Raw genomic sequence first — 57,671 nt, 5'->3', positions numbered from 1 at the left:
GCCGGATTGGTGAACTGCGCGCCCGACAGATTGACCGCCAGCCGCGTGTCGCCGGGCCAGGCGGCGGCATCGTGACAGGCGGTCCGCAGGACCCATTCGCCGATCGATTCGATCAGCTTGCATTCCTCCGCGATGCCCAGGAACTCGGCGGGCAGCAGGGTGCCGCGCGTCGGATGGTCCCAGCGCAGCAGCGCCTCGAACCCGGCGATGCGGCTGTCGTCCAATGCCACGACGGGCTGATACACGATCCGCATCTGGTCGTGCGACAGCGCGCGGCGCAGGTCGTCCTCCATCTGCCGCCGCGACCGTGCGCCGTCGAGCATCGCGTCGTTGAAGAACCGCGCGACGCCGCGCCCGGCATCCTTGGCGGCATACAGCGCCAGATCGGCGTTGGTGACGAGCGCGTCGGAGGTGGCGCCATGATCGGGCGACACGGCGATACCGACCGAACAGCCGATCGACACGGCCGCGCCGTTCAGGAAATAGGGCTGCGACAAGGCGGTGATGATCGCCTGCGCCAGCGTGACCATTTCGGCGCGACTGCCGATGCGCGGCAGGATGACCTTGAATTCGTCGCCGCCCAGCCGCCCGACCAGTCCGGCATCGCCGACGGTGCGCAGCAGCCGCTGCGCCACCTGCTTCAACAGCGCGTCGCCGACGGGATGGCCCATCGTGTCGTTGACCGCCTTGAACCGGTCGAGGTCGAGCAGGAACAGCGCGGTCCCGTCATAGCCCGGCTGCGCCAGCGTCTGGTCCAGCGACATCCGCATCCGTTGCCGGTTGGCAAGGCCGGTCAGGCTGTCGAACAGCGCAAGGCGGGTGATCGTCGCGTCCGACTGCTGGACCGCTGCCATGTCAGTGCCGGTGCCGACGAACCCTTCGAACCGGCCATAAGGGTCGGTGAACGGGCTGCCCGATACGGTCCAGTTGTGGTCGGACTGGCCAGAGGCCGCCGGGACGACGGCATAGTTGGCGAAGGCGGTGCGCGCCGACAGGTGGAAGGCGATGGTGCGTTCGGCGTCGTCGGGCGTCGCTTCGCCGCCGGCGATGCGCAGCACGTCGATCAGCGGCGCGCCCATCGGATCGATGCCGGCCACGGCGAACACCGCGACGATCTTGTCGCTCAGATAGGCGATGCGCCCGTTGCGATCGGTCTGCCAGAACCAGTTGGGGCTGTGATTCTCGGCCTCGCGGATCAGGCGGTCGGCCGGCGCGCGTGCGCTATCGTCGGTCCCCTGGACCAACGACCGCAATGCCGCCTTTAACCCCCCGCTCGCCACCATGCTTCCCCTGCGTGATCCAGGCGGCAGGATAGCGTCACACAAGTGAACGAATTCTTTGCGTGGGCGTACCGTGACCCTGTAGGACGGGAAAGATTTTCGACAGACATGGACTACGCGATGACCGTCACCATCACCGAAACCGACCTGATCGACAGCGTCGCCGACGCGCTGCAGTTCATCAGCTATTACCACCCGATGGACTATATCCGCGCACTGGGCGAAGCCTATGCCGCCGAGACATCGCCCGCCGCCAAGGACGCGATCGCGCAAATCCTGACCAACAGCCGGATGTGTGCGGAGGGGCATCGCCCGATCTGCCAGGATACCGGCATCGTGACTGTGTTCGTAAAATGGGGGCAGGATTGCCGGCTCGACAGCGACCGGTCGTTGCAGGAGGTCGTCGACGAAGGCGTCCGCCGCGCCTACCTCCACCCGGAAAACAAGCTGCGCGCGTCGATCCTCGCCGACCCGGCGTTCACGCGTCGCAATACGAAGGACAATACACCGTCGGTGCTGCACGTCGAAATGGTGCCGGGGACCAAGGTGCATGTCGATGTCGCGGCCAAGGGGGGTGGCAGCGAAAACAAGTCCAAGTTCAAGATGATGAACCCCAGCGATTCGATCGTCGACTGGGTGCTGGAGATGTTGCCGCAGATGGGCGCCGGCTGGTGCCCGCCGGGCATGATCGGCATCGGCATCGGCGGCACCGCCGAAAAGGCGATGCTGCTCGCCAAGGAATCGCTGATGGCGCCGATCGACATGGGCCAGTTGAAGCAGCGGGGGGCGCAGACCGATATCGAGGCGCTGCGTATCGAACTGATGGACAAGGTCAATGCGCTGGGCATCGGGGCGCAGGGGCTGGGCGGCCTGTCGACCGTGCTGGACGTCAAGATTCTCGACTGGCCAACCCACGCCGCGTCGAAGCCCGTCGCGATGATCCCGAACTGCGCCGCGACCCGTCACGCGCATTTCACGCTGGACGGCAGCGGCCCGGCCTATCTCGAACAGCCGAACCTCGCCGACTGGCCCGACGTCAACTGGACGCCGGACAAGGCGGCGATCCGCGTCGACCTCGATCACTTGACCCCCGAAGTCGTCGCGACGTGGAAGCATGGCGACCGGCTGTTGCTCAACGGCAAGATGCTGACCGGCCGTGATGCCGCGCACAAGCGGATCGCCGACATGCTGGCCAGGGGCGAGGAAATGCCGGTCGATTTCCGCGGCCGCGTGATATATTATGTCGGGCCGGTCGATCCGGTGGGCGAGGAAGTGGTCGGCCCGGCCGGCCCCACCACCGCCACCCGCATGGACAAGTTCACCCGCATGATGCTCGACCAGGGGCTGCTGGCGATGGTCGGCAAGGCCGAGCGCGGCGCGGATGCGACCAGGGCGATCGCGGAGGCCAAGTCGGCCTATCTCATGGCGGTCGGCGGCGCGGCCTATCTGGTTGCGCGCGCGATCAAGGGGTCAAAGGTCGTCGGCTTCGCGGACCTCGGCATGGAAGCGATCTACGAGTTCGAGGTGCAGGACTTCCCGGTCACCGTCGCGGTGGATAGCGAGGGGCAGAACGTCCACCACCTTGCCCCGCTGGTGTGGCGCGAGAAGATCGCCAGAGAGCGGTTGCTGGAGGGGGCGTGATCGCCACGACGTAACGCGCGCGCCAACCGTCGTCATTCCTGCGCAGGCGGGAATCCCTATACGCTGACGTTTCGGCTCGATCCGCGAGCGTCGCGTCTATGGATTCCCGCCTGCGCGGGAACGACGATGGGGTGAGGCCACGCCATTTCCTCCCCAATACCGTCATCCCGGCGAAGGCCGGGATCCACCGTGCCGCATGACCGACGGCTTCGGCACTTGCGGAACCTGGGATCCCGGCCTTCGCCGGGATGACGGGAAGAGGCGGCTCCGCTGCGAGGACCGTCGTGCGCCACCTGGACGTCACACCGGCGCAGGCTGGCGTCTCCCGGTTATCGGGCAGGGCAGGAGCCGCTATCGACCCCAGCCTGCGCTGAAGTGACGTTGGTGGACAAGGGGGCAACATCTCCCCCACCGTCACCCCGGACTCGATCCGGGGTCCCGCTCCTTCTTCCGGCGGCGGTAGGAAGCGGGACCCCGGGTCAAGCCCGAGATGACGGTCAAGTCAGGCCGCGTTCGTCTCCGCCGTCAGCGCATCGATGAACCGCTTGCGCCACCAGATCACATCCTCGTCGACGACATTCTCGATAATTGCCTGCCACCGGTCGATCCGCTCGGCGCGCGGCATCCGGAGCGCCTTGTCGATGCCGTCGGCGATGTCCTCGGCGCTGTACGGGTTCACCATCAGCGCCCCCACCGACAGCTGCTGCGCCGCCCCGGCAAAGCGCGACAGGATCAGCACGCCGGGATCGCGCGGGTCCTGTGCCGCGACATATTCCTTCGCCACCAGGTTCATGCCGTCGCGAAGCGGCGTCACCAGCCCGATCCGCGCCGCGCGGTAGATGCCGGCGAGCACCTCGCGCGGATAGCCCTTGTTCACATAGCGGATCGGCACCCAGTCGGTATCGGCATAGGCGCCGTTGATCTGCCCCGACATCTGTTCCAGCGTGTTGCGGATGTCGCGGTACGTCTGCACGGCGGTGCGCGACGGCGGTGCGATTTGCAGCAGATAGACCAAGGCCCGCCGGTCGGGATGGTTCTGCAGAAAACGTTCATAGCCCGAAAAGCGTTCGGGTAGTCCCTTCGAGTAATCCAGCCGGTCGACGCCCACGATCAGGCTGCGCCCGACCGCGCTTTCGAGTTGGTTGAGCTGCGCGGCGCGCGCCACCGGCCCGGCGGCGCCGGCGATGAAGTCCTTCGCCTCGATCCCGATCGGGCAGCTGATAGCGCAGATCGTGCGCCCGCCGACGGTGACGCTGTTGCCGTCGATCGTCCCGCCCATCTCCTCGCGGACATAGTTGAAGAAGCTGTCGAGCCACTCCTCGTTCTGGAACCCCACCACGTCATAGGCGAACAGCGCCTCCACCATGCGGCGATGGTCGGGCAGCGCGGTCAGCAGCCGGCGCGGCGGCCACGGGATATGCAGGAAGAACCCGATGCGGTTGGTCACGCCCTGCTGGCGCAGCACCCAGCCGAGCGGGATCATGTGGTAGTCATGGACCCACACCAGATCATCCGGTTCGATATGCGGGCCGATCCGTTCGCCGAACACGCGGTTGACGCGTTCGTACCCGCCCTGGAAATCGCGCTCGAACTCGGTCAGGTCCAGCCGATAGTGGAACAGCGGCCACAGCGTCCGGTTGGCATAGCCGTCATAATATTCCTCGACGTCCTGCTCGCTCAGATCCATCACGGCGCTGGTGACGCCGCCATAGGTCTGGAACCGCAGTTCGCGATTGTCGCTGGTATCCCCGGACCAGCCGAACCAGATGCCGTCCTCCTCCGCCAGCGCGGCGTTCAGCGCGACGGCCAGCCCGCCCTGCGCGCCGCCGCCGGTGCCCGGCTGCGGGGCCTGCACCCGGTTCGAGATGACGATCAAGCGACTCATCGCACGACATTCCATGACTTGCTCAGCAGGACGGCGGAATTGATCATGCCGACCAGCGAGTAGGTTTGCGGGTAATTCCCCCAGAGTTCCCCGGTTTCGGGGTCGATATCCTCGGACAACAGCCCGGCCGGCGTGCAGCGCGACAGCATCTCCTCCAGCAGTTCGCGTGCATCCTCGTCGCGGCCGGTCGCGTGCAGCGCCTCGATCAGCCAGAAGGTGCAGACGTTGAACGCGGTATGCGGCAGGCCGAAATCATCCTCGATCGCATAGCGCAGCATATGACTGCCGCGCCGCAGGCCCTTTTCCACCGCCTCCAGCGTGCCGTGGAAGCGCGGATCGTCGGGTTCGAGGAAGCGGAGATCGAGCAGCTGGATGATGCTCGCGTCGAGGTCGTCGCCGCCGAAGGTCGCCGACATGCGGTTCGTCTCCGGCCGCCACGCCTCGCGCTCGATCTTGGTCCGCATCGCGGTCGCCCGGTCGCGCCAGAAGGTTTCCCGTTCGGTCAGCCCCAGCGTACCCGCGACATTGGCGAGGCGGTCGCACGCCGCCCAGCACATGGCGGCGCTGTACGTGTGGACATGGCTCTTGGTACGTAGTTCCCACAGGCCGGCGTCGGGCTTGTCATACGCCGCCCACGCCCGCTCGCCGATCGGCTCCAGCGCCTCGAAATCGGCCTGCTTGCCGACCCGGAACAGCCGCTGGTCGAAAAACCCCTGCGCGTTCGACAGGATGATCTGGCCATAGGCGTCGTGCTGGACCTGCTCATAGGCCTGGTTGCCGACGCGCACCGGTCCCATGCCGCGATAGCCGTCCAGCCCATCGGCCTCACGCTCGACCAAAGTCGCTTCGCCGCCGACGCCATAGAGCGGCTGGATCTGCCCGTCGGCGGCATTGTCGACGATGTTGCGCAGATATTCGAGATACCCCTCCAGCACGTCGAGCGCGCCGAGGCGGTTCAATGCCTGCACCGTATAATAGGCGTCGCGGATCCAGCAGTAGCGATAGTCCCAGTTGCGGCCCGAGTTCGCATGTTCGGGGATCGAGGTGGTCAGCGCGGCGACGATCGCGCCGGTTTCCTCATGCTGGCACAGCTTCAGCGTGATCGCGCTGCGGATCACCGCCTGCTGCCATTCGACCGGGGTGGCGAGGCCGCGCACCCAGTGGCGCCATTCGTCGATGGTGTTCTTCAGCATCCGCTCGACCGAGGCGGGCAGTTCGTCGGAAAAGCTCTCGTCCGGCCCCAGGAAGAAATGCAGCGTGCGCTCGACCCGGAACAGCCGCTCGTCCTCGATCCAGCCGACCGGCGCGCTGGTCGACAGGCGGATCGCCTCCTGATCCAGCAGATAGCGGATATGGTTCGATCCGCGCGTCCGCTCGGCGGGCGCGCTGCCCCAGTCGACCGACGGACGCAGCCGGACGCGGATGCGGGGTGACCCGGCCAGCGGGCGCACAATCCGGCAAAAGGCGACCGGGCGGTACATCCGGTCGTGCCGCTTGAAGCGGGGACAGAAGTCGACCACCTCGATCGCGTTGCCCGCCGCATCGGTATGGCGGGTGACCAGCACCGGCGTGTTGCGGATATAGGTCTGCTCGGTCTCGACACAGCCGTCGAGGTCGATTTCCCAGAAACCGAATGCGCCGTCCGATCCGCGCCGCCGGTCGTCGAGCAGCGAGGAAAAGGCCGGATCGCCATCGACGCGCGGCAGACAGCCCCAGACGAAGCGCCCATTGCGGTCGACCAGCGCCGACACCTGGCAGTTCCCGATCGGCCAGAGGTCCATCGTCGCGGTCATGCGTTTGTCTCCAGCCAGTCGAGGAATGCGGCGACGTCGTCCAGCCGATACGCCGCGGCGGTATCGCGCATCGGTCCGATCAATATGCCCGCGCCGCCATGATGCGCGGCGACCATCATGCCCGGTTCGTCGGTCAGGTCGTCGCCGACGAAGACCGGCGCGTGGCCGGCAAAGGGCGCGCCTTCGCACAGGGTCGCGATCGCGGTGCCCTTGTCATGGCCGGCCATGCGCAGTTCGATCATCATCTTGCCGCCTTGCGCGGTCAGCCCGTCGCGCTGCGCGAAAGCGTCGACCAGCGCGTGTGCCTCCTGTTCGACCTCCGGCGCACCGCGATAATGAATCGCGACGCCCAGGGTCTTACTCTCGATCACGACCCGGGGATCGTCGGCGAAGCGTTCGGTAAAGGCACGCTCGGCCGCGGCAAGGCTGGCCGGACGGTCGGGCAGGAGGGTCTCGCCCCCGGCGGGGCGGATTTCCGCGCCATGGCTGCCCACGACCGCGAAGTTGCGGATCGTGTCGCCCAGAAAGCCGTCGATCTGCGCGATCGACCGCCCGCTGACGATCGCGACCCGTCCGTCCAGCCGTTCGGGCAGGCGACGCAGCAGTGCATGGAGCGCGGCGTCGACCGCCACGGCATCGGGCTTGTCGGCCAGTTCGACCAGCGTGCCGTCGAAATCGAGGAACAGGCCGGCATCATCGAGCAGGCCGGCGGGCGGGGGAGGGAGGTCCTGGTACGGCATCGCGGCGATGAACGCGGCGTGACGCGAAATCGTTTCGCAGGTGCGGCGTATTTTGACGTACAGGCGCATCGCTTGCGCCTCTCCGTCACCCCGGGCTTGACCCGGGGTCCCGCTTCTTCTTCTCTCCGACAATGACGAAAGAGGAGAAAGGCGGCTGGGTGTACATCATGGCCGACCGCTATCGCGGTGCGACCTATGTCGGCGTGACGGCGGACCTTCCGACCCGCATCCACCAGCACCGAACCGGTGGCGGCTCGATTCACTGCGCCAAGTACAGTCTCGACCGGCTGGTGTGGGCAGAACGCGGCGAAGACATCCTATCCTGCATCGCGCAGGAGAAGCGCATGAAACGCTGGCACCGCGAGTGGAAAATCGAGCTGATCGAACGTGGCAATCCGGACTGGCGCGACCTTTCCACAACCATCGTCGGCTGAAGAAGCGGGACCCCGGGTCAAGCCCGGGGTGACGCGCGAATGTGGCAACCGGGGGTGGCGAACCCTCGACGCACCCTTTATGCACGCGGGCATGACAGCCCGGATCATCGACGGAAAAGCCTTCGCCGCCCAATTGCGCGCGTGTGTCGCCACCCATGCCGCCGCGTTCGCGGCCAAGGCTGGCCGTCCCGCCGGCCTCGCCGTCGTGCTGGTGGGCGAGGATGCGGCGTCCGCCGTCTATGTCCGGTCGAAGGGCAAGGCGACGCGCGAGGCGGGGATGGCCAGCTTCGAACACCGCCTGTCCGCCGATGTGTCGCAGGAAGAGCTGATCGCGCTGGTCGAACGGCTGAACGCCGACCCGGCGGTCGACGGCATCCTCGTGCAATTGCCGCTGCCCCGGCATCTCGACACCGACGCCGTGCTGTTGACGATCGATCCGGACAAGGATGTCGACGGCTTCCACCCGGTCAATGCCGGACGGCTGGCGACCGGGTTGCCGGGGATGGTGCCGTGCACCCCCTATGGCTGCCTGTTGCTGCTGCGCGACGTGCTGGGCGACCTGTCGGGGATGGACGCGGTCGTCGTCGGTCGATCGAACATCGTGGGCAAGCCGATGGCGGCGCTGCTGACCGCCGAGAGCTGCACCGTCACCATCGCCCATTCGCGTACCCGCGACCTTGCCGACCATGTCCGCCGCGCCGACATCGTCGTGGCGGCGGTGGGCCGGGCGAACTTCGTGCCGGGCGAGTGGATCAAGCCCGGCGCGACCGTCATCGACGTCGGCATCAACCGCACCGATGGGGGCCTGGTCGGCGATGTCGACTTCGCCTCCGCTTCGCAGGTCGCCGGTGCCATCACCCCGGTGCCCGGCGGCGTCGGGCCGATGACCATCGCCTGCCTGCTGCGCAACACGCTGGTCGCGGCACATCGCCGGGAAGGCATCGCTTTCGACGACAAGACGCTGTGATCGAGCTGTTCGTCTCGTCGCTCATCACCTTCTTCGTGGTGATCGATCCGCCGGGCTGCGCCCCGATCTATGCCGGTCTCACCACCGGTGCGTCGGATGTGCAGCGCCGCGCGATGGCGATCCGCGCGGTCGGCATCGCCACCGCCATCCTCGTCGTGTTCGCGCTGTTCGGACAGGCGCTGTTGAAGGCGCTGGGCATCAGCCTCGACAGCTTCCGCATCGCCGGCGGCATCATGCTGTTCCTGATCGCGCTGGAGATGGTGTTCGAAAAACGCACCCAGCGCCGCGAGGACCGCGCCCAGAAGATCATCGAGACGCCCGAGGTAGAGGACGTCTCGACCTTCCCGATGGCGATGCCGATGATCGCGGGACCGGGGTCGATCGCCTCGGTCATGCTGCTGATGAGCCAGGTCGGCGACTGGAGCGCGCGGGCGGTGGTACTCGGCGCGCTGGCCACGATCCTCGCGCTGACGCTGGCGGCATTGCTGGCGGCCGGACCGCTGATGAAGCTGCTCGGTGCGCGGATCGAAGCGGTCATTACTCGTTTGCTGGGCGTGCTGCTGGCGGCGCTCGCGGCGCAATTCGTCATCGACGGGGTGCGGGCGAGCTTTCTGTAATACAATATATCGATACTGTATCGAAGTGTTGCTTTCTCGTTACACTCGATACGAAAACGCGGCTATGCGTGTCGGGCGTATTTACATGCGGTGATTATTGGATCGATACCTTGGAGGCAAACCGGACTTTCCTTGGAAGGGACGGGGATAGCCAAATGCCTGATAAGGCGTAAAAAAGGGGCTTCGACCACATGATTTCCACGATGTTGCGCACCTCGCTGCGCCGCGGTACCGCGATGACCGCCCTTGCGGTTGCGGGCGCCGGCCTGTTCGCCGCTCCTGCCTTCGCCCAGGAAGTGCCGCCTGCCGGCGCGACCGTTCCCGTGCCAGCCACGCCCGCCGATGACACGGCGCAGGACATCGTCGTTACCGGCTCGATCCTGCGTGGCGCCGACAGCGGCATCTCGCCGGTCACCACGCTGACCGCTGAAAACCTCGACGCGCGCGGCATCAACACGGTGCAGGATGCGATCCAGCTGCTGTCGTCGAACAACGGCCCGGCGCTGACCAACTCGTTCACCGCCAACGGCGCGTTCGCCGGCGGTGCGTCGGCCGTGTCGCTGCGCGGCCTGTCGACCAGCTCGACGCTGGTGCTGTTCGACGGCCTGCGCGCCGCCTATTATCCGCTGGCAGATGACGGTTCGCGCAACTTCGTCGACCTCAACACCATTCCCGACGACATCGTCGATCGCGTCGAAGTGCTGCGCGACGGTGCATCGTCGGCCTATGGCGCCGACGCGATCGCGGGCGTGGTCAACATCATCACGAAGCGCAGCGTCAAGGGCGTTTCGGGCCGCGTCGAAGCCGGCATCTCGGAAACCGGCGTTGCCGCGAACCAGCGTCTGACGCTGACCGCCGGCACCGGCGATCTCGACCAGCAGGGCTATAACGCGTATATCAGCGGCTTCTACTTCCGCAGCGAAGGCGTGAAGAACCGCGACCTGCCGGGTGTGTTCGGCACCGACGACCAGCGCAGCATCGGTGGCCCGAACGGCATCTTCAACGGTCAGAATGCCGAAGGCAACCTGACCGGCTTCAACGTCGGATCGACCTTTTACGTCCGTCCGGGCACGTCGGGCCGTTATCAGATCCTGAACCCGACCGGTGGCTGCTTCGCCGGTCCGTCGATCACGCCGAGCGCCGCCAGCCTCGCCGCCAGCGCGACGCTGCCGACCAGCAACATCTGCCAGGAAGATTTCACCAACAATTACGGCAACGTGACGCCGGATATCGAACGCTTCGGCGGTTCGGCCCGCTTCACCGCCAAGGTCGGTGACTCGTCGGAAGCCTTCCTGTCGGTCAACTTCCAGCAGACCACGTCGAGCTACACCGGCAGCACCGGCACGATCCGCGGCAATGCGCCGACCGGCATCCTGTTCCCGCAGTTCTCGACCTCGTCGGGCGCCGCCACCTTTGCGCCGGGTTCGGCGATCCTGACGCTGCCGGTCTATGTCTGCGCCGCGCGCGTGAACTGCACCGCCGCAAACGGTCGTCTGAACCCGAACAACCCGTTCGCGGCCGCCGGTCAGACCGCGCAGATCCTCGGTCGCAATCAGGAATTGGTGTACAATGAAACGCGCAGCCGCGTGTATCGTGCGGCGTTCGGCCTGTCGGGCACGATCTTCGACGACATCGACTACAACTTCAACGCGACCGCGATGCACACCGATCTGCAGCGCAAGCAGGACGGATATGTCTATATCCAGAACCTGCTGAACGTGATCGCCGACGGTACGTACAACTTCGTCAACCCGGGCCAGAACAGCCAGGCGGTGAAGGATTACGTCACGCCGGTGAACATCACCGATGCATCGTCGGATCTGTATCAGGCGCAGGTGACCTTCACCAAGTCGCTGTTCGAACTGCCCGGTGGTCCGCTGCAGCTCGGCGTCGGCGGCTCGGTGTTCTACGAAGCGGTGAACGCGCCCAGCGCCAACCCGGACACCAACGGCCCGTCGCAGCGTTACTTCACGATCAACGCGTTCGGCACCGAAGGTAATCGTACCGTCACCTCGGCATTCGGTGAAATTCAGGCGCCGGTGTTCGACATGCTCGACGTCAACCTGTCGGGTCGCTACGACAATTATTCGAGTGGTCAGAGCAACTTCTCGCCGAAGGCCGGTGCCCGGTTCAAGCCGTTCCGCCAGCTGACCATTCGTGGCACCTGGTCGCGCGGTTTCCGTATCCCGAGCTTCGCGGAAGCCAACGCGCTGCCGACGACCGGCTATGTCAGCCAGTCGATCACGAACGTGCCGGCCAGCTTCCGTGCGCAATATGGCGCGGCCTGCGCCAACAACGCGACGGCGGCGACCGCTTGCCCGACCTATCTGACTGCCTATTCGATCGGGTCGACCACGCTCGCCTCGCCGAACCTGCAGCCGGAAAAGTCGCGCAGCTTCACCGCGGGTATCCAGTTCACGCCGATCCCGAACTTCACGTTCACGGTCGATTACTTCAACATCAAGAAGACCGGCGCGATCACCTCGCCGTCGAACGCTGCTGCGATCGCCGCTTACTATGCGGGTCAGGCGATCCCGGCCGGGTTCAACGTCATTCCGGACGCTCCGGACGTCAACCTGCCCAACGGTCGTCCGCGCATCGGCTTCGTCGAATCGCAGCTCATCAACTCGGACACGATCTTCTCGGAAGGTCTGGACTTCGGTCTGACCGGTCGCGTCGATTTCGGGTCGTTCCAGTGGCGCACCGCCGCCAACGCCAGCCTGTTGCTGGAACTGAGCACGACCTTCCCGGACGGTTCGAAGGAAACCTATGTCGACACGCTCGGCAACTTCAACCTGACGGCGGGCAGCGGCACGTTCAAGTGGCGCGGCAACTGGTCGAACACCTTCTCGTTCGACAAGGTCGACCTGACCGGTACCGTGAACTACGTCTCGGGCTATGACCTGTCGGCGAAGGATCAGGGTGGCGACTATCGCGACTGCTCGCTCAACCCGGGCTATGTCGATTGCCGCGTGAAGAGCTACATCACGGCCGACCTGAACGTCAGCTTCAACGTCAATGACAAGTTCACCTTCTACGTGAACGCGCTGAACGTGTTCGATCGCCTGCCTCCGATCGATCCGGTCACCTATGGTGCGCATCTCTACAACCCGGTGCAGGGTGGCAACGGCATCTTCGGCCGCAGCTTCCGCGCCGGTGCGAAGTTCGGCTTCTAGTCGCTTCGAACCTGCCAGAGAGGGCCGCTTCCCATTCGGGGAGCGGCCCTTTTTTTGTGCGGAAAGAACGGTATCTGCGGCGGCGCTGGGAAAGCCCGCGTCAAGGATCGTGTGCAGAGGGGCGGGCCGGATCGGCATTCAACCCAAGGCATCACCTGAGATTCCTACTGCGTTGGCCATTCAGCAACCTTCATGCGAGGTGGCAATGTTGCTGAATTGTTTCCAGTTTATTTTCGGATCTTTCCGAACTATTGTCTGATGGAAACAATTTTCATCGTCAACTGCCGGTGGCGATCAAAGATAATATGAAAATAGCGAACCCGAAAATGGCGATGCATCTTTAAAATATATCCCAAGATCAGGAGTTTACCCTAATTCGGCTTCAGGGAAATTTGCCGTTCTCACCCTGTCACTAAAATACAACGTGATGCTAATTTTAATCCATTGCGGTGAATGGCAATTGCTTCCGAAGATTTGCCGCCAGTAGGTTCCCCACGTTGCATCGCGGTTACGACGCGTTGAAGAAAACAGGGGTGAATATGAAGAAGTCCGTCCGCACTGCCTTGCTGGCATCGACGTTGTTGATCGGGTTCGCGAACCCCGCGCTGGCACAGGTCGCGCCGGGAACCGCAGGCACCGATCCGTCGGGCGAAGGCGACAACGGGCAGGAAATTCTGGTCACCGGTTCGCGCATCGCACGCCCGGAAGTCGAATCCCCGGTCCCGCTCACCACGATCACCAGCGCACAGCTGTTGCAGGATGCCTCGGCCAACGTTTCCGACATTCTGAACGAACTGCCGCAGGTCGCGATCGGGTCGACCCGTACCAACACCAACTTCCTGACGTCGGGTACGGGCGTGTCGACCGTCAACCTGCGCGGCCTGGGGGCGAACCGCACGCTGGTGCTGGTCAATGGACGCCGGTTCGTCGGCGGGTTCGGCGGCGACACGGCGGTCGACATCAACAACATTCCGGTCGACCTGCTCGAACGCGTCGACAACATCACCGGCGGTTCGTCGGCGGTCTATGGCTCGGACGCGGTCGCGGGCGTCGTCAACTTCATCATGCGGGACAGCTTCGAAGGGCTGCAGGTTCGCGCACAGGGGGGTATTACCGAACGCGGCGACAACGGCCGCTACATGGTCAGCGTGACCGGCGGTACCAAATGGGGTGCGGACGATCGCGGCAACGCGATGTTCAACTTCACCTATGACCGCGACGAAGGATTGCTGTCGGCCGACCGCGCGATTTCGGCGCAGGATTGCGCCAATCTCGTTTGCGGGCCCAACGCCTACAGCTCGTTCGCACCGCAGGGCCAGTTCCAGCTGCTCAGCGCGGCAGGTGGCGCGCGTGCCGTCCTGCCGGGTAACGTGTCGAACTTCTCCTACCGTCCGGACGGTTCGCTGGCGCTGCTGCCGGGCTATCAGACCGGTATCTACGGCTTCAACCGCAACGGCGTGCGTCGGATCGCTGTGCCGCTGGAACGCTATCTCGCGAACGGTATCTTCAACTACGAGATCAACGACCGGATTCAGGCCTATGCGGAAGTAACCTACGCCCGCACCAGCTCGAACGCATCGCTCGAAGCATTTGCGTTGCAGACCGCCGATCTGGGCGCCGGCATCCCGATCACCAACGCGTTCATTCCGACGTCGGTCGCCGCCGCCATCGCTGCCGCCAATTCGGATGGCATCACCACCAACGACGTGTCGTCGATCGGCTTCCGCCGTCGCCAGAACGAGGTGTTCGACCGCAGCAACCGGGCAGAGCGTAACACGTGGCGCGCCGTGGCCGGCATCCGGGGCGACCTGGGCGCGAAGTTCAATTATGACATCAGCTATGTCTATGGCCACCTGAACGACTTCAACGCCAGCCAGGACATCGACACGGCCCGCTATCGCCAGTCGCTCGATTCGATCCGGGTCGGCACCGGCAATGTGGTCGGCACCGACATCGTCTGCCGCGACGTCGCGGCGCGCGCGGCCGGCTGTATCCCGATCAACCTGTTCGGACTGGGCACCGCCGATCCCCGTGCATCGGCCTATGTTCAGGCGGTCGTGCCGAAGTCGGAAGACATCACCAACGAACAGCATGTCGTGACTGCGGTCCTGACCAATTCGTCGCTGTTCGATCTGGGCGCCGGCGGCGTCGGCATTTCGGCCGGTGTCGAATATCGCTATGAATCGGTCTTCGACGATCTCGACATCCTGACCAACACCGGCGGCAATTCGGGCAACCAGATTCCCGATCTTTCCGGGTCGCAGGACGTCAAGGAAGCGTTCGGCGAAATCAACGTGCCCTTGCTGTCGGATCGCGGCTTCTTCGAATATCTCGGCGTCAACGGCGCGGTGCGGTATTCGGACTATTCGACCGTCGGCAGCGTGTTCAGCTGGAACGCGGGCGCGGAGTGGGAGCCGGTCCGGGGCCTGCGGTTCCGTGGCCGCTACGCCGTCGCCAACCGCGCGCCGAACAATAGCGAACTGTTCAGCGCCCCGTCGGAAACCTTCGCAGCGGTCACCGATCCGTGCGACGGCATTACCCGCACCTCGACCGGCGCGGCCGACTCCGCCTGCCGGACGGTTCCGGGCATCGCGGCGTTCTTCGCCGCCAACCCCGGTGGCACGTTCCGCTACGCGCAAGCCGACATCCAGAACGTCAACGGCTTCGTCGGCGGCAATTCGGCGCTGAACGAGGAGAAGGCCAAGACGATCACCGCCGGTTTCGTCTTTACCCCGACCTTCCTGCCCGGGTTCCAGTTCACCGCCGATTATTTCGACATCCGGATCGACGGCGCGATCGACACGCTCGACCGCAGCGACACGGTTGAAAAGTGCCTGCTGACCGGCGACTCCGTGTTCTGCAACAACGTCATCCGCATCGCCGGGACCGGCTATCTCCAGACGGTCAATGCGCAGCTCATCAACATCGCCGCCTACAAGGTTCGCGGCATCGACATGACCATGCGCTATGGTCGCACGCTCGGTCTGGCGACCGACGATCGTCTGACGCTGACCGCCAACTACACCTATCTGCTCGACAACAAGCGGCAGGACGACCCTGCCACGCCGGAGGAAGAGGATGCCGGCGGTTTCGGTCGTGGATCGACCCTGCGCAGCGCCTATTCGACGCACAACCTGAACGCGCGTGCGACCTACACGGTCAACGGCACCGGCCTGAGCTGGCAGACGAACTTCCTGAGCGGTGGCGATTTCATCCGCAACGGGTTCATCAGCAACGATCCGGCGGTGCTGGCGCTGAACAAGGTCGACGATTACTGGCTGCACAACATCCAGATCAGCCAGGATGTCGGCAAGGCGTTCACCTTCTACTTCAACGTCGACAATCTGTTCGACACGAAGCCGCAATACCTGCCGGGGGTCCCCTACGGCACGCCGACCGGCCTCGAAACGTCGGCCGACTTCGACCTGTTCGGTCGTCGCTTCACCGCCGGCGCGCGCTTCCGCTTCTGATCGGATAGCGTAAGTCAGGAGAAAGGCGCCTTCCCCGTGGGGGAGGGCGCCTTTTTCGTTTTACCCGACGCGCAGTTCCAGCCGCCCGTCGCCCTCATCGACCCGCACGGTCGCCCCGTCGCGGACTTCCCCGCGGAGGATCAGGTCGGCGAGCGGGTCCTGCAGATAGCGCTGCACCGCGCGCTTGAGCGGTCGCGCGCCGTACACCGGGTCGTAGCCGACGCGGCCCAGCCATCCCCGCGCGGCGTCGGTCAGTTCGACCTTCACCTTGCGATCCGCCAGCAGCTTGCCGACACGCCCGACCTGGATGTCGACGATCGGCGCCATGTGGTCGGCGGCAAGGCGGTGGAACAGGATGATCTCGTCCAGCCGGTTGAGGAATTCCGGCCGGAAATGGGCGCGCACCACGTCCATCACCTGCGGTTCGACATCCTCGACCGGCTGTCCATCGGCCAGACCGGTCAGATACTGGCTGCCAAGGTTCGAGGTGAGGATGATGATCGTGTTCGAGAAATCGACCGTGCGCCCCTGACCATCGGTCAGGCGACCGTCGTCCAGCACTTGCAACAGGATGTTGAACACGTCGCCATGCGCCTTCTCCACCTCGTCGAACAGCACGACCTGATAGGGCCGCCGCCGCACCGCCTCGGTCAGCACGCCGCCTTCCTCATAACCGACATAGCCCGGCGGGGCACCGATCAGCCGGGCGACCGCGTGCTTTTCCATGAACTCGCTCATGTCGATCCGCACCATCGCGTTCGGATCGTCGAACAGGAACTCGGCAAGGCTCTTGGTCAGCTCGGTCTTGCCGACGCCCGTCGGCCCGAGAAACAGGAACGACCCCAGCGGCCGGTTCGGGTCCTGCAGGCCGGCACGTGAGCGGCGGACGGCGGTGGCGACGGCGCGCACCGCCTCCGCCTGCCCGATCACACGCCTGCCCAGCGCCTCCTCCATCTGGAGCAGCTTCTCGCGCTCGCCCTCCAGCATCCGGTCGACCGGAATCCCGGTCCAGCGGCTGACGACCCCGGCGATGTCGTCGGCGGTCACCTCCTCGCGCAGCATCGCGCCCGCTGACGCGCCTTCCGCCTCGGCCAGCTGCTTTTCGAGCGTCGGGATGGTGCCATAGGTCAGTTCGGACATCTTCGCGAGGTCGCCCGACCGCTGCGCCTGTTCCAGCGCCATGCGCGCGGCGTCGAGCTGTTCCTTCAGCTTCGCCTCCGACGCGATCTTGTCGCGCTCGGCCTGCCACCGCGTCGTCAGTTCGGCCAATACCTGCTCGGCATTGGCCAGTTCCTCCTCCAGCGTGTCGAGCCGGTCGGCGCTGGCGGTGTCGCTCTCCCGGCGCAACGCCTCACGCTCGATCTTCATACGCAGGATACGGCGGTCGAGGCTTTCGATCTCCTCGGGCTTGCTCTCAACCTCCATGCGGATGCGGCTGGCTGCTTCGTCCATCAGGTCGATCGCCTTGTCGGGCAGGAAGCGGTCGGTGATGTAGCGGTTCGACAGCGTCGCCGCCGACACCAGTGCGCCATCGGTGATCCGCACGCCGTGGTGCAGTTCGTACTTCTCCTTCAGGCCGCGCAGGATGCTGATCGTATCCTCGACGGTCGGTTCGCCTACGAACACCGGCTGGAACCGCCGCTGGAGCGCGGGGTCCTTTTCGACATGCTTGCGATATTCGTCCAGCGTGGTCGCGCCGATGCAGTGGAGTTCGCCCCGCGCCAGCGCCGGCTTCAGCAGGTTGCCCGCGTCCATCGCCCCTTCGGATTTTCCCGCGCCGATCAGCGTGTGCATCTCGTCGATGAACAGGATGATCTGGCCTTCCGCGCCCTTCACCTCGTCGAGCACGCCCTTCAGCCGCTCCTCGAACTCGCCGCGATATTTCGCGCCAGCGATCAGCGAGCCCATGTCGAGCGACATCAGCGCGCGGTCCTTCAGCCCCTCGGGCACGTCGCCATTGGCGATGCGTAGCGCCAACCCTTCCGCGATCGCGGTCTTGCCGACACCGGGTTCGCCGATCAGCACCGGGTTGTTCTTGGTACGGCGCGCCAGGATCTGGATCGTGCGGCGGATCTCCTCGTCGCGGCCGATCACGGGATCGAGCTTGCCGTCGCGCGCCGCCGCCGTCAGGTCGCGGGCGAATTTCTTGAGCGCGTCGTAGCGATCCTCGGCCCCCGCCGTGTCGGCGCTGCGGCCGCCGCGCAACTTGTCGATCGCGGCGTTCAGCCCCTGCGGTGTGACGCCGGCCGTCGTCAGCGCCTTGCCCGCCGCCCCCGGCGACAGCGTCAGCGCCAGCAGCAGCCGCTCGACGGTGACGAAGCTGTCGCCCGCCTTGGTCGCGATCTGCTCGGCCTGATCGAGCAGGCGCACGGTATCATTGTCGAGACCCGGCGAGCTTTGCGCCCCCGATCCCGACACCGCCGGCACCCTGGCCAGCGCGGCGTCGGTTTCGGCGTTCGCCCGGCGCGCATCGCCGCCGGCCGCATTGATGAGGCCCGACGCCATGCCCTGATCGTCGTCGAGCAGCGCCTTCAAAATATGCTCGGGGCTGATCCGCTGATGGCTGTTGCGGATCGCCACCGTCTGCGCGGCCTGCAAAAAGCCTTTCGCGCGGTCGGTGAATTTCTCTAGGTTCATGGGATGCTCCCCTGTGATGTTGTCGGCGATATGGTGTGGTAAATGAGCAACACAAGAGTGGCCGCGCATCGAAACTTGCCGGACCGCGTTCGGGTGTGATGGGGCGCATCATCAAGGGGCTGGTCTGGACCGGCGTGTGGATCGTCGCGGTCCTTTGTCTCGTCGTCACCATCGTGCCCCGCTTCCTCGACAGCCTCTATTATCAGGGCGTGGCGGGCGACCATTTCGATGGTGCGCGCTTCTTCAATCCCGATGGCGACGATACATCCCGCCCGGCCGGTGGGCGCGCCCATTATCTCTGGCAGCAGGTCACCGGCACCGATGGTCGTCCGGACTGGCCGACCCAGGTCCCGGTGACCTCGGCGAAGCCTGCCGACCTGCTCCCCGCCGCCACCCCGCCCGCGCGCGATCCGAGAGCCACGCCGATGCGCGTCACCTGGGTCGGCCACGCGTCGGTGCTGGTGCAGGCGCCCGGCCTCAATATCCTGACCGATCCCGTCTGGAACGACCGCGCCGGCCCGTTCGGCTTCGGGCCGAAGCGGGTGGCGCAGCCCGGCATCGCGCTGGACAAGCTGCCGAAGATCGACCTGATCCTCATCAGCCACAATCATTACGACCATCTCGACCTGTCGACGCTGAAACGCATCTGGGACCGCGACCGCCCCGCGATCGTCACGTCGCTCGGCAACGACGCCATCCTGGGCGGCGCCGGCATGGCAGCGACCGCGCTCGACTGGCGACAGGCGGAGCGGGTCGGCGGGGCAACCGTCCATGTCGTGCGCAACCACCATTGGTCCAGCCGCTGGTTCGTCGATCGCAACCGTGCGCTGTGGTCGGCGTTCGTCGTCGAACTGCCCGGCGGCAACCTGTTCTTCGCGGGCGATACCGGCATGGGCGACGGGGCGTGGGTGCGCGAGGCGGCGGCGCTCGGCCCGATCCGCTTGGCGCTGATCCCCATCGGTGCCTTCCGGTTCCAGCCGGGCCAGATGACCAGCGGCGCGCATATCGGCCCGGTCGATGCGCTGGACGTGTTTCAGCGGCTGGGCGCATCGCGCGGCATGGCGATCCACTGGGGCACGTTCCGCCTGTCGTATGAGGGCTGGGCCACGCCGCCGAAGTTGCTGACCGCGGCGAAGCGCTGCGCGGGGCAGGGCGACCGCCGCTTCGGCGCGGTCCTGATCGGCCGCCCGGTTGACATCGCGCCGATGACGACACCCCCGCCGCCGGCCTTCGACCGCGACGCGATCCTGCGCTGCCTCGACTCGGGGGAGGGCAACGCCTTGCGCTGACCGGCATCCCGGGCCTAATGGTAACGACAGATACGATCCGGCACAGACCGGACAATTGGAGAGAGACATGCTCGATTTCGCGCTCGGCGAGATGGCCGATGCCATTCGCGAGACCACGCAGCGCTTCGCCGCCGACCGGATCGCGCCGATCGCGGCGGCGGTCGATGCCGACGATCGCTTCCCCATCGAGCTGTGGCCCGAAATGGGCGCGCTCGGCCTGCACGGTATCACCGTAAAGGAGGAAGATGGCGGCCTCGGTCTCGGTTATCTCGAACATGTCGTCGCGTGCGAGGAAGTGGCCCGCGCCTCCGCCTCGGTCGGCCTTTCCTACGGCGCGCATTCGAACCTGTGCGTCAACCAGATCGCGCGCTGGGGCAATGCCGAGCAGAAGGCCAAGTATCTGCCCAAACTCATCAGCGGCGAGCATGTCGGATCACTGGCGATGTCGGAAGCCGGGGCGGGGTCCGACGTCGTGTCGATGAAGCTGCGCGCCGACAAGGTGGACGGCGGCTATCGCCTGAACGGCACGAAATTCTGGATCACCAACGCCCCCTATGCCGCGACCCTGGTCGTCTATGCCAAGACCCAGCCGGATGCCGGATCGAAGGGCATCACCGCCTTCCTGATCGAACAGGATTTCGATGGCTTCTCGATCGGTCAGAAGATCGATAAGATGGGAATGCGCGGATCGCCGACCGCCGAGCTGGTCTTTAACGACTGTTTCGTACCGGACGAAAACGTGATGGGGCCGCTGAACGGCGGCGTCGGCGTGCTGATGTCGGGCCTCGATTACGAGCGCGTCGTGCTGTCGGGCATCCAGCTCGGCATCATGCAGGCGTGCCTCGACACCGTCCTGCCCTTCGTCGCCGAGCGCAAGCAGTTCGGCAAACCGATCGGCGCGTTCCAGTTGATGCAGGGCAAGATCGCCGACATGTCGGTCGCGCTCAATTCCGCCCGCGCCTATGTCTATGCGGTGGCGAAGGCGTGCGACGCCGGCCGCACCACCCGCCACGACGCGGCGGGCGCGATCCTGCTGGCGTCCGAAAACGCGGTGAAGGTCGCCAATGACGCGATCCAGGCGCTGGGCGGCGCAGGGTACACGAAGGACTGGCCGGTCGAACGCTATTATCGCGATGCGAAGCTGCTCGACATCGGTGCCGGGACCAACGAAGTTCGCCGGATGCTGATCGGTCGCGAATTGCTGGGTGAGGGGACGCGCGCGCAATGACGGTGCTGCCGACGCTGATCGATCGAAGCTCGGCCGGTTTCGCCGCCAACGCCGCGCACAATGCCGCTTTGGCCAACGAGCTGCGCGCACGGATCGCCACGACATCGCTCGGCGGGCCGGAGCGCAGCCGCGAACGCCATGTCGCACGCGGCAAGCTGCTGCCCCGCGACCGCATCCACCGCGTCCTCGACGCCGGATCGCCGTTCCTCGAGGTCGGCGCGCTGGCGGCGAATGGCATGTATGGCGACGAGGCCCCGGCGGCGGGCGTCATCGCCGGCATGGGCCAAGTCCATGGCCGGCAGGTGATGATCGTCGCCAACGACCCGACGGTAAAGGGCGGCGCGTATTTCCCGATGACGGTGAAAAAGCATCTCCGCGCGCAGGAGATCGCGACCGAGAATCATCTGCCGTGCATCTATCTGGTCGACAGCGGCGGCGCGAACCTGCCGCATCAGGCGGAGGTGTTTCCCGACCGCGACCATTTCGGCCGCATCTTCTTCAATCAGGCGCAGATGTCGGCGAAGGGCATTCCCCAGATCGCCTGCGTGCTGGGCAGTTGCACCGCCGGCGGCGCGTACGTGCCCGCCATGTCCGACGAAACGGTGATCGTCCGCAACCAGGGCACGATCTTCCTCGCCGGCCCGCCGCTGGTGAAGGCCGCGACCGGAGAGGTCATCACCGCCGAGGAACTGGGCGGGGCCGACACCCATGGCCGCAAGTCGGGCGTGGTCGATCATGTCGCCGACGACGACCAACAGGCGCTGCTGATCGTCCGCGACATCGTCGCGACCCTGCCGCCGCCGCGCCGTGCGGAGATGGCGCTGACCGACCCGCGTCCACCGCTGTACGATCCCGCTGACCTTGCCGGGATCGTGCCCACCGACGTCCGCGCACCCTATGACGTGCGTGAGGTCATCGCGCGGCTGGTCGACGGGTCCGAACTGCACGAGTTCAAGCCGCTCTACGGCACGACCCTCGTGTGCGGCTTCGCCCGCATCTGGGGGATGCCGGTCGCGATCCTTGCGAACAACGGCGTGCTGTTCTCCGAAAGCGCGCAGAAGGGCGCGCATTTCATCGAACTCGCTTGCCAGCGCCGCACGCCGCTGCTGTTCCTTCAGAATATCTCGGGCTTCATGGTCGGCGGCAAGTATGAAGCCGAGGGGATCGCCAAGCATGGCGCGAAGCTGGTCACTGCCGTCGCCACGGCGCAGGTGCCCAAGATCACCGTGCTGATCGGCGGCAGCTTCGGCGCGGGCAATTACGGCATGTGCGGTCGTGCCTATTCCCCGCGCTTCCTGTTCACTTGGCCCAACAGCCGCATTTCGGTGATGGGCGGCGAACAGGCGGCGAGCGTGCTGGCGACCGTCCACCGCGATGCGGACCACTGGACGCCGGAAGAGGCCGAGGCGTTCAAGACCCCGGTCCGCGACCGCTACGAAGCGGAGGGCAGCCCGTACTATGCCACCGCCCGCCTGTGGGACGACGGCGTGATCCTGCCCGAACAGACCCGCAACGTGCTGGGCCTCGCGCTGTCGGCGACGCTGAACGCCCCGATCGCGGATCGCGCGCAGTTCGGCATTTTCCGGATGTGATGGCAACCATTCGCCTTTCCTTCACGTATCCCCGCGGCCTCCTTCCGTATCCCCGCGCAGGCGGGGTTCCAGAGCGAAACGGGCTGACGTCGGTTAGCGACAACCCTGGCCCCCCGCCTGCGCGGGGGTACGCGGTCGTGTCGCGTGACGTCGGCCACCCAAAACTGGACGTACCCCGGCCTGCGCCGGGGTACGAAGACTGGCGGAAGGAGAAGGTGGCATGACCACCATCTCCGGCCTCCCCCCCATCCGCCCGCCCGGCCAGCAGGATCCCGCGATCGTCCCCGGCAAGGCCACGCCGACGGCAACGCCGGCTTCCACCCCCACGACCGCGCTCGGCATCGACACCGTCGCCTATGACGCGATCGTCGCGATGGTCACCCGCGCCATCGCCAGCCTGCCGCCGGGCATGGCGCTGTCCAGCTTCATCGCCACCGTCGCCCGCGTGACGGCGGAGGTGGAGGCGCAACTCGCCGCACGCCCGCCGGCGGACGGGCAGGGCATCGCACCCTCGACGACGCCCCATACCGGCGGCACGACCACGCCGCTCCCCGAAGCGGTCGCCCAGCGTCTGGCCGCCGCCTTCGCCGCCGATCCCGTCGCCGCCCGCGCGGCGATCACCGATCCGCTGCAACCACCGCCGACCCATCCGACCGAGGTCAGCGCCCGCGACCTCGCGCTTGCCGCCGCTGCGCTGATGGGCGGCCGCGTCGACACCGACCGTCCGACCCCGACCGCCGACCGCCTCGCGACCGATCCCGACCGCCAGCCCCTCTCCACGGAACAACCCATGCGTGACCGCCTCTATCTGCTCGACCCGAGCTTCGCCGATCCGGCCTGGCCCGACCGGACCTTCTATTGCCGCGACTGCATCACGCTCGACGGCCTGCTCGCGCGCTTCCCCGACAAGGCGACGATGCTGGAGGTGATCCGCGTCCCCTATGCCCTCCCGCGGGAGGTGGTGATCGCGGCGGTGGGCGAGGGGCATCAGAACCTGCCGCTGCTGGTCCTTGCCCCCAATGCCGACCCCGCCCTTGCCGACGGACGGCACGACGGCACCTTTTTCGTCAGCGATATGAAGGGGTTGCTGCACGCGCTGCACATCCGCCACGGCTTTCCGGAGGCGCATCCATGACCCTTTCCTACAGCCCGGCTGCCGTGCCAGACCATCGGTTGCGCCACGCGACTGCGCCACGGGATCACGCGCGACACGCATTGCGCACGAGTGTGAACTTCGTGAACTTTGGAGCGGCGCGATGATCGAATCGCTGCTGATCGCCAACCGGGGGGAGATCGCCCGCCGCATCCTCCGCACCGCCCGCCGGCTGGGGGTGCGCACGATCGCCGTCCACAGCGACGTCGATGCCGGCCTGCCCTTCGTGCGCGAGGCCGATCAGGCGGTGTGCATCGGCCCGGCCCCGGCGCGCGAAAGCTATCTCGATCAGGCGAAGATCCTTGCCGCCGCCCGCGCCACCGGCGCGGCCGCGATCCATCCAGGCTATGGCTTCCTGTCGGAGAATGCCGAGTTCGCCGAGGCGGTCGTCGCCGCCGGCATCGTCTGGGTCGGCGCACCCGCCGCCGCCATTCGCGCGATGGGCCTGAAGGACGCGGCCAAGGCGCGTATGATCGCCGCCGGCGTACCCGTCACCCCCGGCTATCTGGGTGAGAACCAGTCGCCCGACCGCCTGCGCGCGGAGGCCGAGGCTATCGGGTATCCGGTGCTCATCAAGGCGGTGGCCGGCGGCGGAGGCAAGGGGATGCGCCGCGTCGACACCGCCGCCGCCTTTGCCGACGCGCTCGACAGCTGCCGCCGCGAAGCCGCCGCATCGTTCGGCGACGACCGGGTGCTGATCGAGAAATATATCCTGTCGCCGCGCCATATCGAGGTGCAGGTCTTCGGCGACACCCATGGCAATGCGGTCCACCTGTTCGAGCGCGACTGCTCGCTGCAACGCCGCCATCAGAAGGTGATCGAGGAAGCTCCCGCCCCCGGCATGGATGCCGCTACCCGCGCCGCCGTGTGCGACGCCGCCGTCCGCGCAGCGCGCGCGGTCGACTATGTCGGGGCGGGCACGATCGAGTTCATCGCCGATGCGTCCGAAGGGCTGCGCGCCGACCGCATCTGGTTCATGGAAATGAACACCCGATTGCAGGTCGAACATCCGGTGACCGAGGCGATTACCGGCACCGATCTGGTCGAATGGCAGTTGCGCGTCGCGTCGGGCGAGCCGCTGCCCCGCGCCCAGGACGAACTCTCCATCACCGGCTGGGCGATGGAGGCGCGGCTCTATGCCGAGAACCCGGCGACCGGCTTCCTGCCCTCTACGGGTAAGCTCACCCACCTGAAACTCCCGACCGACATCCGCGTCGATGCCGGGGTGGAACAGGGCGATGCGGTGACGCCGTATTACGACCCGATGATCGCCAAGCTGATCGTCCACGCCCCCACCCGCGCCGCCGCCGCCGCGAAGCTCGCCCGCGCCGCCGCGTCGGTACAGGTCTGGCCGGTCCGCACCAACGCCGCCTTCCTCGCCGCTTGCGCCGGTGACGCCGATTTCGTCGCCGAAGCGATCGATACCGGCTTCATCGAACGCCATGCCGACCGGCTGGTGCCCGATGGCAGCGCGTCCGACACCATCGCCGGGTCCGCCGCCGCCGCGCTGGTGCAGGGCGACCCGACCGATCCGTGGCGCGCGCTGACCGGCTTCCGCCTCAACGCCGCGCCCGACGACCGGGTCGCGGTGTCGATCGGCGGCACCACCCGCCTCGCCACGTCCGCCCCCGGCGGTGCCGTCGCGCAGGTCGCGCACGAGCGCGTCCTGTTCGCCGCCGGCGAAGCCTTTCCCTTCGCCGCGCCCGTCGCGGGGCAGGGCGGCGGCGCGTCGGCCGGCGACGGCGCGATCCTCTCCCCGATGCCCGGCCGGATCGTCGCGGTGGAGGTCGCGGCAGGCGACCACGTGACCGCCGGCCAGCGGCTGGTCGTGTTGGAGGCGATGAAGATGGAACAGGCGCTGCTCAGCCCGTTCGACGGCACCGTCGCCGATCTTTCCGCCACGGTCGGCGGGCAGGTCGCCGAGGGCGTGGTATTGGCCCGTATCGAAAAGGACGCCGCATGACCGGCCGCTTCTACGACGATTGGCAAATCGGCGACCTGATCGAGCATCCGATCCGCCGTACCGTGACCGAAACCGACAATCTGCTGTTCTCGGCGATGACCCATAACCCGCAGCCGCTGCACATCGATGCGGAGGCGGCGAAGGCGTCGGAGTTCGGCCAGATCGTCGTCAACGGCACCTTCACCTTCGCGCTGATGGTCGGCCTGTCGGTGGGGGAGACGACGCTCGGCACGCTGGTCGCCAATCTCGGCTATGACCAGCTGGTGATGCCCAAACCCGTGTTCCTCGGCGATACGCTGCGCGCCACGACCGAGGTCACCGCGCTCAAGGACAGTCGCTCGCGCCCCGATGCCGGCATCGTCACCTTCGCCCATGAACTGCACAACCAGCGCGGCGAGGTGGTGTGCCGCTGCCTGCGCACCGCGCTGATGCAGCGCCGGCCATGAAGCTCCGCTCGCTGCTGTTCGTCCCCGGCGACCGGCCGGATCGCTTCGCCAAGGCGGCGGCGAGCGGGGCCGATGCGCTGATCCTCGATCTCGAAGACGCGGTTGCCGCGTCGGCCAAGGTTACTGCCCGCGCCGCCGTCCACGACTGGCTGGGGCAGGGGGGACCGCTCCCGCGCTTTGTGCGGATCAACCCGGTCGAAGGCCCGCTCGCGCTCGCCGATCTCGACGCGCTGGCCGGCACCCGGCCCGACGGGATCGTGGTGCCCAAGGCGGAGGGCGCGGCGACGATCACCGCGCTCGATGCGCTGCTGACCCCGCGCGGGCTGGGCGACGTCCCGCTGCTGCCGATCGCGACCGAAACTCCGGCGGCGATCTTCCAGCTCGGCAGCTATGGGGCGGTCGCCCATCGCCTCGCCGGGCTGACTTGGGGCGCGGAGGATTTGCCCGCCGCGATCGGCGCGGCAACCTCGCGCGAGGCGGATGGCCGCTACACCGCGCCCTATGAAATGGTGCGCGCGCTCACCCTGTTCGGCGCGCACGCCGCCGGGGTCGCGGCGATCGACACGGTGTACCCGGCGATCCGCGACGAAGCCGGCCTCGCCGCCTATGCCGCCCGCGCCGTGCGCGATGGCTTTACCGGCATGATGGTGCTGCACCCGGCACAGGTCCCGGTCATCAACGCCGCCTTCACCCCCTCGACCGAAGCGGTCGCGCGAGCGCAGGCGATCGTCGACGCCTTCGCCGCGAACCCCGGCGCCGGGGCGCTACAGGTCGACGGCCGCATGGTCGACGCCCCGCATCTGAAGCAGGCGCGGCGAGTGCTGGCGATGTAAATCCTCCCCGGCACGGGGAGGGGGACCGTCGCCGAAGGCGATGGTGGAGGGGGATCGCCCCGCAACACAACCGTTTCGCATGTGGCCATCCCCCTCCACCATGCTGCGCATGGTCCCCCTCCCCGTACCGGGGAGGATCGGCTCACTCCACCGGCGGGCTGGGCGGCGGCGCGGCCAGCTTGCGCAGCGCCGCCGTCCGCTCCCGTTCCACCGCCGCCCGGTCGGTGGCCAGCCGCTTGCGCACCGCCAGATAATGCAGCGCCGCGCGGCGATCCTCCTCCTGCGTCAGTGTCGCGGGCAATTGCTGCGCGGCTTCCTCCAGCGCGGCGGGCGATGGCACCGGGGTGGCGGGGGGCAGGCCGGCATGGGCCTGCGACGCGACGTCGTACCAATGCGCGGCGGCTTGCGAAAATCCGGGGAGGGTCGCCGCCACCGCGTCGAACTGTTCCACCGCCATGGCGTGGCGCACCAGCTCCGCCTCGATCGGGATCAGCGCGCGTTCGGCCAGCAGCATCCGCAGCATCGCCGCATCACGGTCGAACCGCGCCCAGGCGGCATGGTTGAAGGCGTGCTGGCTGCGCTGCAGCGTCAGCGCGCGCAGCACGTCGTCGCGGTCGGGCTGTCGCCAGGCCCAGGCGATCCCCTGCACCGCGAACCACCCCCACGCCACCAAAGCGAAGCTGGACAGCGCCAGCAACAGGGTGCGCCAGCCGGGTTGGCCGGCCGATCCGGCGGCAATGCCGACCACGACCGCCGCCAGCGCCGCCGCCGCCAGCCCCAGTCGCGGGTCGCGATACCATGTCTCGCGCAAAGCAGCCTCTCCCCCTTTACCGATAGCCGGCGACCCTAGCACCGATCGCCCGGGCGTCGACACCGGCAAGTTGCGGGCGGCGTACCGCGTTGGGAATGGGGATCAGGCCGCCAGTCGCAGCCGGTCGCGCCCATCGGCCTTCGCGCCGTACAGCGCCCGGTCCGCCGCGCGCAGTGCCGCCACCGCGCTGCCGGTGCCGTCGACCGCGGCGATCCCGGCGCTGACCGTCAGCTCGACTACCGATGACCCGTGGCGCAGCCTGGTCGCGGCAAGCGTGGTGCGCAGCCGCTCGCACAGCGCATGGGCCTGTTCGATGCCGGTGCCGGGGAACAGGATGCCGAATTCCTCGCCGCCCAGCCGGGCGACGACGTCGCCGTCGCGGGTCACCCCGCGCGCGATCCGGGCGAATGCCTGCAACACATGGTCGCCGGCGTCATGGCCGTACCGGTCGTTGACCGCCTTGAAATGGTCGAGGTCGAACACCGCCACGCAGCCGGCGATGCCGCCCCCTGCCGCGACATCGATCCGCTGCGCCAGAGCGGCATCGAACACCCGGCGATTGGCGAGTCCGGTCAGCGGATCGGTCGACGCCGCGCGCGACAGTTCGGCCTCCAGCGTCTTGCGGTGCGACACGTCGCGGATCATCGCCACGCTGCCGGTGACCCGCCCGTCATCGTCCAGCACCGCGCGGGTATGCGATTCGAACCAGCGCAGCGCGCCGTTGGTCACCCGCGCACGATATTCGACGATCTGCGTACCCCCGACATCGGTCAGCGTGTCGCGATGGGCGATCAGCACCATGTCTCGGTCGAGCGGATGCACCAGCTCCAGCGCGCGGCGGCCGTGCAATTGTGCGGGACTGCGCCCGACGATCTGTTCGATCGACGGCGAGAGATAGGTGATCCGCCCGCCGGTATCGATCCCCAGCACGATGTCGGTCGAATGATCGGCCAGCAGGCGATAGCGCGCCTCGCTTTCGCGCAGCCGGCGGTACAGCGCCTGTCGCCGGCTGAGATCGGCGGCGACCGGAAAGGTCGTCAGCACGGTGCACGCCAGATAGAATTGGAAGAACTCCATGCGCGATTGCAGGTCGCCGCCGATGAAGCCGATCGGCCCCATTTCCTGCGACGTGGCATAGCCGCCGACCAGCGCCAGCACGATCGCCGACGCCGCCGCACCGGGCAATCCCAGCCGGAACGTGGTCAGCATGATCGGTAGTATGGGCAGGAACAGCAACGGTCGTTCGTTCTGCGTGAATACGGCGGCCGCCACGGCCAGCGTCGCGGTCAACAGCACGGCGGCCTCGACCCGCAATTGCCGGCTCGCACCGCGCCACGTCCGCCCGACCGCGCCGGTCAGCAGCAGCGATAGCACCGGCGTCATGGTAATCATGCTCAGGCTGTGGCCGACGAACCAGATGTGCCATTGCCGTTCGAACGGCAGGCCGAAGCGTATCGCGACGACGCTGGCGGCGGTGGTCGCGCCAAGGGCAGGAGCGACAATGCCGACCGCAGCCACGAACCGCCCGATCCGGTCGAGCGATCCGAAATAGCCCCGGCGCCCGCGCAGCTTGCGGAACAGCCAAGCCGCCACGCCGACCTCGCCCACCTTGGCGATCGCCATCGGCAGCGCGGACAGCACGCCGAACCCGAACAGCGACGTCGCCGCCATGCTGCCGATCGCCGCGCCGGTCAGGATCGATCGCCAATCGCGGCGCGGCCGGGCGATCAGCAGGGCCAGCACGAACGGCGTCGCGGGCGCCATGCTCGACAGCCCGCCACGGCCATTTATCAGAATGGTCGACGACGACAGCAGGAAATAGATCAGCGCCGTTGCCAGTCCGATCCGCTGCTTGGGTGTGCCTGTCGTCATGGCGGCTGCATGGCCGGGGGGCGGTTAACGCCGGGTATAACCGGCGGCTAACTTGCTCCAAACTGATCGAATTTATCCCGTTTTCGCTGCCCGAACAGCAATTTTCTTTCGAGGTGATGCCGCAGCGCCGCATAATATGCTTCGAGGAAGGCGAGGTCATACCCCTCTTCCTGCCGTCCGAGTTTCCGCCGGATCGCGGTTGCGACCGCATACAGGTCGGCACGGTCGTTCCGGCGCAGCACCTCTTCCAGCCGTTGCAGCTCCAACGTGCCATAGGTATCCAGCTCGGCTGCGGTGAACGGCGCGATCCGGGCGCGGTCATGTTCGTGCGCGGTCTGGACCAGCAGATCCTCGCCCAGCTTGCGCACCTCGCGCTCGACGACCCAGGTGCCGCCGATCAGGTCCCCGGCGCGTAACCGGTCGCGATTGAACAATGGCAGAAACAGCAGGATCGACGCCCATCCCAGCGCCAGCGTCGCGGTCCATGCGGTCGCCATCCCCTCCGCAAAGGCAAAGGCGAGGAAGAACAGCGGCAGGAACACCTCGATCTCGCGCATCAGGTTGCGGGCCAGCACCGCCGACCCGGTCAGCCGCCCGCCGTCGCGTGACACGACGCGCAGCTTCATCAGCCTTTTGCCCGGCGTCGCCGCGCGCTTGCCCGCTTCGAACAGCACGAAATAGAAATTGCGCAGCAGGAAGAAGCCCAGCAGCCACACGACCGCGTATAGCGACGCCGCCCCGCGCGGCCCCCCGATCGCGAGCGCCAGGATCAGCAGCGACGCCGCGACCAGCACCGCCACCATGATGATCGCATCGATCAGGAACGCCCCGGCCCGCGACCCCGCCGATCCCAGCCGCAGGTTGAGCGGCACGCCCTCGGGCGTGACCAGTTGCCGCTCCAGCGTGCGCGGCACGCGCGGACGGCGGGCCTTGCGCTCACGCCGCGCCACGACGGCCTCCGAAGGTGAAATAGAGCGTCCACAGCGCCAGCATCGCGCCGCCGACGGCCAGCCGCGCGCTGTCGTCGATCACCAGCTGGCGGGCGAACCCCTCCAGCAACCCCGCGACCAGCAGCATCAGGATGACGCCGATCATCACCACCGCCCCGCGTCGTCCGGCATCGGCGGCGGCGGCCATGCGCGTGCGCTCGCCCGGAAAGGCGACCGCGCGGCCGATATGCAGCCCCGCCGCCGCCGCGATGGCGATCGCGGCGATCTCGGTCGTGCCATGGATCATCAGCCACGCGAACAGGCCCCAGCCCAGGCCGTGCGGCACGAACGCGGCGAACATCGCCCCCGCCATCGCGCCGTTCTGCACCGACAGGATGATGGTGGGTACGCCGAACAGGAAGCCCAGCGCGAAGGCCATGATCGCGACCTGGGAATTGTGGGTGAACAGCGAGGTGGCGAAGACGTGCAGCCCGCCCTGGTCCGGCGGCGAATAGAGCGAGGCGCGCAGCGTCGCCGCGCTGGCGTTCATGTCGCGCCCGCTCGCCAGTTCGGGGGAGATCATCGCCGAATACCATGCCGGGTCGGTACGCACGAGGTGATAGGCGGCAACCGCGCTCAGGATCAGCAACGCGGTCGCCAGCAACAGCTCGGGGGCGATAGACCGTACCGCGCGCGGCCAGCCGGAGAGGAAGAACGTCCTCACCTGTCGCCACCACGGTTCGCGCGCCGAATAGAGCGCGAAATAGGCCCGCGTCGACAGCGCCTCCAGATAGCCGACCAGCGATGCGTCGAGCGACGTCGCCCGCGCGATCGATAGCGCCGACAGCGTGGCGCGATAGAGGCGCGGCAGGTCGATCAGGTCCTCGTCCGACAGCCGGCGCGGCGATTTCTTCTCCAGCTGGTCCAACAACGCCTCAAGCCGCGCCCAGTCGCCCTCGCGCTCGGCCCGGAAATGACGGGTGGCGAAGGTGACGGTCATCGGCCGCGCTCCCGGTGGGTCAGATAGCGTTCGACCAGCGCCAGCGGCATGGCGTCGGCGGTCGCCTCGATCACGTCGATTCCCATCCGCCGCAGCCGTTCGACCACGATCGCCCGGTCGCGCAGCAACAGGTGCGCGACATCGGCGCGGACCAGATCGTCGGCATGGGCCGGTTCGGCATCGCGCAGTGCTTCCAGTTCGACATCGCGGAACAGCACGAACAGCACGCGGTGCCGCTTGAGCATACGCTGCGCCGCCGCCAGCAGCAGTTCGGCGCTGGTCGTGTCGGTGAATTCGGTGAAGAGCACCACCAGCGCGCGCCGGTCGAGTTTCTGGTCAAGCGTGACGAGGCCGAGCGTATAGTTGCTCTCCTCCACGCCGTAATCGATGTCGGCGGCGGCGTGGTGCAGCCGGGCGAAGCCGCGCGTGCCGCCGCCGATGCTGCCGCTGTCGACCTGCGGCCGGGCACCGAACGAATAGAGCCGCACCCGGTCGCCGGATTTCAGCGCGACGAACGCCGCCAGCAGGGCCGACGATACCGCGCGATCGACACGCGGAACATCGCCGACCGGATCGGTCATCGCGCGGCCGGCGTCGACCGCGAACACGATCATGTTGTCGCGTTCGGTGTGAAACTCCCGCGCCAGCAGCGATGCGTGGCGGGCCGATGCCTTCCAGTCGATCGACCGGCGTTCCATCCCGGCCTGAAAATCGGTCAGCACCTGGAAATCCTGTCCATCGCCATGGTCGCGGCGCATCCGGTTGCCGATGCTCAGGCTGTTCAGATATTGCCGCATCCCCTGGTCGCGGACCGGGCGGATGTCGGGCAGGACGGGGATGTCGCGATCGGCCTTCGCGCTCGCCTGTCGCCACGCCAGTCCCATCGGCCCTGCCTGCCGTGCCCAGAGCCGCCGCAACCGCGCCTTGCCGCGTCGCTCCGCGCGAAAGCTGCCGGGAGCGGTGCGTTCGACCGGACCGTCGAACGCCGCGGCGACGTCGGCGCTGCCCAGCGTAAACGTCTCGCCGATGTTCAGCGTTGCGGGCAGGCCCTCGGGCATCGCCAGCACCGGCGTCTTCGCCAGCACCGCATCGGCCACGATCAGCACGAGCACGCCCATGATCCACAGCGGCGCGGCGATCCACGCCGCCGGCGCCAGCACGCCCAGCGCCAGCCCGACCGGCGCGGCGAGCGCGGTCAGCTGGATCGCGCGGGGCGTGGGGACGATCATCGCGGCGCTTCGACCGATGCGATCAGGCTGGCGACGACGTCATCGACCCGCCGCCCGTCGATCTCGGCGCTGGGCGACAGGATCAGCCGGTGGCGCAGCAGGGCGGGGGCCAGCGTCTTCACATCGTCGGGAATGACATAATCGCGCCCGTCGAGCGCCGCGCCCGCACGCGATGCCGCCGCCAGCGCCGATGCCGCGCGGGGCGAGGCACCCGACGACAGGTCGCCATGCTCGCGCGTCGCGCGGACCAGCCGCACGATATAGTCGATCACTTCGTCGACCAGTCGCACCTGCCCAACGGCATCGATCGCGGCGGCGATGGCTCCGCTGCCGGCGACCTGCGCCACGCCCGAATCCTGCGGGGCGGGGGTGCCGGTGCGCGTGCCGTACTGCGCGACGATCGCGCGCTCGGCATCGATGTCGGGCCATCCGATCGCGATCTTGAACAGGAACCGGTCGAGCTGCGCCTCGGGCAGCGGGTATACGCCCTGCTGTTCGATCGGGTTCTGCGTCGCGACCACGGTGAAGCGGTCGGACAGCATCTCGGTCCGCCCGTCGATGGTGATGCGCCGCTCCTGCATCGCCTCCAGCAGCGCGGCCTGCGTCTTGGGCGGGGTACGGTTGATCTCGTCGGCCAGCAGCAGTTCGCAGAATACCGGCCCGCGCGTCAGCGCGAATTCCGACGTCTGGAAATTGAACAGATTGGACCCGATGATGTCGCCGGGCATCAGGTCCGGCGTGAACTGGATGCGCCCGAAATCGAGGCCCAGCGTGCGTGCGAAACTCTGCGCCAGCAGCGTCTTGGCCGTTCCCGGCGGTCCTTCCAGCAGGACATGACCGGCCGAGAACAGCGCGATGGTCAGCAGGCGGACGGCGCCCGCCTGTCCCACCACCGCCTTGCTGATCTCCCGGTCGATCGCCGATCCCAGCGACCGTACCTCGTCGAGCGTCATGCGCCTGTTTCCTTCTTCCATGCGGTGAGGTCCCGTGCCGCCGCCAGTGCCGCACCCTCGGTGCGGGCATCGCGCAGGCGACGGTCGATGTCGGAATAGCCGGGATGCACCCGGTCGAGCCGTTCGGGTGCGGGCTGCTCGCCCGTCAGCAGACGGCGCGACAACAGCTCCAGCATCATGTCGGCATAGCGCGGTCCGACCAGTGGCGTGCGTCCGGCCAGCCGGGTCAGCGCCACGATATTGTCGATCAGCGCGCGCTTGCCCGCTGCCACCGCGCGCTTTTCGGTCAGCGGCGGCCCGAACCGCCCGGCGGCGGCGATTCCGGCCAGCACGGCGGCGGCGATCAGCGCCAGCGTGACGCCAAGGAACGGCGGCAGGAACAGCAGCTTGACCAGATTGCGGTCGCCCCGTGAAAAATGCAGCGTGCGGTCGAACACCGCGCGCCCGTCATGCTCCGGATCGATCGCGCGCAGCATCGCCAACGCGGCCTTCGCATTGCGTTCGTCGGCCATGGCGCGGTTGTTGACCAGATCGGGATCGACCAGCACGAACGTATCGCTCGTCCCGATCTGCCCCAGCACCGCCGCCCCGTCGCGCGCGCCGATCAGCGGGGTGATGTCGTCGCCCATCACCGCATTCAACTCGCGGTCGGGCAGCGCAAAGGATCGCAGGCCGGGATAGTTGGCGGGCATGATGCCGACATTGGACCGGTCCTCGCGATGCCAGTCGACCTTGGTCGGGACCAGCCGCGCCAGCTTGGCCATGTCCGCCTCGCCGGTCCGTCGCACCCGGCCGCCCTGCAACGGCAGCTTTTCGACCTGCCATTTGGGCAGGATGATAAGCGTCGCATAGCGCATCAGCGGATGCCCTTCCCTGGCGACGAAATCGTCACCGCCGGTCATCGCCGATGCGAACGCGATGCGCTTGTCGACGATCGCCTTCACATCCTCCGGCCGGGTGGCCTCGGTCGGGGTCAGGATGAGGATCGCCGATGCTACCGTTGGTGCGGACACCTCTGTCTCCGGCGGCTGCACCGCCGCGACCAGCCGCTGGAACGCGTGATAGCCGGCGCCGTCCTTGCGATCCGCCGCCGGCGCGTCGCCGGTCGCGCGGGCGATTTCGTCGCCGAAGCCGGACATCAGGATCGAGGCGAGCAGCAGCAGCGCGCCGCCGATGACGAGGATGACGACCGTGCGGACGGCAAAGGGCGAGGATTGTTTCACCGCGCACCCTTCAGCGCGAAGCCGGCATAGTCGGCGCGCGCGCGCTGCCAGTCGTCCATGCCCAGCGCCCGCCCGCCGAACAGGCTGCGCTCGACCGCCGCGACGATTCCGGCGAACACGCCGCGCGCATTGTCGGGCAGGGCATCGGCGCGGGCGATGTCGCGGCTGGTATCGGCCGGGCGCACCACGTCGCCGCGCCACGCGACGATGTCGTCGATGCTGCGGAACAGCAGCAGGTGGACCGCTTCGTCGAACCTGCCCGCCGCCGCCAGCGCGTCGGCATCCTCCAGCAGCGCGCGGGCGCGGGTTTCGGTCGGTGCCCAGCCGGGCGCATCCTCGACCATGCGGTTCCGGCCGAGTTTCTCGGCGATCCACTGGCGCAGCGACGGCACCAGCGCGAACAGGAGCGCGACGACGATGACGATGCCGATGACCCACAGGATCACCCGCCAGCCGCCGCCGACCCACTGCACGAAATTGCCGATCGCGCGCAGGACCGGTTCGAGCCATTCGGGCGGCGGATCGCGCGGCTCCACCACCTTTTGCGGCAGGTCGAACTGGATCGACGGATCGGCGCGGATCGCCTTCCACGCGGCATCGACCTGCGCGGAATCGACCGGCGGCACCGACGCGGCGGCATGGTTCAGTCTGTCCGCCCCTTCCGCCCCCGCCACGTTGCTATTCCCCCTGCCGCCCCCGGTGACGTGGGCACGCTTGGAGCAAATCGCCGATTTACATGCAACGCTTTTCCACCCTACCTTTCGCGTCGAGGGCCGGGGGCGGCCATTGGGGGAAAGGTCATCGATGGCGGCGTTCGCGATCCTGTTGCTGTTGCTGCCGGTCCTGCTGATCGCGGTCGCGCTGGGCGGGGCCTGGTATGAGGGGCGGCGCTCGCCCTATGCCTTCGGCATCGGGCGCGTAATCTCCAACACCTTCGGGGCAATCGGCGGCGCGCCGCTCGCGCTGTTCGGGGCAAGCGCGCTGCTGAACGCGCCGATGCAACTGGCGATGCCGCTGATCGCCGGACGCCCGGCCAACGCCGATCAACTGATCGCGATCGGGACGTCGCTGGCGCCGTTCGGCATCCTGTGGATATTGGTCTATCCGTTCCTCAAGCTGTTCATGACCGGTATCGCCGTCGACACGCTGGCCGGACAGCCGGTCGATCCCGGCGCGACGTCGCGCATGGCGCTGCGGCGGACGCTGCCGGCGCTGGGAATGCTCATCCTGTTCGGCATCGCCCTGATGATGGGCATGGTGCTGTTCCTCGTGCCGGCGCTGATCCTGTGGCTCACCTGGTTCGTGGTCGTGCCGGTGATGGCGGCGGAAGGGCGCGGTGCCATCGAATGTTTTGGCCGCAGCCAGGAATTGCTGCGCGGGATGCGCTGGCGGCTGCTGGTGCTGCTGGCGATCGGGGGCGTATTGTACATCGTCGCCACCGGGATGGTGCAGGGCCTGGTCCTCGGTCTGCTCGGCACCGACAATTCGTGGGTTTCCGCCGGAATTCAGGCGGTTTTCGCCACGCTGGTCGGGGTGCTGCCGGCAACCGCCGCCGCCGCCGTCTATCACGAGGCGCGAACCGCGAAGGAAGGGTCGGGCAGCCACGACCTGGAGGCCGTCTTCGCCTGACCGGCATCGTATGAAAAGGGGAGTATCCGCGTGATCCGAACATTGACGATGGTGGCGCTCGCCGCCGGGCTGGTCGCCTGTACCGGCGATGGCAAGGGCGTGCGCTCCGCCGCCACCGACGCGCCCAAGGGTAAGGGCAAGGGGCCGGGCGCGGGCAAGGGCTATGACCACGACCCGTTCCCCTCGACCTATCGCGCCTATCCGGGCCGGCCGACGCTGGTCACCAACGTCACCATCTTCGATGGCGAGGGCGGGCGGATCGACGGCGGCTCGGTGCTGTTTCAGGGCGGCAAGATCGTCGAGGTCGGGCAATCGATCGCGCCGACCGATGGCGTGACGGTGATCGACGGACAGGGCAAGTGGGTGACGCCGGGCGTCATCGACGTCCACAGCCATCTGGGCGACTATCCCAGCCCCGGCGTCGAGGCGAACAGCGACGGCAACGAGATGACCGGCCCGGTCACCGCCGAGGTCTGGGCCGAACACAGCGTCTGGCCGCAGGACCCGGGCTTTGCCCGCGCGCTGACCAATGGCGGCGTGACGACGCTCCAGATCCTGCCCGGCTCCGCGAACCTGATGGGTGGCCGCTCGGTCACGCTGAAGAACGTCTATGGCCGCACCATGCAGGCGATGAAGTTCCCCGGCGCGCCCTATGGCCTGAAGATGGCCTGCGGCGAGAATCCGAAGCGCGTCTATGGGGCGAAGGGGCGGATGCCCTCGACCCGCATGGGCAACATCGCGGTCGATCGCGCGACGTGGCTGAAAGCGCGCGAATATGACCGAAAGTGGGACAAGTACGAGGCGGATGGCGGCGACGAACCGCCGGCCCGCGATCTGGCGATGGACACGCTGCGCGGCGTGCTGGACGGCGAGATCCTCGTCCACAACCATTGCTACCGCGCCGACGAAATGGCCATCGTCATGGATATGGCGCAGGAGATGGGGTACAAGGTCACCGCCTTCCACCACGCCGTCGAAAGCTACAAGATCGCCGACCTGTTGAAGGCGCGCGGTGTCTGCTCGGCGGTCTGGGCCGACTGGTACGGCTTCAAGATGGAAAGCTACGACGCGATCGGCGAAAACCTCGCGATCCTCGACCAGCAGGGCGCCTGCGCGATGATCCATTCGGACAGCGAGAACGGCATCCAGCGGCTGAATCAGGAAGTGGCGAAGGTCATCGCCTCGGCCAGGCGGGTCGGGATCACCGTGACGCCCGAACATGCCTGGACCTGGCTCGCGATCAACCCGGCGCGGGCGCTGGGCATCGACAAGGTCACGGGGTCGCTGAAAGCCGGCAAGATGGCCGATGTGGTGCTGTGGAACGGCGATCCGTTCAGCGTCTATACCCGTCCGCAGATGGTGTGGGTCGACGGCGCGCTGCTCTACGACGCGAACAATCCGAAATTGCGCCCGGTGTCCGATTTCGAACTCGGCCAGCCCGGCGAAGGGGATGTGAAGTGAAGCGCCTGTTCCTCGCCGCCCTGCTTGGCAGCGCGACCCTTGCCGCCCCTGCCATCGCGCAGGACGTGACCATCACTAATGCAAAGCTCGTGCTGGGCGACGGATCGGCCCCGATCGAGGGCGGCACCGTCGTCGTGCGCGGCGGGCGCGTTGTCAGCGCCGGGCGCGGCGGTGCTGCGGCGGGCGGTCGCACCATTGATGCCGGCGGGCGCTACGTCACGCCCGGCCTCGTCGCCGGCTTCACCCGGTTGGGTATCGTCGAGGTCGACGGCGTGTCGCCCACCAACGACGCCTCGGCGCGCGAAAGCGTGTTCAATGCCGGTCTCGACATCGCCTCGGCCGTCAATCCGCGCGCGACGCCGATCGCGATCAACCGCACCGACGGCATCACCCGCGCGATCGTCGCGCCCGATAATGGCGGCTCGATCTTCGCCGGGCAGGGGGCCGTCATCGACCTCGGCAACGACATGGACGCGGTGACAAGGGGGCAGGCGTTCCAGTTCATGGAATGGGGCGAAACCGGCGCGCGTGCGGCCGGCGGCAGCCGCCCGGCGGCGATGGCGCTGTTCCGCAACGCGCTGTTCGAGGCGCAGGCCTATGCCCGCAATCCGGCGAGCTTCGCCGATCGCGGTAAGGAAGCGCTGCTGACGCGCGCCGACGCGCAGGCGCTGCAAAAGGTGCTGACTGGACAGGTCCCGCTGCTGATCCATGTCGAGCGTGCCTCCGACATCCTCGGCGTACTGGCCTTGAAGCGTGAGTTCGCCGGCTTGAAGCCGGTACTGGTCGGGGCCAGCGAAGGCTGGACCGTCGCGGCACAGATCGCGGCGGCGAACGTGCCGGTGCTGGCCAGCGCGCTGTCCGACCTGCCCGCCAGCTTCGAACAACTCGCCGCCACGCAGTCCAATATCGGTCGGATGAAGGCCGCCGGTGTAGTCGTCGGCATCGGCATGATCGGCGACGACGAAGCGCGGCAGGCGCGGCTGGTGCGGCAATATGCCGGCAACCTCGTCGCGCTGTCGAAGGTGCCGGGTGCCTCCGGCCTCGACTGGAATGCCGCCTTCGCCACGATCAGTTCGCTGCCTGCCCGCACGATCGGCATGGAGGGGGAAATCGGCTCGCTTGCTCCCGGCCGGCGCGGCGACGTGGTGATCTGGGATGGCGATCCGCTCGAAATCGGATCGGCCCCGACGCAGCTGTTCATCGATGGCGTCGAGCAGCCGCTCACCAACCGCCAGACCCGCCTGCGCGATCGCTATCTGGTGCCCGCCGAACAGGGGCTGCCCAAGGCGTATCAGCGGTAGGATGCACGGAACCCGCAGGCGGGGTCGGGCTTTGTCCGAAACGGACAGTCGCCGCGCCTGCGGCTTGATCGGGAGAGACACATGCGTGCGTTGCTGGTGATGCTGGGTGGATCGTTGATGCTGGCGGCGTGCGGGCCGAGCGCCGAGCAGCAGGCCGCCGCCAATCAGGCCGCCGCCGCCAATGCGCAGGAAGCGCAGGAAACCGCGACCAAGGTCGATGCCCTGTCGCCCGGCCAGCGCGACGGCGTCTTCATCCGCGCCATCCGCGACGCCGGCCTGCCGTGCCAGAGCGTCACCAAGTCCGAAAAGGGCGAGAAGCCGGGAAGCTGGGTCGCCACCTGTCAGGAAGGGTCGCGCCACATCATCACCTTCGGCACGAACGGCATGGCGAACGTGACCAGCTTCACCCCGCAACCGGCGGCGGCGCGGTAAGCGCCACCACGCTGTTAGAGCTTGATGACATAAGATAGAACCGTTCGTCCTGAGTAGCCGCTGAGCTTGTCGAAGCGGCGTATCGAAGGACCGTGGAGGAGGTGCTTCGATATAGGCCTTCGACAAGCTTAGTCCCTACTCAGCACGAACGGTTCTACTGGATGTCATCACGTTCTAACGTCACCTCGGATCAAGTCCGGGGTGACGTAAGGTTACCGCAAATGGCGAGCGCCACCCCTATCGCGGCTCGAATACCGACCACCCGGTCCGCTGCACCAGCCGCTCCAGCGCCACCGTCCCCAGTTGTGAATTGCCGCGCTCGTTCAGCCCCGGCGACCATACGGCGATCGAGGCGATGCCGGGCGCGATCGCCAGGATGCCGCCGCCGACCCCGCTCTTGCCCGGCAACCCCACGCGGAACGCGAACTCACCGGACCCGTCATAATGGCCGCAGGTCAGCATCAGCGCGTTGATCCGCCGCGCCCGCTGCGCCGACACGACATTGCGCCCGGTCGTCGGATTGACCCCGCCCGCCGCCAGATACCGCCCGGCCAGCGCCAGTTGCCGGCAGCTCATCGCCAGCGCGCACTGGTGGAAATACACGCCCAGCGTCACGTGCGGATCATGGTGCAGATTGCCGAACGCGCGCATGTAGCTGGCCAGCGCAAGGTTGCGGAATCCCGTATCCTGTTCCGCCTTCGCCACGCCTTCGTCGATGAAGATGCCGTCCTCGCCCGCCGCCGCCCGCACGAAGCGCAGCAGCTCGCCCAGCGCCTCGCGCGGTTCGTAGCGGCCGAGCAATATGTCGGCGACGACGATCGCCCCGGCGTTGATGAACGGATTGCGCGGAATCCCGTGTTCGCTCTCCAGCTGCACGATCGAATTGAACGCGCTGCCCGACGGTTCGCGCCCGACCCGCTTCCACAATTGATCCCCCACCGCGCCCAGCGCCAGCGTCAGCGCGAACACCTTCGACACCGACTGGATCGAGAACGGCTCTTCGGCATCGCCCGCCAGATGGCATGTCCCGTCCGCCTCGATCACCGCCATGCCGAACCGGTTCGGGTCCACGGCGGCGAGCGGCGGGATATAGTCGGCGGGCGTGCCCCGGTCGGGGGCATCGGCCATTTCGGCGGCAATATCGGCAACGATCTGCGACAGGTCGGTCATGGCCTTTCCTATCCGCTACGCGCCTCCCGCAAAATCGAATGTTGATTTTCGTTATTCATCGGGCCAGCCTGCCGCAACGACATTAGGGGAGGATCGCGATGCGGATCACGCGACGGCAGGGACTGGGCGGACTGGCATCGATCGCGCTCGGCACGGCATTGCCGGCGGAAGGGGTGCCGGCACGGCGGCTGAGCAACCCGCGCGCCTCGGCGGAGGCGCGGGCGCTCTATCGCTATTTCTGGAGCATCTATGGCAAGCGCACGCTGACCGGACAGCAGGAATCGAGCTGGACGCCGCAGGGGCCGCGTGCCGAACTCGACTTTCTGGAGCGCACGACCGGCAAGCTGCCCGCGATCCTCGGCCTCGACTATATCGATCCGAAGGACAATGCCGCCGTCAATGCCCGCGCGACGCGCTGGTGGCGGGAGGAGGGCGGCATCCCCAGCATCTGCTGGCATTGGGGCGCACCCGACCGGGGTACGGGCTATGAAAATTCCAAACGCACGTTCGACGTGCGCGCCGCGCTGACGCCCGGTACGCCGCAGCACGCCGCCATGCACCGCGACATGGCGCAGATCGCTGACCTGCTGACCGAATTGCGCGACGCGCGCGTCCCCGTGCTGTGGCGGCCGTTCCACGAATTCACCGGCAGCTGGTTCTGGTGGGGGCAGTGGGGACCGGTTGCCTTCAAGCGGTTGTGGCGGACCATGTATCGCTATTTCGTCGACGAACGCCGGCTCGACAATCTGATCTGGGTATTGGGGTTCGCCGACGTGCCCGATGCGGACTATTATCCCGGCCGCGCCTATGTCGATGTCGCCGGGGCCGACACCTATGTCGATCACCACGGCAGTCTGGCCCCGATGTTCGCGGGCGTGAAGGCGATCGTCGGCGACACCGTGCCGATCGCGCTGCACGAAAACGGCCCGATCCCCGACCCGACGCTGCTGGGGTCGCAGGCCGACTGGCTGTGGTTCATGACATGGCACACCCGCTGGCTACAGGACGGGGTGCAGAACACCGCCGAAACGCTGAAGGCGGCCTATGGCTCGCCGCGCTACATCACGAAGGACGAATTGCCGAAATTCCGCTGACATCCCGCCCGGCGCCGGTCGATCCGTGCCGGACCGGGTGGGCGGATCGCCTATGATCGAAAGCACTTGTCATCTGCGCGCGATCGGGCATCCTCGACAATACCAATGGTTTGGGAGAATGCCCATGTCTGCATCGATCTTGTTCGCGCTGCTGCTGCAATCGGTACCGCCGGGTGGATCGCATCATGCCGGCTTCTATCCATATCAGGGGCAGACGCCGATCGCCTATGAGAACGAACTGAACTTCTTCGATCTGTACGACATCAATCGCAACGATGTCGTCGATCGCCGCGAACTGCAAGCGGTCGCGGTCAAGGCCGATCGGACGTTCGCCCGTCGCGCGCCCGAACAACGCGGGCAGTTGCTGGCGGCGATGACCGATGCGTTCGCGACACTCGATCGAAACGGCGATGGCCGGGTTACGCGCACCGAATTTCAGCAGGCGAACGTGACCAGCTGACCCGGCTGCACAGCGGGTTGGCGCTGCGTTGCCGGTGTCGCCCGGATGCGCGAAGGGGAGCGTGTTTCCTCCGACCTGAGCGACGGTCGGAACTCACACCAACCCCTTCAACCGGTACAGCGCCTCCATCGCCTCGCGCGGTGACATCGCGTCGACATCCAGCGCGCCCAGCGCCTCGCGCAAGCCATCGACCGGAGCTTCCTCGACCAGGGCCATCGCGGCGAACAGCGGCAGGTCGTCCAGTCCTGCCGCGATGCCGCCGGTCTTCGCCTTGCCTGCCTCCAGCTTCGCCAGCACGGCCTTGGCGCGTTGCAGCGTCGCGGGCGGCAAGCCGGCGAGGCGCGCCACCGCGATGCCGTAGCTGCGATCCGCCGGCCCCTCGGCCAGTTCGTGGAGCAGCACCAGATCGCCCTTCCACTCGCGCGCGCGGACATGGTGGAGCGACAGCGCGTCACAGCGTTCCGCCAGCCGGGTCAGCTCGTGATAATGGGTCGCGAACAGGCAGCGGCAGCGATTATCCTCATGGATCGCCTCGACCACGGCCCAGGCGATGGCGAGGCCGTCATAGGTCGATGTGCCGCGCCCCACTTCGTCGAGGATCACGAACGACCGCGGCGTCGCCTGCGCGAGGATCGCCGCCGTCTCGACCATCTCGACCATGAAGGTCGATCGCCCCCGCGCGAGATTGTCCGACGCGCCGACCCGGCTGAACAACCGGTCGACCAGCCCCAGCGTGGCCGATGTCGCCGGCACGAAACTGCCCGCCTGCGCCAGCACGACGATCAGCGCATTCTGCCGCAGGAAGGTCGACTTGCCGCCCATGTTGGGGCCGGTCACCAGCCACAGCCGCGACTGTTCCGACAGGCGGCAATCGTTGGCGACGAACCGCCCGCCGCTTCTGGCCACCGCGCTTTCGACCACCGGATGCCGTCCGCCGACGATGTCGAGGCAGCTATGGTCGACCAGTTCGGGCCGCGCCCAGCCGCCTTCGGCCGCGCGTTCGGCCAGCGCCGCCGTCACGTCGATCCGCGCCAGCGCATCCGCCGTCGCGGCGATGGCCTCGCGCTTGTCGAGCGCCGCCTCGGTAAACGCCTCCAGATGCGCCGCCTCCGCCGCCAGCGCGTGTGCACCGGCCTGGCCGACCTTCAGCGCGGCTTCGTGCAGGTCGGGCGCGTTGAAGCGGACCACCCCGGCCAGCGTCTGGCGATGGGTAAAGCCGCTGTCGGCCGCCATCAGCTTGTCGGCGACGCGCGCGGGCACCTCGACATGATAGCCCAGCACGCCGTTATGCCGGATCTTCAGCGCCGAAATACCGGTGCGCTCGCGATACTGCGCCTCCAGCGCGGCGATCGCCCGCCGCCCGCCCGCGCCGGTATCGCGCAGTGCATCGAGTGCAGCATCGAACCCTTCGGCCACGAACCCGCCCGCCGCCGCGTCGATCGGCGGCATCGGCACCAGCCCGCGCGTCAGCAGGTCGATCAACTCGCCATGCCCGCGTAGCCGCGGCGCCAGCTCCGCGATCAGTGGCGGCACGGCCGGCAATTTGTCCAGCCGCTGCCCCAGCGTCCACGCCGCGCTCAACCCGTCGCGCAACTGCCCCAGATCGCGTGGGGAACCCCGTCCTGCCGCGATCCGCCCCAGTGCCCGCCCGATATCGGGCAGCGCACGCAGTGTGGTGCGCAGTTCGTCGCGCAAACCGGGATCGTCATGCGCCCAGCCGACGGCGGCCAACCGCGCCTCGATCATCGCCCGGTCCATCAACGGCGCGGCGATGTCGCCCGCCAGCAACCGCGCGCCGGCACCCGTCACCGTCCGGTCGACTTCGGCCAGCAGGCTCCCCGCCCGCGCGCCGGCGGCGGTACGGGTCAGCTCCAGGCTCTCGCGCGTCGCCGCATCGATCGCCATGCACTGCCCTTCCGCAGCGCAGACCGGCGGGCGCAGGAACGGCATCTGCCCGCGCGCATTATGGTCGAGATAGGCGATCAGCCCACCCGCCGCGGCCAGCGCCGCGCGCGAAAACTGTCCGAACCCGTCGAGGGTCGCGACGCCGTGCAGCGCTTTCAACCGTGCCTCGCCGCCCGCGCTGTCGAAATCCGCCTTCGATCGCAGCAAGGTCGCGACCTCCGCGAACGCCGACGTGTCCGCCGCGACCACCTCGACTGCCTGCAACCGCGCGAGGGCGGCGGTCAGGCCGGTGGCGTCGGTTTCGATCACCTCGAACCGGCCGGTCGACACATCGGCGGCAGCGATGGCGACCCCGCCCGCCGCCTCGCCGATACACGCGCACCAGTTCGCTGTCCGCGCGTCGAGCAGCGCCTCCTCGGTCAGCGTCCCCGCCGTGACGACGCGCACGATCGCCCGCGCGACCAGCGCCTTCGACCCGCGCGCCTTCTTCGCCTCTTCCGGGCTTTCGACCTGCTCGGCGATGGCGACGCGGTGCCCGGCCTTGATGAGCCGCGCCAGATACCCCTCGGCGCTGTGCACCGGCACCCCGCACATCGGAATCTTGCTGCCCTCATGCTCGCCGCGCGCGGTCAGCGCGATGTCAAGGCACGCGGCGGCGATCTTCGCATCGTCATGGAACAGCTCGAAGAAATCGCCCATGCGGTAAAAGAGCAGGCAGTCGTCGGCCTCCGCCTTCAACGCCAGATATTGCTGCATCATCGGGGTGGGGGCGGGGGAATCGTCCGATCGAGCCTTGCTTGCCATGGCGCGGCGATACCGGTGCGCGGGACCAAGGGCAATGTCGCCGAACCGGCCCTTCACCCTTGCCCGATCCGCCTTCCCCTGCGTAAAGCCCATGGAAACGGGAGAAGCGCCAGTGTCCGAAACCACCGACCAGTTTTCCGAGCGCGAGGCGCTGCTGTTCCATTCGGAGGGACGGCCCGGCAAGATCGAGATCATCGCGTCAAAGCCGATGGCGACGCAGCGCGACCTGGCGCTGGCCTATTCGCCCGGCGTCGCGGTGCCGGTAAAGGCGATCTACGACGATCCCGCCTGCGCCTATGACTATACCGCCAAGGGCAATCTGGTCGCGGTCATCTCCAACGGCACCGCCATCCTCGGCCTCGGCAACTTGGGCGCGCTGGCATCCAAGCCGGTGATGGAGGGCAAAGCGGTCCTGTTCAAGCGCTTCGCCGACGTGGATTCGATCGACATCGAACTGAAGACCGAGGATGTCGACCGCTTCATCGATGCGGTCGAGCTGATGGAGCCGAGCTTCGGCGGCATCAACCTCGAAGACATCAAGTCGCCCGAATGCTTCATCATCGAGCAGACGCTGCGCGAACGCATGAACATTCCTGTGTTCCATGACGACCAGCACGGCACCGCGATCATCTGCGCCGCCGGCCTCATCAACGCCTGTCTGCTGACCAAGCGCAAGCTGAGCGAAGTGAAGGTCGTGGTGAACGGGGCAGGGGCCGCCGCCATCGCCTGCACCGAACTCATGAAGGCGATGGGCGTCGCCCATCACAACGTCATCATGTGCGACCGCACCGGCGTCATCTATCAGGGGCGCGACGACGTGAACCAGTGGCAGTCGGCGCACGCCGCCGCCACCGACCGCCGCACGCTCACCGAAGCGCTGCACGGCGCCGACGTGTTCCTGGGGCTGTCGGCCGCCGGCGCGCTGAAGCCCGAAATGGTCAAGGACATGGCCCCGTCGCCGATCATCTTCGCGATGGCCAACCCGGAACCCGAAATCCGCCCCGAACTGGCCAAGGCCGCGCGGCCCGACGCGATCGTCGCCACCGGACGTTCGGACTATCCGAACCAGGTCAACAACGTCATCGGCTTCCCCTTCATCTTCCGCGGTGCGCTCGACGTGCGCGCGACCGGCATCAATGACGAGATGAAGATCGCCGCCGCCAACGCCATCGCCGAACTGGCGCGCCAGCGCGTGCCGGAAGAGGTCGCACTCGCCTATGGCACGCAACACAGCTTCGGCCCCGAATACATCATCCCCGCGCCGTTCGACCCGCGCCTGATGGAACTGGTGCCGAGCGCGGTGGCCAAGGCGGCGATGGACTCCGGTGTCGCGACGCGCCCGATTCTCGACATGGAGGCGTATCGCCAGACGCTGCGCGCGCGGCTCAACCCGACCACCTCGGTCCTGACCATGGCCTATGAGGGCGCCAAGGCGCATCCCAAGCGCGTGCTGTTTGCCGAGGGCGAAGAGGAAGTCGTGCTGCGCGCCGCCATTGCCTTCAAGGAAGGCGGCTATGGCATCCCGGTGCTGGTCGGGCGCGAAGACGTGCATGACCGGCTGCGCGCGCTGGGCGTCGCCAACCCGGAGGATTACGAGGTCCACAACAGCCGCACCAGCGAGATGGTGCCGCAGATGGTCGATTTCCTCTACGAACGGCTCCAGCGGCGCGGCTATCTGAAGCGCGACGCCGAACGCCTCATCAACCAGGACCGCAACACCTTCGGCGCGGTGCTGCTGCAGCTGGGCGTCGCCGACGCGATGATTACGGGCATCACCCGCACCTATGCGCAGACGTTCCGCGATGTGCGCCGCGTGATCGATCCGGTCGACGGCAAGGTGCCGTTCGGCATCCACCTGCTGGTCGGACAAAGCCACACCGTGTTCATGTCGGACACGACTATCAACGAACGGCCCAGCGCCGAGGAACTGGCCGACATCGCCGAACGCACCGCCGCCGTCGCCCGCCGCATGGGCCACGAACCGCGCGTCGCGTTCCTCAGCTATTCGACCTTCGGCAATCCGTCGGGCCAGTGGATCGATAACGTCCGCGACGGCGTGGCCGCACTCGACAAGCGGCAGGTCGGCTTCGAATATGAAGGCGAAATGGCCCCCGACGTCGCGCTCAACCCCAAGCAGATGGCGAACTTCCCCTTCGCCCGCCTGTCGGGACCGGCCAACGTCCTCATCATGCCGGGGCTGCAATCGGCCAATATCTCGGCCAAGCTGTTGCGCGAACTGGGCGGCGACGACGTGATCGGCCCGATGCTGATCGGCATGGAAAAGCCGGTGCAGATCGCGCCGATGACCAGCACGGCGAACGAACTGGTGACGCTGGCGGTGCTGGCGGCGGGCGGCATGGTGGGGTGAGGAGAGGGCGCTCCCGAAGTGGAGCGCCTTCGTTGCTCAACGCACAACGTCACCCCGGCCTTGCGCCAGGGTTGCGCTTCTTCTTCGGTCGCGAAGCGAGAACCCCGAACCCGGCAAAACCCTGCCGTACCCCCGCGCAGGTGGGGGGCAGGGTTGCAGTCACAAACCGTCGTTCTGGGTCGCTCTGGACCCCCGCCTGCGCGGGGGTACGTGAACAGCGCAGTATCGCCGGATCAAGTCCGGAGTGACGACACTCCCCTCAAAACTCCTTAATCAATCGCACCCCGCCGACCGGCCGGGCGCGTTCCCCCCGCTGCCGGTCGACCCCGGCCCCCAGTTGCACGTTGACCTTGTTCGCCAGCGGTGCGTGAAATTGCGGGATGATCGCGACGCCGCCATCGTGGTGCGACTTGTAATTGACCTCAACCCCGGCGACCCGGTCCCGCCCGACGTCGTAGAAGGTCGAATGGTTGACCAGCAGCCCGGCGTCGCTCTCCGACTGGCCCAGCCGGACATCGCCGACCCCGACCATCGTCATCGTGCTCAGCCGCTCGCTATGCCGCCGCCCCAGCATGTAGAGCAGCGCCTGCGACGTCCGTCCGCTCTCGCGCTCGTATATTCCCAGATATTGCAGGCCGTGAACGATCCGCCCCCGGTCGAACGTCCCGATCGTCGCCTGCGCTCCCATCTTCAGCTCCGCCAGTCGGGCGCCTTCGAACGGCAATTCGAACTCCAGCGCGAAACCGTCGGCGACGGCATATTCGACCTCCGGCGCCCATTCGACCGCGCGCTCTTGCCCAGACAGCGGCGACAGCGCGAGGACGTTGGTTTCCAATTCTCCCCTTCGCGCGCCCATCGGGCGCACCATGTCGAACACCATCGGTTCGGGAATGTCCGGATAGTCGGCGGCGTCGCGCGCAGCGGCTGGAACGGTGCCGACGATCGTCAGCATCATGGCGGCGAAACGGGCTATAACCATCGATAGGACAGACCTTTTTTTGTGCAGCCGCGTTGTACGGTTCGCCCATCGCGGGTCAAAGTGCCGCGGGATCGCAGCAGCACTTTGACCGTGACGGTTTACGTTGGAGCAATGGAGGCGGCGATGACGACGGCAATGGTGATCGGCGCGAATGGCGGGATCGGCGCGGCACTGACGGCGGCGCTTGCAGCGTCCGGTCGCTACGCCCGCGTCATCGCCGCCGCCCGCCGCGAACCGGACGCGCTTCCCGTCGGCGTCGACTATCATCCGATCGATCTCGCCGACCCCGCCAGCATCAAAGCCGCCGCTACCCGCATCGACACGCCGCTCACCCGCGTCATCGTCGCGACCGGCATCCTGCACGACGAAACGGGCGGCCCCGAACGGTCGCTGCGCGATCTCGACGCCGACCGCCTCGCGCATCTCTTCGCGATCAACACCATCGGCCCGGCACTCGCGCTCAAATATTTCGCGCCGCTGCTGGCGAAAGACGCGCCGTCGACCATCGCCTGCATCTCGGCGCGGGTCGGCAGCATTTCCGACAACCGGCTGGGCGGCTGGTACGGCTATCGCGCATCGAAGGCGGCGCTGAACCAGATCGTGCGCACCGCCGCGATCGAACTGGCGCGCAGCCACCGCCAGACGGTATGCGTCGCGCTGCATCCCGGCACGGTCGACACCGGCTTGAGCAAACCGTTCCAGCGCGGCGTGCCGGCGGAAAAGCTGTTCACCCCGGCCTATAGCGCCGAGCGGCTATTGGCGGTGCTCGACGGCCTGACCCCGGCGCAGAGCGGCCGCATCTTCGCCTGGGACGGCGCGGAGATCGCCCCCTGACTTTCCTACAGGCGGGTCGGCTGTCATGATCGGCACCGCTCTTTCGCATCGTCCGCCGACTTGTCCTCGCCATCCACGTGTTCGCCGAACGACCGACGACGCGCGCAATGCGTGCGAGTGTGAACTTCGTGAACTTTGGCCCTCATCCGTCGATCGATCCGCCCAGCGACGCATTCACCAACCCGCCATCGACGGTGATCGTCTCGCCCACCACATAGTCCCCGGCCCGCGCCGCGAGGTAGATCGCCGCCGCCGCCATATCCTCGTCCACGCCGATCCGGCCGGCCGGGATGCGCTTGGCCACCCCATCGCCATGGTCGCGCGCCGCCTTGTTCATCTCGCTGGCAAAGGCGCCCGGCGCGATCGAGGTGACATGGATCGCATCGGTCACCAGCCGCGCCGCCATCCGCCGCGTCAAGTGGATCAGCGCCGCCTTCGACGCCTGATAGCTGTAGGTTTCCCACGGATTGACACGCTGGCCGTCGATCGAGGTGATGTTGATGACCTTGGCCGGCCGCGCCCGCGATGCCGCCGCCTTCAGCATCGGATGCAGTGCCTGCGTCAGGAAAAACGGCGATTTGACGTTCAGGTCCATCACCTTGTCCCATCCCGCCTCGGGAAACTCCTCGAACGCCTGTCCCCATGCCGCGCCGGCATTGTTGACCAAAATGTCCAGCCGGTCGGTATGGCTGGCCAGCCGGTCGGCCAGCGCGCGGCACCCTTCCACGCTCGACACGTCCTGCGGCAGCGCGGTCGCGCCGATCGCCTCGGCCGTGGCGATGCAGGCATCGGCCTTGCGCGCGGACACGAATACCCGTGCGCCCTGCGCGACGAAGCCGGCGGCGATCATCCGCCCGATCCCGCGCGATCCGCCGGTAATCAGCGCCGTGCGTCCGTCGAGCCGGAACAGGCTGTTGGTATCCATCGCATCGTCTCCTGCAAACCCGATATTCTAAACAGCATCGGTGCAGGATGAATAGCCGATACCGGAGCAACAAAAAAGCTCTGCTCCCCTCCCTTGTATCACTTCGGCGTTTCTGTAATCTCTTTACAAGCGGCAGCCAGGGGGTGTCATGGAAAGCAAGATGTTCGCGGGTCACGCCGTCCGCCGCCTGCGCCGGGGGCAGGCGCTGACCCAGGCGGCGATGGCGCAGGCGCTGGGCATTTCCGCCAGCTACCTGAACCTGATCGAACGCAACCAGCGCCCGCTGACCGCGACGCTGCTGGTGGCACTGGCCGAACGCTATGGCTTCGACGCGCGGACGCTGGCCGCCAGCGAACCCGGCGGCGGGGCGGAGGGGCTGCGGCGGCGGCTGGCCGACCCGATGTTTGCCGATCTGGCGCTCGACCGCGCCGACATCGCCGAATGGCTGGCGGCGGCACCGGGCGGCGCGGAGGCATTCGCCCGCGCCTTCGACCGGCTGGGCGGCGGCGGGGCGGGGGCGGCGGTCACCGCCGATCCGGCGGCCGAGGCGCGGGCGACCATCGAACGCTGGCGCAACCATTTCCCCGACCTCGATGCGCAGGCGGAGGCGCTGGCCGACGAACTGCGCCTGGCGGGCGGCGATCCGGCGGCGGCGATGGCCGACCGGCTGCGGGTGCGGCACCACCTCTCGGTCCGGCTGCTCCCGGTCGAGGTGATGCCGGACCGGCTGCATCGCACCGACCTCCACGCGCGGCAACTCCAGTTGTCCGAACGGCTCGACCCGGCGTCGCGCACCTTCGCGCTCGCCCGCGCGCTGGGTCATGCCGAGGCGCGGGGCGAGGTCGACGCGGTGGTGCGCGGGGCGGGCCTGTCGGACCGGACCGCCGAGCAATGGCTGCGCCGTCACCTCCACGGCTATTTCGCCGCCGCCGTGATGATGCCCTATGCCCGGTTCCTGCGCGCGTGCGAGGCGACCGGCTACGACCTGGCGTTGCTCGGCCGGCGGTTCGGTGCGGGGTTCGAACACGTCGCCCACCGCCTGACCACGCTGCACCGCGTCGGCGCGCGGGGGCTGTCCTTCTGCCTGTTGCGGCTCGACCGGGCGGGGCAGGTGTCGAAGCGCTTCGCCGGGGCCAGCCAGTCGCCGCTGGTCGAAGGGCTGCCGTGCCCGCTGCTCGGCGCGTTCGACGCCTTTGCGCGGGGTGGCGAGACCGTGGTGCAACTGGTCGAGCCGGAGGGCGGCGGGCGCTGGCTCACCCTGTCGCGTACCGTCACCCCGCCCGGCGCCCTGGCGGGGGAGGTGCGGGCGCGCTTCGTGGTGATGCTGGGCGTCGCCGCCGATCAGGCGGGTGCGCTGGCGGCGGCGCGGGGGCTGGACCTGTCGGCGCGGGGCGTTCCGGTGGGGCCGGGGTGCCGCGCCTGCACCCGGGGCGACTGTCCGCAACGCTCCGCCCCGCCGGTCGCCCGCGCCATGCGGCTGGACGATCGCGAAGGCGGGCTGACCCCCTTCGCCTTTGCCGGCGACTGAGACTGCGGTAGGACGGCGTTACGTCTCCTTTAACCCTGTCGTGGCAGGAGGTTGGTATGCGAGTCCTTCACATCCTCGACCATGGCCTGCCCTTGCATAGCGGCTACACGTTCCGCACGCGGGCGATCCTGACCGCGCAGATGGCGCGCGGGTGGCAGGTCGCGGCGGTCACCGGTGCCAGGCAGGGTGTGACGCAGCAGCCGCGCGAAACCGTGGACGGCATCGATTTCCACCGCACCGTGCCGCCCCGCGCGCTGCCGGCACCGCTGGGCGAACTGGCGGAAATCCGCGCCTTCGCCGCGTCGATCGACCGGGTGGTGGCCCAATTCCGCCCCGACATCCTCCACGCCCATTCGCCGGTGCTCGACGCTCTTGCAGCACTCCGCGTCGCGCGTCGCCGGCACCTGCCGCTGGTGTACGAGATCCGCGCCTTCTGGGAGGACGCGGCGGTCGGCAACGGGACCGGCACCGAAGGCTCGGCCCGCTACCGCGCGACTCGCGCGCTCGAAAGCTGGGCGGTGCGCCGTGCCGATGGCGTCGCGGTGATCTGTGAGGGGCTGCGCCGCGATCTGGTCGCCCGCGGGATCGAACCAGGCAAGATCATGGTGTCGCCCAACGGCGTCGACCTGACGCTGTTCGGCGATCCGCCGCCGCCCGACATGGCGCTCGCCGCCGAACTGGGATTGGCGGGCAAGGAGGTGCTGGGCTTCATCGGCAGCTTCTACGATTACGAAGGCCTCGACACGCTGATCGCGGCGATGCCCGCGCTGGTCGCGGCGCGGCCCGACGTCCGGCTGCTGCTGGTCGGTGGCGGGCCGATGGAGGCGGCGCTGCGCGCGCAGGCGGCGGCATCCAGCGCGGCACATGCGATCCGCTTCATTGGCCGCGTGCCGCATCAGGAGGTCGAACGCTATTACGGGCTGGTCGACCTGCTGGTCTATCCGCGCAAGGCGATGCGCCTGACCGATCTGGTCACGCCGCTCAAACCGCTGGAGGCGATGGCGCAGCGCCGGCTGGTCGCGGCATCCGATGTCGGCGGCCACCGCGAGCTGATCTGCGACGGCGACACCGGCACGCTGTTCCCGCCCGATGACCCTGCCGCCCTTGCATCGCGGGTCACGGCGTTGCTGGCGGACCGGTCGGGCTGGGAAGCGATGCGCGACCGGGGCCGTGCCTTTGTCGAGGCGGAGCGCAACTGGGCGTCGAACGTCGCGCGCTATCAACCGCTCTACCAGCGACTGGTCGCCGGCAAGCGGCCCGGCCCCGTTCCTGCCGATTCAGCGATGGTGGACGCATGAACCGCACGGTGCCCCCCGTGGTGGCCGGGATCGCCGGGCTGGCCGTCGCGGTGGCGATTTCGCTGGTCCCGACCTGGCGGATCGAAACCGTCGTGTCCGCGAGCGGACTGCCCGCGCTGCTGCCGATCGCTGAGCCGCCGCTTGGGTGGACGGCGCGCGTCGGGCTGATGCTGCTGGCGGCGTTGCTGGTCGCGGTGCCGGTGTGGATTGCGCTCAGCCTGCTGGTGGTGCGACGGCCGCTCACGTTGCCGGAGGAAGATGGGATCGCGGAGGAAGCCCCGCCCAGCGTCCGTCGCGCCGATGCCCATCCCGACGCCCCGCCGCGCCCGCCGGTCCGCGCCGCGCGCGACCTGGGGATGCCGTTCCTCGATCCCATCGTGGAGGGCGAGCCGGAACTCGACCTGCCGCGCGACCTGAACACGCCGATGGCGATGTTCGACCCGGAGGCGCTGCCGATGGTGCCGGCAGCACCGCCGCCCACGGTGCGCCCGCTCTTCCGCCCGCCGGTCGCCGACGCCGATCCGGTCATGGAGCCAGAACCGGTCGTCGAACCCGATGCCGTGCCGCCGCTATCGGTCGAAGCACTCGCCGAACCGACGCCGCCTGCGCCCGGCCTGACCGAATTGATCGACCGGCTCGACCGGGGATTGCAGCGCCGGCGCGGCGATCGCCCCGCCGCACCCGCACCCGATGCGGGCAATGCCGGCCTCGCCTCCGCGCTGGGCGCGCTGCGCCGCATGGCCGGGGGCGAGTAGCGCGTCAGCGTTCCTCGACCGTCAGCGCCTCGATCGTCGCTGCGGGACCGTCGGGCAGCGTCGACTGGCCCGTGACGATCAGGTCGGCGACCAGATGCCCGCGCAGCGGCAGGTCGGCCTCGGGCAATCCGGCAAGCCATGGCGCGAACCCGGCATCGCCACTGGTCAGCGTCAGCCGATGTCGCGCACCGTTGAACGTCGCACTGGCCCAGCCAGTCTGGTCCGACGCCGTGATCGCGATCGAAACGCCCATTGCCTCCGCCGCGATGCGCAGTCGCCGTTCCAGCAGCGTCGTCGCGTCCGGACCCCGGCTCATTCCGACCGTTCCTGTCCGGCGATGTAAGCCTCGATCCGGGCGATCAGCGGTGCGCGCGGCTGCCGCCCGTTGCGCAGGTCGCCCACCAGTCGCGGGTCGCCCGCCGCCCGCCGCCCGAACAGCGTCTCGGGCGTTCCCGTTTCCTGCAGATGCCGACTGATCCGCTGCAAAATGCTGTGCATCCATATCCTCCCGCCTACTCCTCCGACTCAAGAATGTTCTTGATCTGTTCTTTGAAATCCAACATGTCTAGGAAAATTCCTAAACGGGAGGCGGCGATGGAAATGGACGATGTCCGGGGGACGATCGCGCGGCTCGCGACGCAGCGGGGGGCGAGCCTGTCGGAACTGTCGCGCCTGTTGGGGCGCAATCCGGCGTATATGCAGCAATATATCGAACGGGGTTCGCCCCGCCGGTTGTCGGAGGGCGACCGGGCGACGCTGGCGCGCTATCTGGGGGTGTCGGAGGCAGCGCTGGGCGGGCCGGTCGCGCACGAGATGATCGCGGTGCCGCGGATCGACGCGCTGGCGTCGGCCGGACCGGGCGGGTTCGTGGAGGACGATCGCGGCGACGGTGCGCTGCGGATCGACGCCGCCTTGCTACGCCAGTTGCGGGTGCGCCCCGGTCAGGCGTCGGTGATCGCGGTCGCGGGCGATTCGATGCTGCCGACGCTGGCCGATGGCGACACCATCCTGGTCGATGGCGGCGACCGGCGCGGGGTGTCGGGTGCGATCCATGTCGTACGCCATGACGGGGTGTTGCTGGTCAAGCGGCTGGCGCGGGTGCCGGGCGGCATCGAACTGGTCAGCGACAATCCCGCCTATGCGCCGATCGCCATCGATGGTGCGCCCGATATCGTCGGGCGGGTCGTCTGGCTGTCGCGCGCGCTATAGGCGTCGATCAGCGATCCGTTCGCCAGATGACGACGGCAATGGCGATGCCCAGCGCCAGTCCGATCAGCAGGCCCATCGTCGCCTCGCCGAAGACCGCGCCGACGATCGCGCCGCCCATCACGCCCAGCGCGATCGGCATCCCGCCGGCTTTCGGCGTATGGGGTGGTCTGTTCATCGCCATCGCTTGCCATAGTCGGCGCTGCCGCGCCACTGCCGTCCCGCCTGTGTCGCATCGGGACGGCACGCTGTATCGATACGGGATTGCGTTGGCCGCGTTAACGATCGAGGGGCGCAGGGAAGGCGGTCGGCCCGGTTCCGGCACGATCCATGAACAACAGGATGCCATGCTCGAACCCGCCGCCGTGCCGCCCTATATCGCCGATCCGTCCGATCTGGCGGCGACGCAGGAACTGATGGCGGAATATGGACCGGTCGCCGCCGAAGAAGCGACCGCGCGCGCGAACCGGGCGCGCGACCGCGACAATGTCGTGCAATTCTGCCGTTGGCGACAGGTCGCGCGGCTGGTCACGCTGCTGGAGCAGCCGGGCGCCTGGGGCACGATTCACTGACATTTCCGGCCGGTTTGCGCTTGGCGGCGGCCACCCTGCCGCGCTAGGACGACGCGATGTCGAGCTGCCGGCTTGCCGTGCTGTTGAGCGCCGGATGGCTCGCTGTTGCGGGTCCGATTGCGTTCGCCCAGACGCCGCCGGCCGTGCAGGAAACGCCGCTCGATCCCAATGCCCCGATGTCCGACATGCCGGACATCGGCGTCGCCTGGCCCGACCTGGCGACCGCGCCGACCGATCCGACACTGGCGACCGGGCCGCAGCGTGCCGGCGGTGAGTTCCGCTACAATTACCGCATCACCGGCATCGACAGCATCAACAACGACCTGTTCCGCCAGCGTTTCAACGAATTGTCGACGCTGCGCGCCAAGGAAGGCGAGCCGTCGAACGCCGCACAGATCGACCGCCGCGCGCGTGAGGATGCGCGCTTGCTGGACGACCTGCTGCGCAACGAAGGCTATTTCGACGCCCGCATCACCACCAGCGTTCGGCCCGAGGGGGATCGGCTGATCGTCTATCTGGAGGTCGAGCCGGGCCAGCTCTATCGCTTCGCGCAGGTCCGCACGCCCGGCATCGCGGCGGCGGGCGACAAGGCACCCGACCTGCGCGATGCGTTCGGCCTGAAGCCCGAGACGCCGGTACAGGGCGATACCGTCGTCGCCGCGCAGGAAAAGCTGGAAACGACGATCGGGCGCGAAGGATTTCCCTTCGCCAAGGTCGGCGAGCCGCAGATCACCGTCGACCATGCCACGCGCACCGCCACGATCGAGGTCGATGTGCAACCAGGTGGCGAGCGGCGCTTCGGTACGATCGTCGCGCGGGCCAACCGTATCTTCGACGGCGATCATGCGCAGGACATCGCCCGCTTCAAACCCGGCGACACCTATGATTCCGCGCTGGTCGACGACCTGCGCCGCGCGATCGTGCAGACCAGCCTGGTGTCGCAGGTGCGGCTGACCCCGGTCGAGGGACAGGCGCCGGGCACAGTCGATCTCGACCTCGCGATGGAGCCGGCCCCGCCGCGCACCATCGCCGGCGAAATCGGCTATGGCACCGGCGAAGGCGCGCGCGTGGAGGCGAGCTGGACCCATCGCAACCTGTTCCCGCCCGAAGGCGCGCTGACGCTGCGCGGCGTGCTCGGCACGCTGGAGCAGGTCGCCGCCGTCACCTATCGGCGCAATAATTTCCATGGTCGGGACCGGGTGCTGACCGCGCAGATCGCCGCCACCCACCTCGTCCGCAACGCGTTCGAAGCGAACACCGTGTCGCTGTCCGCCGGGCTGGAACGACAGACCAACATCTTCTTCCAGAAGACGTGGACCTGGGCGCTGGGCGGCGAACTGGTTGCGACCGACGAACGCGATGTGATCGTCGCGACCGGGGAGCCGCGTCGCCGGACCTATTTCATCGGTGCCTTGCCCAGCAGCCTGAATTACGACGGCTCGGACGACCTGCTGAATCCGACGCGCGGGTTCCGGCTGGGCGGGCGGATCAGCCCTGAATTGTCGCTGCAGGGCGATGTGTTCGGCTATACCCGTGCCCAGATCGACGCCAGCGTTTATCGGCCGGTCACCGGCCGCGTCGTTCTCGCCGCGCGGACCCGCATCGGTTCGATCCTCGGCGCGCCGCGCGACGCGGTAGCGCCCTCGCGGCGCTTCTATGCGGGCGGCGGTGCGTCGGTGCGCGGATACGGGTTTCAGGACATCGGCCCGCGCGATCCCAACAACGATCCGATCGGGGGGCGCAGCCTCGCCGAGTTTTCGCTGGAGGCGCGGGTCAAGGCGTTCGGCAA

Annotated in this window: 47 protein-coding genes (2 of these 47 only partly in view); 27 read left to right on the top strand and 20 right to left on the bottom strand. The window is 67.7% G+C overall.

The genetic code is table 11. The features are described from left to right. Positions 1–1,253: the 5' portion of an EAL domain-containing protein gene (locus ASE83_RS12045; RefSeq protein WP_055790116.1), read on the bottom strand. It extends 778 nt beyond the left edge of the window; the window shows 1,253 of its 2,031 coding nt (coding positions 1–1,253); the start codon lies at positions 1,251–1,253; the stop codon falls past the left edge of the window. 147 nt (positions 1,254–1,400) lie between these two features. Here ASE83_RS12045 and ASE83_RS12040 point away from each other — a divergent pair, with 147 nt between their 5' ends. Next, positions 1,401–2,921 carry a fumarate hydratase gene (locus ASE83_RS12040; protein WP_055790306.1) on the top strand — a complete coding sequence of 507 codons (1,521 nt, stop codon included), beginning with the start codon at positions 1,401–1,403 and terminating at the stop codon, positions 2,919–2,921. A gap of 502 nt (positions 2,922–3,423) precedes the next feature. On the opposite strand, the gene ASE83_RS12035 is transcribed toward ASE83_RS12040, so the two are convergent. Genes ASE83_RS12035 through otsB form a run of 3 tightly spaced genes read right to left on the bottom strand, consistent with a single transcriptional unit; the run spans position 3,424 to position 7,408 of the window. Then, positions 3,424–4,806, bottom strand: a complete 1,383-nt coding sequence (locus tag ASE83_RS12035; RefSeq protein ID WP_055790111.1) for an alpha,alpha-trehalose-phosphate synthase (UDP-forming) — start codon at positions 4,804–4,806, stop codon at positions 3,424–3,426. After that, positions 4,803–6,599, bottom strand: a complete 1,797-nt coding sequence (locus ASE83_RS12030; RefSeq protein WP_055790109.1) for a glycoside hydrolase family 15 protein — start codon at positions 6,597–6,599, stop codon at positions 4,803–4,805. The genes ASE83_RS12035 and ASE83_RS12030 overlap by 4 nt, the downstream gene beginning before the upstream one ends. Further along, positions 6,596–7,408 carry a trehalose-phosphatase gene (gene otsB / locus ASE83_RS12025; protein WP_327196418.1) on the bottom strand — a complete coding sequence of 271 codons (813 nt, stop codon included), beginning with the start codon at positions 7,406–7,408 and terminating at the stop codon, positions 6,596–6,598. Before otsB ends, ASE83_RS12030 begins: the two co-directional genes overlap by 4 nt. 62 nt (positions 7,409–7,470) lie before the next feature. Between otsB and ASE83_RS12020 the strand changes: the two genes are divergently transcribed. From ASE83_RS12020 to ASE83_RS12000, 5 genes are all read left to right on the top strand, one after another. Then, positions 7,471–7,773 carry a GIY-YIG nuclease family protein gene (locus ASE83_RS12020; protein WP_055790105.1) on the top strand — a complete coding sequence of 101 codons (303 nt, stop codon included), beginning with the start codon at positions 7,471–7,473 and terminating at the stop codon, positions 7,771–7,773. Positions 7,774–7,864: 91 nt separating this feature from the next. Continuing rightward, the gene (folD, locus tag ASE83_RS12015; RefSeq protein ID WP_055790101.1) at positions 7,865–8,740 is read left to right on the top strand and encodes a bifunctional methylenetetrahydrofolate dehydrogenase/methenyltetrahydrofolate cyclohydrolase FolD; all 876 of its coding nucleotides are present in this window, start codon (positions 7,865–7,867) and stop codon (positions 8,738–8,740) included. Continuing rightward, a complete protein-coding gene (locus tag ASE83_RS12010) occupies positions 8,737–9,357 on the top strand; it encodes a MarC family protein (protein WP_055790098.1) in 621 nt (206 codons plus the stop codon). The genes folD and ASE83_RS12010 overlap by 4 nt, the downstream gene beginning before the upstream one ends. A 191-nt stretch (positions 9,358–9,548) precedes the next feature. Then, positions 9,549–12,533, top strand: coding sequence for a TonB-dependent receptor domain-containing protein (locus ASE83_RS12005; protein WP_082443310.1), 2,985 nt, complete (start codon positions 9,549–9,551; stop codon positions 12,531–12,533). Positions 12,534–13,072: 539 nt separating this feature from the next. Then, positions 13,073–16,003 (top strand): TonB-dependent receptor domain-containing protein, encoded by a 2,931-nt coding sequence (locus ASE83_RS12000; RefSeq protein WP_055790094.1) that lies wholly within the window; start codon positions 13,073–13,075, stop codon positions 16,001–16,003. 60 nt (positions 16,004–16,063) lie between these two features. Here the strand turns inward: ASE83_RS12000 and clpB are convergent, their stop codons facing one another. Continuing rightward, the gene (gene clpB / locus ASE83_RS11995) at positions 16,064–18,640 is read right to left on the bottom strand and encodes an ATP-dependent chaperone ClpB (RefSeq protein ID WP_055790091.1); all 2,577 of its coding nucleotides are present in this window, start codon (positions 18,638–18,640) and stop codon (positions 16,064–16,066) included. Positions 18,641–18,738: 98 nt separating this feature from the next. Between clpB and ASE83_RS11990 the strand changes: the two genes are divergently transcribed. The 7 genes from ASE83_RS11990 to ASE83_RS11960 all read left to right on the top strand — a co-directional run bounded on the left by ASE83_RS11990 (position 18,739) and on the right by ASE83_RS11960 (position 27,144). After that, positions 18,739–19,929: an MBL fold metallo-hydrolase gene (locus tag ASE83_RS11990; RefSeq protein ID WP_055790088.1), complete on the top strand. Its 1,191-nt coding sequence runs from the start codon at positions 18,739–18,741 to the stop codon at positions 19,927–19,929. Between the two features lie 67 nt (positions 19,930–19,996). Then, positions 19,997–21,157, top strand: a complete 1,161-nt coding sequence (locus ASE83_RS11985; RefSeq protein WP_055790085.1) for an acyl-CoA dehydrogenase family protein — start codon at positions 19,997–19,999, stop codon at positions 21,155–21,157. Further along, a complete protein-coding gene (locus tag ASE83_RS11980) occupies positions 21,154–22,749 on the top strand; it encodes a carboxyl transferase domain-containing protein (RefSeq protein WP_055790082.1) in 1,596 nt (531 codons plus the stop codon). Before ASE83_RS11985 ends, ASE83_RS11980 begins: the two co-directional genes overlap by 4 nt. A gap of 220 nt (positions 22,750–22,969) precedes the next feature. Further along, positions 22,970–23,884: a DUF3088 family protein gene (locus tag ASE83_RS18960; protein ID WP_235513231.1), complete on the top strand. Its 915-nt coding sequence runs from the start codon at positions 22,970–22,972 to the stop codon at positions 23,882–23,884. A 121-nt stretch (positions 23,885–24,005) separates the two neighbouring features. Beyond that, complete coding sequence (locus tag ASE83_RS11970; RefSeq protein WP_055790079.1) at positions 24,006–25,865, top strand: acetyl/propionyl/methylcrotonyl-CoA carboxylase subunit alpha; 1,860 nt, start codon at positions 24,006–24,008, stop codon at positions 25,863–25,865. Next, a complete protein-coding gene (locus tag ASE83_RS11965; RefSeq protein ID WP_055790077.1) occupies positions 25,862–26,311 on the top strand; it encodes a MaoC family dehydratase in 450 nt (149 codons plus the stop codon). Before ASE83_RS11970 ends, ASE83_RS11965 begins: the two co-directional genes overlap by 4 nt. Then, positions 26,308–27,144, top strand: a complete 837-nt coding sequence (locus ASE83_RS11960; protein WP_055790074.1) for an HpcH/HpaI aldolase/citrate lyase family protein — start codon at positions 26,308–26,310, stop codon at positions 27,142–27,144. The genes ASE83_RS11965 and ASE83_RS11960 overlap by 4 nt, the downstream gene beginning before the upstream one ends. Positions 27,145–27,286: 142 nt before the next feature. Here the strand turns inward: ASE83_RS11960 and ASE83_RS11955 are convergent, their stop codons facing one another. The 8 genes from ASE83_RS11955 to ASE83_RS11920 form a co-directional block, all read right to left on the bottom strand. Further along, positions 27,287–27,955 carry a hypothetical protein gene (locus ASE83_RS11955; RefSeq protein ID WP_055790071.1) on the bottom strand — a complete coding sequence of 223 codons (669 nt, stop codon included), beginning with the start codon at positions 27,953–27,955 and terminating at the stop codon, positions 27,287–27,289. A 102-nt stretch (positions 27,956–28,057) separates the two neighbouring features. Then, positions 28,058–29,827: a sensor domain-containing diguanylate cyclase gene (locus tag ASE83_RS11950; protein WP_055790066.1), complete on the bottom strand. Its 1,770-nt coding sequence runs from the start codon at positions 29,825–29,827 to the stop codon at positions 28,058–28,060. A 47-nt stretch (positions 29,828–29,874) separates the two neighbouring features. Beyond that, positions 29,875–30,777 (bottom strand): RDD family protein, encoded by a 903-nt coding sequence (locus ASE83_RS11945; RefSeq protein ID WP_235513230.1) that lies wholly within the window; start codon positions 30,775–30,777, stop codon positions 29,875–29,877. Beyond that, a complete protein-coding gene (locus tag ASE83_RS11940; RefSeq protein WP_055790063.1) occupies positions 30,764–31,756 on the bottom strand; it encodes a stage II sporulation protein M in 993 nt (330 codons plus the stop codon). The genes ASE83_RS11945 and ASE83_RS11940 overlap by 14 nt, the downstream gene beginning before the upstream one ends. Beyond that, on the bottom strand, positions 31,753–32,985 hold the full coding sequence (locus tag ASE83_RS11935; protein WP_055790060.1) for a DUF58 domain-containing protein: 1,233 nt from the start codon (positions 32,983–32,985) through the stop codon (positions 31,753–31,755). The genes ASE83_RS11940 and ASE83_RS11935 overlap by 4 nt, the downstream gene beginning before the upstream one ends. Then, positions 32,982–33,938, bottom strand: a complete 957-nt coding sequence (locus tag ASE83_RS11930; protein WP_055790057.1) for an AAA family ATPase — start codon at positions 33,936–33,938, stop codon at positions 32,982–32,984. Before ASE83_RS11930 ends, ASE83_RS11935 begins: the two co-directional genes overlap by 4 nt. After that, positions 33,935–35,161, bottom strand: a complete 1,227-nt coding sequence (locus ASE83_RS11925; RefSeq protein ID WP_055790054.1) for a hypothetical protein — start codon at positions 35,159–35,161, stop codon at positions 33,935–33,937. The genes ASE83_RS11930 and ASE83_RS11925 overlap by 4 nt, the downstream gene beginning before the upstream one ends. Further along, a complete protein-coding gene (locus ASE83_RS11920; RefSeq protein ID WP_055790050.1) occupies positions 35,158–35,835 on the bottom strand; it encodes a DUF4129 domain-containing protein in 678 nt (225 codons plus the stop codon). Before ASE83_RS11920 ends, ASE83_RS11925 begins: the two co-directional genes overlap by 4 nt. 130 nt (positions 35,836–35,965) lie before the next feature. On the opposite strand from ASE83_RS11920, the gene ASE83_RS11915 reads away from it, so the two are divergent. From ASE83_RS11915 to ASE83_RS11900, 4 genes are all read left to right on the top strand, one after another. Continuing rightward, entirely contained in the window at positions 35,966–36,790 is an 825-nt protein-coding gene (locus ASE83_RS11915; protein ID WP_055790047.1) for a hypothetical protein, read from the top strand. Positions 36,791–36,838: 48 nt separating this feature from the next. Beyond that, on the top strand, positions 36,839–38,251 hold the full coding sequence (locus ASE83_RS11910) for an amidohydrolase (RefSeq protein ID WP_156353092.1): 1,413 nt from the start codon (positions 36,839–36,841) through the stop codon (positions 38,249–38,251). Beyond that, a complete protein-coding gene (locus tag ASE83_RS11905) occupies positions 38,248–39,552 on the top strand; it encodes an amidohydrolase family protein (protein WP_055790041.1) in 1,305 nt (434 codons plus the stop codon). The genes ASE83_RS11910 and ASE83_RS11905 overlap by 4 nt, the downstream gene beginning before the upstream one ends. Before the next feature lie 81 nt (positions 39,553–39,633). Beyond that, on the top strand, positions 39,634–39,984 hold the full coding sequence (locus tag ASE83_RS11900) for a hypothetical protein (RefSeq protein ID WP_055790038.1): 351 nt from the start codon (positions 39,634–39,636) through the stop codon (positions 39,982–39,984). A gap of 237 nt (positions 39,985–40,221) precedes the next feature. On the opposite strand, the gene ASE83_RS11895 is transcribed toward ASE83_RS11900, so the two are convergent. Continuing rightward, positions 40,222–41,154 (bottom strand): glutaminase, encoded by a 933-nt coding sequence (locus ASE83_RS11895; RefSeq protein ID WP_055790035.1) that lies wholly within the window; start codon positions 41,152–41,154, stop codon positions 40,222–40,224. Between the two features lie 98 nt (positions 41,155–41,252). Here ASE83_RS11895 and ASE83_RS11890 point away from each other — a divergent pair, with 98 nt between their 5' ends. Both ASE83_RS11890 and ASE83_RS11885 read left to right on the top strand, forming a co-directional pair. Next, entirely contained in the window at positions 41,253–42,248 is a 996-nt protein-coding gene (locus ASE83_RS11890; protein ID WP_055790032.1) for a glycosyl hydrolase, read from the top strand. Positions 42,249–42,372: 124 nt separating this feature from the next. Continuing rightward, on the top strand, positions 42,373–42,708 hold the full coding sequence (locus ASE83_RS11885; protein ID WP_162236615.1) for an EF-hand domain-containing protein: 336 nt from the start codon (positions 42,373–42,375) through the stop codon (positions 42,706–42,708). Between the two features lie 93 nt (positions 42,709–42,801). Here ASE83_RS11885 and mutS read toward each other — a convergent pair whose 3' ends face one another. Then, the gene (gene mutS, locus ASE83_RS11880; RefSeq protein WP_055790024.1) at positions 42,802–45,372 is read right to left on the bottom strand and encodes a DNA mismatch repair protein MutS; all 2,571 of its coding nucleotides are present in this window, start codon (positions 45,370–45,372) and stop codon (positions 42,802–42,804) included. A gap of 157 nt (positions 45,373–45,529) precedes the next feature. Here mutS and ASE83_RS11875 point away from each other — a divergent pair, with 157 nt between their 5' ends. Further along, complete coding sequence (locus tag ASE83_RS11875) at positions 45,530–47,785, top strand: NADP-dependent malic enzyme (RefSeq protein WP_235513229.1); 2,256 nt, start codon at positions 45,530–45,532, stop codon at positions 47,783–47,785. A 259-nt stretch (positions 47,786–48,044) separates the two neighbouring features. Here the strand turns inward: ASE83_RS11875 and ASE83_RS11870 are convergent, their stop codons facing one another. Beyond that, complete coding sequence (locus ASE83_RS11870) at positions 48,045–48,764, bottom strand: hypothetical protein (protein WP_055790016.1); 720 nt, start codon at positions 48,762–48,764, stop codon at positions 48,045–48,047. A 123-nt stretch (positions 48,765–48,887) separates the two neighbouring features. Here ASE83_RS11870 and ASE83_RS11865 point away from each other — a divergent pair, with 123 nt between their 5' ends. Continuing rightward, positions 48,888–49,598 (top strand): SDR family NAD(P)-dependent oxidoreductase, encoded by a 711-nt coding sequence (locus ASE83_RS11865; protein WP_055790291.1) that lies wholly within the window; start codon positions 48,888–48,890, stop codon positions 49,596–49,598. Between the two features lie 142 nt (positions 49,599–49,740). On the opposite strand, the gene ASE83_RS11860 is transcribed toward ASE83_RS11865, so the two are convergent. Next, the gene (locus ASE83_RS11860; RefSeq protein ID WP_055790012.1) at positions 49,741–50,523 is read right to left on the bottom strand and encodes an SDR family oxidoreductase; all 783 of its coding nucleotides are present in this window, start codon (positions 50,521–50,523) and stop codon (positions 49,741–49,743) included. Positions 50,524–50,671: 148 nt separating this feature from the next. Between ASE83_RS11860 and ASE83_RS11855 the strand changes: the two genes are divergently transcribed. From ASE83_RS11855 to ASE83_RS11845, 3 genes are read left to right on the top strand one after another with little or no spacing between them, the layout of a single operon-like run. After that, the gene (locus ASE83_RS11855) at positions 50,672–52,051 is read left to right on the top strand and encodes a helix-turn-helix domain-containing protein (RefSeq protein ID WP_055790009.1); all 1,380 of its coding nucleotides are present in this window, start codon (positions 50,672–50,674) and stop codon (positions 52,049–52,051) included. A gap of 56 nt (positions 52,052–52,107) precedes the next feature. After that, positions 52,108–53,349, top strand: coding sequence for a TIGR04063 family PEP-CTERM/XrtA system glycosyltransferase (locus ASE83_RS11850; RefSeq protein ID WP_055790007.1), 1,242 nt, complete (start codon positions 52,108–52,110; stop codon positions 53,347–53,349). After that, the gene (locus ASE83_RS11845; protein ID WP_055790004.1) at positions 53,346–54,104 is read left to right on the top strand and encodes a hypothetical protein; all 759 of its coding nucleotides are present in this window, start codon (positions 53,346–53,348) and stop codon (positions 54,102–54,104) included. The genes ASE83_RS11850 and ASE83_RS11845 overlap by 4 nt, the downstream gene beginning before the upstream one ends. 4 nt (positions 54,105–54,108) lie before the next feature. Here ASE83_RS11845 and ASE83_RS11840 read toward each other — a convergent pair whose 3' ends face one another. Together ASE83_RS11840 and ASE83_RS11835 are read right to left on the bottom strand one after the other, a co-directional pair. Continuing rightward, entirely contained in the window at positions 54,109–54,420 is a 312-nt protein-coding gene (locus ASE83_RS11840) for a hypothetical protein (protein ID WP_055790000.1), read from the bottom strand. Beyond that, positions 54,417–54,602 (bottom strand): hypothetical protein, encoded by a 186-nt coding sequence (locus ASE83_RS11835; RefSeq protein ID WP_055759573.1) that lies wholly within the window; start codon positions 54,600–54,602, stop codon positions 54,417–54,419. Before ASE83_RS11835 ends, ASE83_RS11840 begins: the two co-directional genes overlap by 4 nt. A gap of 96 nt (positions 54,603–54,698) precedes the next feature. Between ASE83_RS11835 and ASE83_RS11830 the strand changes: the two genes are divergently transcribed. Further along, positions 54,699–55,313 carry a S24 family peptidase gene (locus tag ASE83_RS11830; protein ID WP_055789997.1) on the top strand — a complete coding sequence of 205 codons (615 nt, stop codon included), beginning with the start codon at positions 54,699–54,701 and terminating at the stop codon, positions 55,311–55,313. A gap of 7 nt (positions 55,314–55,320) precedes the next feature. Here the strand turns inward: ASE83_RS11830 and ASE83_RS18815 are convergent, their stop codons facing one another. Continuing rightward, positions 55,321–55,488: a hypothetical protein gene (locus ASE83_RS18815; protein ID WP_200921889.1), complete on the bottom strand. Its 168-nt coding sequence runs from the start codon at positions 55,486–55,488 to the stop codon at positions 55,321–55,323. Positions 55,489–55,657: 169 nt separating this feature from the next. Between ASE83_RS18815 and ASE83_RS11825 the strand changes: the two genes are divergently transcribed. Beyond that, a complete protein-coding gene (locus ASE83_RS11825) occupies positions 55,658–55,882 on the top strand; it encodes a hypothetical protein (protein WP_156353069.1) in 225 nt (74 codons plus the stop codon). A gap of 56 nt (positions 55,883–55,938) precedes the next feature. Next, a protein-coding gene (locus ASE83_RS11820) for an autotransporter assembly complex protein TamA (RefSeq protein WP_055789991.1) crosses the window boundary here: on the top strand, positions 55,939–57,671 show its 5' portion. The gene runs 205 nt beyond the window's last position; only the first 1,733 of its 1,938 coding nucleotides appear in the window; it begins with the start codon at positions 55,939–55,941; its stop codon lies off the right edge, out of view.

Origin of the sequence: Sphingomonas sp. Leaf32, from assembly GCF_001421765.1 — a bacterium.
Lineage (GTDB): Bacteria > Pseudomonadota > Alphaproteobacteria > Sphingomonadales > Sphingomonadaceae > Sphingomonas.
This window is presented reverse-complemented; position numbering and strand designations above follow the sequence as displayed.

Excerpts from the sequence above, each read along its gene's own strand:
- ASE83_RS12005 (WP_082443310.1), top strand. The coding sequence starts at position 9,549 with ATGATTTCCACGATGTTGCGCACCTCGCTGCGCCGCGGTACCGCGATG.
- ASE83_RS11960 (WP_055790074.1), top strand. The coding sequence starts at position 26,308 with ATGAAGCTCCGCTCGCTGCTGTTCGTCCCCGGCGACCGGCCGGATCGC.
- ASE83_RS18960 (WP_235513231.1), top strand. The coding sequence starts at position 22,970 with ATGACCACCATCTCCGGCCTCCCCCCCATCCGCCCGCCCGGCCAGCAG.
- ASE83_RS11900 (WP_055790038.1), top strand. The coding sequence starts at position 39,634 with ATGCGTGCGTTGCTGGTGATGCTGGGTGGATCGTTGATGCTGGCGGCG.
- ASE83_RS11850 (WP_055790007.1), top strand. The coding sequence starts at position 52,108 with ATGCGAGTCCTTCACATCCTCGACCATGGCCTGCCCTTGCATAGCGGC.
- ASE83_RS18815 (WP_200921889.1), bottom strand. The coding sequence starts at position 55,488 with ATGAACAGACCACCCCATACGCCGAAAGCCGGCGGGATGCCGATCGCG.
- ASE83_RS11855 (WP_055790009.1), top strand. The coding sequence starts at position 50,672 with ATGGAAAGCAAGATGTTCGCGGGTCACGCCGTCCGCCGCCTGCGCCGG.
- ASE83_RS11965 (WP_055790077.1), top strand. The coding sequence starts at position 25,862 with ATGACCGGCCGCTTCTACGACGATTGGCAAATCGGCGACCTGATCGAG.
- ASE83_RS12000 (WP_055790094.1), top strand. The coding sequence starts at position 13,073 with ATGAAGAAGTCCGTCCGCACTGCCTTGCTGGCATCGACGTTGTTGATC.
- clpB (WP_055790091.1), bottom strand. The coding sequence starts at position 18,640 with ATGAACCTAGAGAAATTCACCGACCGCGCGAAAGGCTTTTTGCAGGCC.
- ASE83_RS11840 (WP_055790000.1), bottom strand. The coding sequence starts at position 54,420 with ATGAGCCGGGGTCCGGACGCGACGACGCTGCTGGAACGGCGACTGCGC.
- ASE83_RS12035 (WP_055790111.1), bottom strand. The coding sequence starts at position 4,806 with ATGAGTCGCTTGATCGTCATCTCGAACCGGGTGCAGGCCCCGCAGCCG.
- ASE83_RS12020 (WP_055790105.1), top strand. The coding sequence starts at position 7,471 with ATGACGAAAGAGGAGAAAGGCGGCTGGGTGTACATCATGGCCGACCGC.
- ASE83_RS11970 (WP_055790079.1), top strand. The coding sequence starts at position 24,006 with ATGATCGAATCGCTGCTGATCGCCAACCGGGGGGAGATCGCCCGCCGC.
- ASE83_RS12040 (WP_055790306.1), top strand. The coding sequence starts at position 1,401 with ATGACCGTCACCATCACCGAAACCGACCTGATCGACAGCGTCGCCGAC.
- ASE83_RS11990 (WP_055790088.1), top strand. The coding sequence starts at position 18,739 with ATGGGGCGCATCATCAAGGGGCTGGTCTGGACCGGCGTGTGGATCGTC.
- ASE83_RS11845 (WP_055790004.1), top strand. The coding sequence starts at position 53,346 with ATGAACCGCACGGTGCCCCCCGTGGTGGCCGGGATCGCCGGGCTGGCC.
- ASE83_RS11940 (WP_055790063.1), bottom strand. The coding sequence starts at position 31,756 with ATGACCGTCACCTTCGCCACCCGTCATTTCCGGGCCGAGCGCGAGGGC.
- ASE83_RS11860 (WP_055790012.1), bottom strand. The coding sequence starts at position 50,523 with ATGGATACCAACAGCCTGTTCCGGCTCGACGGACGCACGGCGCTGATT.
- ASE83_RS12030 (WP_055790109.1), bottom strand. The coding sequence starts at position 6,599 with ATGACCGCGACGATGGACCTCTGGCCGATCGGGAACTGCCAGGTGTCG.
- ASE83_RS11980 (WP_055790082.1), top strand. The coding sequence starts at position 21,154 with ATGACGGTGCTGCCGACGCTGATCGATCGAAGCTCGGCCGGTTTCGCC.
- ASE83_RS11930 (WP_055790057.1), bottom strand. The coding sequence starts at position 33,938 with ATGACGCTCGACGAGGTACGGTCGCTGGGATCGGCGATCGACCGGGAG.
- ASE83_RS11895 (WP_055790035.1), bottom strand. The coding sequence starts at position 41,154 with ATGACCGACCTGTCGCAGATCGTTGCCGATATTGCCGCCGAAATGGCC.
- mutS (WP_055790024.1), bottom strand. The coding sequence starts at position 45,372 with ATGATGCAGCAATATCTGGCGTTGAAGGCGGAGGCCGACGACTGCCTG.
- ASE83_RS11915 (WP_055790047.1), top strand. The coding sequence starts at position 35,966 with ATGGCGGCGTTCGCGATCCTGTTGCTGTTGCTGCCGGTCCTGCTGATC.
- ASE83_RS11910 (WP_156353092.1), top strand. The coding sequence starts at position 36,839 with ATGGTGGCGCTCGCCGCCGGGCTGGTCGCCTGTACCGGCGATGGCAAG.
- ASE83_RS11985 (WP_055790085.1), top strand. The coding sequence starts at position 19,997 with ATGCTCGATTTCGCGCTCGGCGAGATGGCCGATGCCATTCGCGAGACC.
- ASE83_RS11870 (WP_055790016.1), bottom strand. The coding sequence starts at position 48,764 with ATGGTTATAGCCCGTTTCGCCGCCATGATGCTGACGATCGTCGGCACC.
- ASE83_RS11835 (WP_055759573.1), bottom strand. The coding sequence starts at position 54,602 with ATGCACAGCATTTTGCAGCGGATCAGTCGGCATCTGCAGGAAACGGGA.
- folD (WP_055790101.1), top strand. The coding sequence starts at position 7,865 with ATGACAGCCCGGATCATCGACGGAAAAGCCTTCGCCGCCCAATTGCGC.
- ASE83_RS11825 (WP_156353069.1), top strand. The coding sequence starts at position 55,658 with ATGCTCGAACCCGCCGCCGTGCCGCCCTATATCGCCGATCCGTCCGAT.
- ASE83_RS11950 (WP_055790066.1), bottom strand. The coding sequence starts at position 29,827 with ATGACGACAGGCACACCCAAGCAGCGGATCGGACTGGCAACGGCGCTG.
- ASE83_RS11885 (WP_162236615.1), top strand. The coding sequence starts at position 42,373 with ATGTCTGCATCGATCTTGTTCGCGCTGCTGCTGCAATCGGTACCGCCG.
- otsB (WP_327196418.1), bottom strand. The coding sequence starts at position 7,408 with ATGCGCCTGTACGTCAAAATACGCCGCACCTGCGAAACGATTTCGCGT.
- ASE83_RS11830 (WP_055789997.1), top strand. The coding sequence starts at position 54,699 with ATGGAAATGGACGATGTCCGGGGGACGATCGCGCGGCTCGCGACGCAG.
- ASE83_RS11890 (WP_055790032.1), top strand. The coding sequence starts at position 41,253 with ATGCGGATCACGCGACGGCAGGGACTGGGCGGACTGGCATCGATCGCG.
- ASE83_RS11935 (WP_055790060.1), bottom strand. The coding sequence starts at position 32,985 with ATGATCGTCCCCACGCCCCGCGCGATCCAGCTGACCGCGCTCGCCGCG.
- ASE83_RS11865 (WP_055790291.1), top strand. The coding sequence starts at position 48,888 with ATGACGACGGCAATGGTGATCGGCGCGAATGGCGGGATCGGCGCGGCA.